At 71.6% G+C, this 57,160-nt stretch carries 50 protein-coding genes (2 of these 50 cut by a window edge); 33 read left to right on the top strand and 17 right to left on the bottom strand.

All coding sequences use genetic code 11. The features are described from left to right. The 4 genes from ABZ386_RS03470 to ABZ386_RS03455 form a co-directional block, all read left to right on the top strand. Nucleotides 1-245, top strand: partial view of a GntR family transcriptional regulator gene (locus ABZ386_RS03470; RefSeq protein WP_114251664.1) — the final stretch only. Its footprint begins 379 nt before the window's first position; only the last 245 of its 624 coding nucleotides appear in the window; its start codon lies off the left edge, out of view; the stop codon is at nt 243-245. A 269-nt stretch (nt 246-514) separates the two neighbouring features. Next, nucleotides 515-3,217, top strand: a complete 2,703-nt coding sequence (gene aceE, locus ABZ386_RS03465) for a pyruvate dehydrogenase (acetyl-transferring), homodimeric type (RefSeq protein ID WP_355724891.1) — start codon at nt 515-517, stop codon at nt 3,215-3,217. A gap of 54 nt (nt 3,218-3,271) precedes the next feature. After that, nucleotides 3,272-4,270 carry a YafY family protein gene (locus ABZ386_RS03460; protein ID WP_351332111.1) on the top strand — a complete coding sequence of 333 codons (999 nt, stop codon included), beginning with the start codon at nt 3,272-3,274 and terminating at the stop codon, nt 4,268-4,270. A gap of 56 nt (nt 4,271-4,326) precedes the next feature. Further along, nucleotides 4,327-4,845, top strand: a complete 519-nt coding sequence (locus ABZ386_RS03455) for a DUF4240 domain-containing protein (protein ID WP_114251670.1) — start codon at nt 4,327-4,329, stop codon at nt 4,843-4,845. Here the strand turns inward: ABZ386_RS03455 and ABZ386_RS03450 are convergent. After that, nucleotides 4,835-5,074 carry a hypothetical protein gene (locus ABZ386_RS03450; protein ID WP_358963421.1) on the bottom strand — a complete coding sequence of 80 codons (240 nt, stop codon included), beginning with the start codon at nt 5,072-5,074 and terminating at the stop codon, nt 4,835-4,837. The two genes, ABZ386_RS03455 and ABZ386_RS03450, sit on opposite strands and share 11 nt — an antisense overlap. Further along, entirely contained in the window at nt 5,071-5,904 is an 834-nt protein-coding gene (locus tag ABZ386_RS03445) for a peptidoglycan recognition protein (RefSeq protein WP_358963678.1), read from the bottom strand. Before ABZ386_RS03445 ends, ABZ386_RS03450 begins: the two co-directional genes overlap by 4 nt. 278 nt (nt 5,905-6,182) lie before the next feature. Between ABZ386_RS03445 and ABZ386_RS03440 the strand changes: the two genes are divergently transcribed. From ABZ386_RS03440 to ABZ386_RS03430, 3 genes are all read left to right on the top strand, one after another. After that, a complete protein-coding gene (locus ABZ386_RS03440) occupies nt 6,183-7,367 on the top strand; it encodes a MarP family serine protease (protein WP_351332114.1) in 1,185 nt (394 codons plus the stop codon). Between the two features lie 119 nt (nt 7,368-7,486). Further along, on the top strand, nt 7,487-8,383 hold the full coding sequence (locus tag ABZ386_RS03435) for a TIGR01777 family oxidoreductase (RefSeq protein WP_351332117.1): 897 nt from the start codon (nt 7,487-7,489) through the stop codon (nt 8,381-8,383). A 216-nt stretch (nt 8,384-8,599) separates the two neighbouring features. Next, the gene (locus ABZ386_RS03430) at nt 8,600-10,006 is read left to right on the top strand and encodes an NAD(P)/FAD-dependent oxidoreductase (protein WP_358963419.1); all 1,407 of its coding nucleotides are present in this window, start codon (nt 8,600-8,602) and stop codon (nt 10,004-10,006) included. Nucleotides 10,007-10,059: 53 nt separating this feature from the next. Here the strand turns inward: ABZ386_RS03430 and ABZ386_RS03425 are convergent, their stop codons facing one another. Continuing rightward, nucleotides 10,060-11,532 (bottom strand): regulator, encoded by a 1,473-nt coding sequence (locus ABZ386_RS03425; RefSeq protein ID WP_351332123.1) that lies wholly within the window; start codon nt 11,530-11,532, stop codon nt 10,060-10,062. A gap of 239 nt (nt 11,533-11,771) precedes the next feature. On the opposite strand from ABZ386_RS03425, the gene lipB reads away from it, so the two are divergent. The 4 genes from lipB (at nt 11,772) to ABZ386_RS03405 (ending at nt 14,910) form a co-directional block, all read left to right on the top strand. After that, nucleotides 11,772-12,572, top strand: coding sequence for a lipoyl(octanoyl) transferase LipB (gene lipB / locus ABZ386_RS03420; protein WP_351332126.1), 801 nt, complete (start codon nt 11,772-11,774; stop codon nt 12,570-12,572). Between the two features lie 95 nt (nt 12,573-12,667). Beyond that, nucleotides 12,668-13,633 carry a lipoyl synthase gene (gene lipA, locus ABZ386_RS03415; protein ID WP_356519371.1) on the top strand — a complete coding sequence of 322 codons (966 nt, stop codon included), beginning with the start codon at nt 12,668-12,670 and terminating at the stop codon, nt 13,631-13,633. 286 nt (nt 13,634-13,919) lie between these two features. Beyond that, nucleotides 13,920-14,132 carry a hypothetical protein gene (locus ABZ386_RS03410; protein ID WP_031114009.1) on the top strand — a complete coding sequence of 71 codons (213 nt, stop codon included), beginning with the start codon at nt 13,920-13,922 and terminating at the stop codon, nt 14,130-14,132. A gap of 76 nt (nt 14,133-14,208) precedes the next feature. After that, nucleotides 14,209-14,910, top strand: coding sequence for a DUF4191 domain-containing protein (locus ABZ386_RS03405; protein WP_114251688.1), 702 nt, complete (start codon nt 14,209-14,211; stop codon nt 14,908-14,910). A 69-nt stretch (nt 14,911-14,979) separates the two neighbouring features. Here the strand turns inward: ABZ386_RS03405 and ABZ386_RS03400 are convergent, their stop codons facing one another. After that, nucleotides 14,980-15,447 (bottom strand): RDD family protein, encoded by a 468-nt coding sequence (locus tag ABZ386_RS03400; RefSeq protein WP_355719007.1) that lies wholly within the window; start codon nt 15,445-15,447, stop codon nt 14,980-14,982. Between the two features lie 210 nt (nt 15,448-15,657). Here ABZ386_RS03400 and glnA point away from each other — a divergent pair, with 210 nt between their 5' ends. The 8 genes from glnA to ABZ386_RS03360 all read left to right on the top strand — a co-directional run bounded on the left by glnA (nt 15,658) and on the right by ABZ386_RS03360 (nt 23,080). Continuing rightward, nucleotides 15,658-17,067, top strand: coding sequence for a type I glutamate--ammonia ligase (gene glnA / locus ABZ386_RS03395; RefSeq protein ID WP_031114004.1), 1,410 nt, complete (start codon nt 15,658-15,660; stop codon nt 17,065-17,067). A 143-nt stretch (nt 17,068-17,210) separates the two neighbouring features. Further along, the gene (locus tag ABZ386_RS03390) at nt 17,211-17,471 is read left to right on the top strand and encodes a hypothetical protein (protein WP_351332169.1); all 261 of its coding nucleotides are present in this window, start codon (nt 17,211-17,213) and stop codon (nt 17,469-17,471) included. Nucleotides 17,472-17,553: 82 nt separating this feature from the next. Next, nucleotides 17,554-18,984: a hypothetical protein gene (locus ABZ386_RS03385; protein WP_358963416.1), complete on the top strand. Its 1,431-nt coding sequence runs from the start codon at nt 17,554-17,556 to the stop codon at nt 18,982-18,984. Between the two features lie 11 nt (nt 18,985-18,995). Further along, on the top strand, nt 18,996-19,367 hold the full coding sequence (locus ABZ386_RS03380; RefSeq protein WP_358963413.1) for a signal peptidase I: 372 nt from the start codon (nt 18,996-18,998) through the stop codon (nt 19,365-19,367). 98 nt (nt 19,368-19,465) lie between these two features. After that, nucleotides 19,466-20,383: a zinc metalloprotease HtpX gene (gene htpX / locus ABZ386_RS03375; RefSeq protein WP_351332178.1), complete on the top strand. Its 918-nt coding sequence runs from the start codon at nt 19,466-19,468 to the stop codon at nt 20,381-20,383. 7 nt (nt 20,384-20,390) lie between these two features. Then, a complete protein-coding gene (locus tag ABZ386_RS03370) occupies nt 20,391-20,975 on the top strand; it encodes a hypothetical protein (protein WP_351332181.1) in 585 nt (194 codons plus the stop codon). Between the two features lie 41 nt (nt 20,976-21,016). Further along, on the top strand, nt 21,017-21,769 hold the full coding sequence (locus ABZ386_RS03365; protein WP_358963411.1) for an alpha/beta fold hydrolase: 753 nt from the start codon (nt 21,017-21,019) through the stop codon (nt 21,767-21,769). 126 nt (nt 21,770-21,895) lie between these two features. Then, complete coding sequence (locus ABZ386_RS03360) at nt 21,896-23,080, top strand: winged helix DNA-binding domain-containing protein (protein ID WP_358963408.1); 1,185 nt, start codon at nt 21,896-21,898, stop codon at nt 23,078-23,080. 122 nt (nt 23,081-23,202) lie between these two features. Here ABZ386_RS03360 and ABZ386_RS03355 read toward each other — a convergent pair whose 3' ends face one another. Next, entirely contained in the window at nt 23,203-23,829 is a 627-nt protein-coding gene (locus ABZ386_RS03355) for a TetR/AcrR family transcriptional regulator (RefSeq protein ID WP_351332189.1), read from the bottom strand. Between the two features lie 94 nt (nt 23,830-23,923). Here ABZ386_RS03355 and ABZ386_RS03350 point away from each other — a divergent pair, with 94 nt between their 5' ends. Next, a complete protein-coding gene (locus ABZ386_RS03350; RefSeq protein WP_351332192.1) occupies nt 23,924-24,979 on the top strand; it encodes an aldo/keto reductase in 1,056 nt (351 codons plus the stop codon). A gap of 55 nt (nt 24,980-25,034) precedes the next feature. Here the strand turns inward: ABZ386_RS03350 and ABZ386_RS03345 are convergent, their stop codons facing one another. Further along, nucleotides 25,035-25,349, bottom strand: coding sequence for a hypothetical protein (locus tag ABZ386_RS03345; protein WP_351332195.1), 315 nt, complete (start codon nt 25,347-25,349; stop codon nt 25,035-25,037). Between the two features lie 227 nt (nt 25,350-25,576). Here ABZ386_RS03345 and ABZ386_RS03340 point away from each other — a divergent pair, with 227 nt between their 5' ends. The 8 genes from ABZ386_RS03340 (at nt 25,577) to ABZ386_RS03305 (ending at nt 33,864) form a co-directional block, all read left to right on the top strand. Next, entirely contained in the window at nt 25,577-25,936 is a 360-nt protein-coding gene (locus ABZ386_RS03340; protein ID WP_355719031.1) for an arsenate reductase family protein, read from the top strand. 122 nt (nt 25,937-26,058) lie between these two features. After that, entirely contained in the window at nt 26,059-26,718 is a 660-nt protein-coding gene (locus ABZ386_RS03335) for a hypothetical protein (RefSeq protein WP_355719034.1), read from the top strand. A gap of 281 nt (nt 26,719-26,999) precedes the next feature. Next, complete coding sequence (gene glnII, locus ABZ386_RS03330; RefSeq protein WP_114251710.1) at nt 27,000-28,031, top strand: glutamine synthetase; 1,032 nt, start codon at nt 27,000-27,002, stop codon at nt 28,029-28,031. Between the two features lie 392 nt (nt 28,032-28,423). Further along, on the top strand, nt 28,424-29,008 hold the full coding sequence (locus ABZ386_RS03325; RefSeq protein WP_351332204.1) for a winged helix-turn-helix domain-containing protein: 585 nt from the start codon (nt 28,424-28,426) through the stop codon (nt 29,006-29,008). 113 nt (nt 29,009-29,121) lie between these two features. Further along, the gene (locus ABZ386_RS03320) at nt 29,122-30,138 is read left to right on the top strand and encodes an NAD-dependent epimerase/dehydratase family protein (protein ID WP_358963405.1); all 1,017 of its coding nucleotides are present in this window, start codon (nt 29,122-29,124) and stop codon (nt 30,136-30,138) included. Between the two features lie 68 nt (nt 30,139-30,206). Then, nucleotides 30,207-31,472 (top strand): sensor histidine kinase, encoded by a 1,266-nt coding sequence (locus ABZ386_RS03315; RefSeq protein WP_358963403.1) that lies wholly within the window; start codon nt 30,207-30,209, stop codon nt 31,470-31,472. After that, nucleotides 31,463-32,116, top strand: coding sequence for a response regulator transcription factor (locus ABZ386_RS03310; protein WP_114251721.1), 654 nt, complete (start codon nt 31,463-31,465; stop codon nt 32,114-32,116). The genes ABZ386_RS03315 and ABZ386_RS03310 overlap by 10 nt, the downstream gene beginning before the upstream one ends. A gap of 203 nt (nt 32,117-32,319) precedes the next feature. Continuing rightward, the gene (locus ABZ386_RS03305; protein WP_358963401.1) at nt 32,320-33,864 is read left to right on the top strand and encodes a DUF1996 domain-containing protein; all 1,545 of its coding nucleotides are present in this window, start codon (nt 32,320-32,322) and stop codon (nt 33,862-33,864) included. A 76-nt stretch (nt 33,865-33,940) separates the two neighbouring features. On the opposite strand, the gene ABZ386_RS03300 is transcribed toward ABZ386_RS03305, so the two are convergent. Next, on the bottom strand, nt 33,941-34,369 hold the full coding sequence (locus ABZ386_RS03300) for a hypothetical protein (protein WP_351332217.1): 429 nt from the start codon (nt 34,367-34,369) through the stop codon (nt 33,941-33,943). 147 nt (nt 34,370-34,516) lie between these two features. Between ABZ386_RS03300 and ABZ386_RS03295 the strand changes: the two genes are divergently transcribed. The 3 genes from ABZ386_RS03295 to ABZ386_RS03285 all read left to right on the top strand — a co-directional run bounded on the left by ABZ386_RS03295 (nt 34,517) and on the right by ABZ386_RS03285 (nt 37,810). After that, nucleotides 34,517-35,056: a tetratricopeptide repeat protein gene (locus ABZ386_RS03295; RefSeq protein ID WP_358963399.1), complete on the top strand. Its 540-nt coding sequence runs from the start codon at nt 34,517-34,519 to the stop codon at nt 35,054-35,056. 48 nt (nt 35,057-35,104) lie between these two features. Beyond that, entirely contained in the window at nt 35,105-37,027 is a 1,923-nt protein-coding gene (locus ABZ386_RS03290; protein ID WP_358963397.1) for a hypothetical protein, read from the top strand. A 93-nt stretch (nt 37,028-37,120) separates the two neighbouring features. Then, nucleotides 37,121-37,810 carry a TetR/AcrR family transcriptional regulator gene (locus ABZ386_RS03285; protein ID WP_351332224.1) on the top strand — a complete coding sequence of 230 codons (690 nt, stop codon included), beginning with the start codon at nt 37,121-37,123 and terminating at the stop codon, nt 37,808-37,810. A gap of 6 nt (nt 37,811-37,816) precedes the next feature. Here ABZ386_RS03285 and ABZ386_RS03280 read toward each other — a convergent pair whose 3' ends face one another. The 9 genes from ABZ386_RS03280 to ABZ386_RS03240 all read right to left on the bottom strand — a co-directional run bounded on the left by ABZ386_RS03280 (nt 37,817) and on the right by ABZ386_RS03240 (nt 53,660). Further along, nucleotides 37,817-38,173 carry a 5-carboxymethyl-2-hydroxymuconate Delta-isomerase gene (locus ABZ386_RS03280; protein WP_351332227.1) on the bottom strand — a complete coding sequence of 119 codons (357 nt, stop codon included), beginning with the start codon at nt 38,171-38,173 and terminating at the stop codon, nt 37,817-37,819. 28 nt (nt 38,174-38,201) lie between these two features. After that, the gene (locus ABZ386_RS03275; protein WP_355720905.1) at nt 38,202-39,812 is read right to left on the bottom strand and encodes a fused response regulator/phosphatase; all 1,611 of its coding nucleotides are present in this window, start codon (nt 39,810-39,812) and stop codon (nt 38,202-38,204) included. 74 nt (nt 39,813-39,886) lie between these two features. Beyond that, entirely contained in the window at nt 39,887-45,283 is a 5,397-nt protein-coding gene (gene pulA / locus ABZ386_RS03270; RefSeq protein ID WP_358963394.1) for a pullulanase-type alpha-1,6-glucosidase, read from the bottom strand. 115 nt (nt 45,284-45,398) lie between these two features. Then, entirely contained in the window at nt 45,399-46,811 is a 1,413-nt protein-coding gene (locus ABZ386_RS03265; protein ID WP_355720911.1) for a glycoside hydrolase family 30 beta sandwich domain-containing protein, read from the bottom strand. Between the two features lie 157 nt (nt 46,812-46,968). Next, entirely contained in the window at nt 46,969-48,345 is a 1,377-nt protein-coding gene (locus ABZ386_RS03260) for an alpha-amylase family protein (RefSeq protein WP_358963390.1), read from the bottom strand. A gap of 147 nt (nt 48,346-48,492) precedes the next feature. Next, the gene (locus ABZ386_RS03255; RefSeq protein ID WP_351332995.1) at nt 48,493-50,169 is read right to left on the bottom strand and encodes a glycoside hydrolase family 13 protein; all 1,677 of its coding nucleotides are present in this window, start codon (nt 50,167-50,169) and stop codon (nt 48,493-48,495) included. 171 nt (nt 50,170-50,340) lie between these two features. After that, entirely contained in the window at nt 50,341-51,249 is a 909-nt protein-coding gene (locus tag ABZ386_RS03250; protein ID WP_351332240.1) for an ABC transporter permease subunit, read from the bottom strand. Between the two features lie 14 nt (nt 51,250-51,263). Continuing rightward, nucleotides 51,264-52,268, bottom strand: a complete 1,005-nt coding sequence (locus ABZ386_RS03245) for a sugar ABC transporter permease (protein WP_351332243.1) — start codon at nt 52,266-52,268, stop codon at nt 51,264-51,266. A gap of 123 nt (nt 52,269-52,391) precedes the next feature. Next, complete coding sequence (locus ABZ386_RS03240) at nt 52,392-53,660, bottom strand: extracellular solute-binding protein (protein WP_351332246.1); 1,269 nt, start codon at nt 53,658-53,660, stop codon at nt 52,392-52,394. Between the two features lie 389 nt (nt 53,661-54,049). Between ABZ386_RS03240 and ABZ386_RS03235 the strand changes: the two genes are divergently transcribed. Next, complete coding sequence (locus ABZ386_RS03235; RefSeq protein ID WP_114251750.1) at nt 54,050-55,093, top strand: LacI family DNA-binding transcriptional regulator; 1,044 nt, start codon at nt 54,050-54,052, stop codon at nt 55,091-55,093. Nucleotides 55,094-55,262: 169 nt separating this feature from the next. Then, entirely contained in the window at nt 55,263-56,129 is an 867-nt protein-coding gene (locus ABZ386_RS03230) for a phosphatase PAP2 family protein (protein ID WP_355724744.1), read from the top strand. A 114-nt stretch (nt 56,130-56,243) separates the two neighbouring features. On the opposite strand, the gene ABZ386_RS03225 is transcribed toward ABZ386_RS03230, so the two are convergent. After that, nucleotides 56,244-57,160, bottom strand: partial view of a bifunctional [glutamine synthetase] adenylyltransferase/[glutamine synthetase]-adenylyl-L-tyrosine phosphorylase gene (locus tag ABZ386_RS03225; RefSeq protein WP_358963388.1) — the 3' end only. It continues 2,092 nt past the right edge of the window; the window shows 917 of its 3,009 coding nt (coding positions 2,093-3,009); its start codon lies off the right edge, out of view; the stop codon is at nt 56,244-56,246.

Genomic DNA, 57,160 nt, shown 5'->3' with positions numbered 1-57,160 from the left:
AGGTCCGCCACACCGTGGCCTTCCACCGCGAACTGGTCCGCGCCGCCGGCAACTCCGTTCTGCTGCACACCTGGGAAGGCCTCGGCATCGAGGTGTTCACGGCCCTGTCCATCCGCTGGCTGGGCACGCAGCAGCAGTCGTACGCCGAGGAGCACGAGGAGCTGGTCGCCGCCTTCAAGCGCCGCGACCCCCGGATCGCCGAGCTGGTGAAGGCGCACGTGCTGGGCTGCGCGCCCCGGGCGTGACACCCGAGCGCAACCTCGCTCAAACGCCTCCGACCTGCGAAAACCGTTCGAAAAGCCGTCACCGCGTGCCACCGGCGGAGGCACCCCGTGCCTATTTTCTCGTGATCAAGAGGTTTTGCTCCTCAACCCTTTGATCGATCATCGATCAGCGAGTTACAGTCGCCGACGGGCTTGCCACCCAAGCCTCACGCCCTGTCCTGCCAAAGACCAAGGGCACCCCCGAACCCTTACCGATGAGGGAACCCCCTTCGACTGAGGAAGGCGGCGACATGACCGACCCCAACGCCATCCAGCCGAGCGAGCTCGACCAGCTCCCGGACCGGGACCCGGAGGAGACCGCCGAATGGCAGGCCTCCCTGGACGCGGTCGCCAAGGCTGCCGGGCCGCACCGTGCCGCGTACCTGATGCGCCGCACGCTGGAGCGCGCCGAGGGCGCCGGCATCGCGCTGCCGAAGCTCCTCGAGACCGACTACGTCAACACCATCCCCACCGCCGCCGAGCCCGAGGTGCCCGGTGACGCGGAGATGGAGCAGCGCATCACCGCGTGGAACCGCTGGAACGCGGCCGCCATGGTGACCCGGGGCAGCAAGTACGGCGTGGGCGGCCACATCGCCACCTTCGCCTCCGCCGCCTGGCTGTACGAGACCGGCTTCAACCACTTCTTCAAGGGCAAAGAGGCCGACGGCTCCGGCGACCAGCTCTACATCCAGGGCCACGCCTCGCCCGGCATCTACGCCCGCGCGTTCCTCGACGGCCGGCTGACCGAGGAGCACCTGGACAACTTCCGCCGGGAGGCGGGCGGCAACGGCCTGCCCTCCTACCCGCACCCGCGCCGTCTGCCCTGGCTGTGGGAGTTCCCGACCGTCTCCATGGGTCTGGGCCCGCTCTCCGCCATCTACCAGGCGCGCTTCAACCGCTACCTCACCAACCGCGGCATCAAGGACACCTCCGCCTCGCACGTGTGGGCGTTCCTCGGCGACGGCGAGATGGACGAGCCCGAGTCGACGGCGGCCCTCGCGCTCGCGGCCCGTGAGGAGCTGGACAACCTCACCTTCGTCATCAACTGCAACCTGCAGCGCCTGGACGGCCCGGTCCGTGCCAACTTCAAGATCGTGCAGGAGCTGGAGGCCCAGTTCCGCGGCGCCGGCTGGAACGTGATCAAGACGCTGTGGGGCACGGCCTGGGACGAGCTGTTCCAGCTGGACACCACGGGCGCGCTCGTACGCCGCCTGCGCGAGGTACCGGACGCGCAGATCCAGACGTACCAGACGCGCGACGCGGCCTACATCCGCCAGGACTTCTTCGGCGCCGACCCGGCGCTGGCGGAGATGGCGAAGCTGCTGAGCGACGACAAGATCCTCGAGTGCTTCCACTTCTCGCGCGGTGGGCACGAGTCGCGCAAGGTGTTCGCCGCGTACAAGGCGGCCGTCGAGCACAAGGGCGCGCCGACCGTGATCCTGGCCCAGACGGTCAAGGGCCACACCCTCGGCGAGGGCTTCGCGTCGAAGAACGCCAACCACCAGATGAAGAAGCTGACGGTGGACGAGTTCAAGAACATGCGCGACCTGCTCGGCCTGCCGATCAAGGACAGCGACTTCGTCGACGGTGTGGTCCCCTACGGCCACCCGGGCGCCGACTCCCCCGAGGTCCGCTACCTCCAGGAGCGGCGTGCCGCCCTCGGCGGTCCGGCCCCGGCCCGGCGCGTCCACCCGGTCGCCCCGCTGCCCGCCCCGGCGGAGAAGGCGTTCGCCGCCTTCGACAAGGGCTCCGGCTCGCAGAACGTGGCCACGACGATGGCGTTCGTCCGCCTGGTCAAGGACCTCGTCCGCGACAAGGAGACCGGCAAGCGCTGGGTGCCGATCGTCCCGGACGAGGCCCGTACCTTCGGTATGGAGTCGCTGTTCCCGTCGCTCGGCATCTACTCGCCGAAGGGCCAGACGTACGAGCCGGTCGACCGCGACCAGCTGATGTACTACAAGGAGGCCCAGAACGGCCAGATCCTCAACGAGGGGATCACCGAGGCCGGTTCGATGGCCGACTTCATCGCCGCTTCGACGTCGTACGCGACGCACGGCGAGGCGATGATCCCGTTCTACATCTTCTACTCGATGTTCGGCTGGCAGCGCACGGCCGACCAGATGTGGCAGCTCGGCGACCAGCTCGGCCGCGGCTTCCTCATCGGCGCCACGGCGGGCCGTACGACCCTGACCGGTGAGGGCCTGCAGCACGCCGACGGCCACTCCCCCGTCATCGCCGCGACCAACCCGGCGGCGCTGACCTACGACCCGGCGTTCGCGTACGAGGTCGCGGCCATCGTCAAGGAGGGTCTGCGCCGGATGTACGGCGAGGCCGCTCCGGGCGAGGACCAGAACGTCTTCTACTACCTGACGGTCTACAACGAGCCGCTGCCGCAGCCCGCGAAGCCGTCGGTGGACGGCATCGACGAGGGCATCGTCAAGGGCCTGTACCGCTTCAACACGGCGGAGTCGGCCGGTGTCACCGTGCCGGCGAACGCGCCGCGGATCCAGCTGCTCGGCTCCGGTACGGCGATCCACTGGGCGCTGAAGGCCCAGCGGCTCCTCGCCGAGGAGTGGGGCGTGGCCGCCGACGTGTGGTCCGCGACGTCCTGGAGCGAGCTGCGCCGGGACGCCCTGGAGGCGGACGAGGCGCTGCTGCGGGGCGAGGAGCGGGTGCCGTTCGTGCGCCAGGCGCTGCAGGGCGCCGAGGGCCCGGTGCTGGCGGTCTCCGACTACATGCGCCAGGTCCCGGACCAGATCGCGCAGTGGGTCGAGCAGGACTGGTCCTCGCTGGGCGCCGACGGCTTCGGCCTGTCGGACACCCGTGAGGCGGCCCGCCGCCACTTCGGGGTCGACGCCGAGTCGATCGTCGTCGCGGCCCTGGCCCAGCTCGCGGGGCGCGGCGAGGTCAAGGCGGCGTCCGTGAAGGAAGCGCGCGAGAAGTACGGTCTGTAAGGACCGTGACCAGCAGGCCCCCGCTCCGGCGGGGGCCTGCTGCATGATGTGCGCATGCGTGCTGCCCGGCTGATCAAGATGGTGCTGCTGCTCCAGTCCCGGCCCTCCATGACGGCCGCCGAGCTCGCCCAGGAGCTGGAGGTGTCGGAGCGGACGGTGACCCGGGACGCGCAGGCGCTGTCGGAGGCGGGCGTTCCGGTGTACGCGGACCGCGGGCGGGCCGGTGGCTACCGGCTGGTCGGCGGGTACCGGACGCGCCTGACGGGCCTGCACCGCAGTGAGGCCGAGGCGCTGTTCCTGTCCGGGGTGCCGGGCGCGCTGCGCGAGATGGGGCTGGAGGACGCGGCCTCGGCGGCCCGGCTGAAGGTGTCGGCGGCGCTGCTGCCCTCCCTCAGGGACGCGTCGAGGACGGCGGCGCAGCGCTTCCACCTGGACGCGCCGAACTGGTTCAGGGAGCCGGAGACGCCCGCGCTGCTGCCGGCCGTCGCGGACGCCGTGTGGGACGACCGGCGGATCACCGCCCGCTACCGGCGCGGGCAGGACGAGGTCGTCCGGGAGCTGGAGCCGTACGGGCTCGTGCTGAAGGCGGGCGTCTGGTACCTGTGCGCGCGGGTGGCCGGGGGCGCGTCCTTCCGGGTGTACCGGATCGACCGGTTCACGGCGGTGGAGCCGGGCGGCGAGCGCTTCGAGCGGGAGCCGGAGTTCGACCTGCCCGCGTTCTGGGAGGAGCGGGCGGAGCAGTTCGCGCGGTCCCTCCTGCGGGCGCGGGTCGTGGTCCGGCTGTCCCCCGACGGCGTGCGCAGACTGCCGTACGCCGTCGACTCGCTGTCCGCCCGCGAGGCCCTGGCGGACGCGGACCCCCCGGACGGCGACGGGTGGGTGACGGTGGCCCTGCCGGTGGAGTCCGAGGAGGTCGCCCACACCCAGCTGACGGCGCTGGGCCCGGAGGTGGAGGTGCTGGCGCCGGAGAGCCTGCGCCAGCGGCTCGCCGCGGACGCGCTGCGGCTGGCCGGGCTGTACCACCCGGAGGGCCGCCCCGAGGGCCGCGCATAACGATCCCGCGCACTCCGGGTGCGCCCCTGTGCCCCAGGGCCGATGCTGGACCCGTGATGGACGAGACGGAGTTCTGGGAGCTGGTGGACGACACCCGGGAGGCCGCCGAGGGCGACCCGGAGGAGCAGGCCGACCTGCTCGTGGAGCGGCTCACGCAGCTGGACCCGGACTCGGTCCTGGACTTCGCCCGTCACTTCGAGTCCCGCTACAACCGCGCCTACCGCTGGGACCTGTGGGGCGCCGCCTGGGTGCTGCTCGACGGGGCGAGCGACGACGCCTTCGACTTCTTCCGGTGCTGGCTGATCGGCCAGGGCCGGGAGGTCTTCGAGGGCGCCGTGCACGACCCGGACGCGCTCGCCGAGCTGCTGGACGACTTCGACGAGGAGATCGACGGCGACGGCGAGGAACTCGGCTACGCGGCCGACGAGGCCTACGAGCAGCTCACCGGCGTGGTCGCCCCCGACCTGGAGATCCCGCCGGCGCCCCCGGAGCCGGAGGGCACCCCGGTCGACTTCGAGGACGAGCGGCTGCTCGCCGAGCGCTACCCCCGGCTGTGGGAGCGCTTCAGGGGCTGATCAGGCGGCCCGGCGGCGGCTCGGCTCGGCTCGGACGGGAATGGTGCATCGGTGCCGCGTTGGCCTGGTCGAGGGCGGAGGCGGTGACCGCCGCCGGTCCCAGGACGACGGTCGCGGCCGCGCTGAGCACCGCCCAGGGGCCACCGCGGGTGGCTCCCCGGGTCGCTCCCCGGGTGCGCGCCACCGCGTTCTTCGTGGCACTGCTGTTCTTCGTGGCGCTGCTGGTCATGGTCCCCACCTCCGGTCGGCTGCCTGTGGTGACGACCGTAGGGAGCCGGGGTGTGAGGACACCGCGCGTTCGCTGTGGCCCTCCTGTGCGTCCGCCGGCCGGCCCTGGAGGCGGGCCGCGAGCCGCCGGATCTCGGGCAGGCGGGCGTGCAGGGCGGCGCCCGGGCAGCTGGTCATGTAGCCGTCGTTGTGACCGGCCAGGGCGGGCAGTTCGGCGGTGGTGCCGGCCGCGTACCGGCTCAGGCCGTTGCTGGAGACCAGGCGGACGCTCGCCCGCGGGTCGGTGCCGGTCAGGCCCAGCTTCCAGGCGGACAGCGCGGCGATGGCGCGGATCATGGGGCGCGGCACGGGCATGCCCGCGGTGAAGGTGCCGAGGGCGGCGATGCCGGTGGTGCGGTGGTTGAAGCCCTGGGTGTGGGCGCCGGTGACGGCGCGCTCGACGCCGCCGGCGCGGCCCTCGTAGACGGTGCCGCAGCGGTCGACGACGAAGTTGTAGCCGATGTCGTCCCAGTCGCGGGTGCCGGTCTGGCCGGTGTAGAGGTCCCGGATGATGCGGGGCGCGTCGGCGCAGGCGTAGCCGTTGGGCGAGTCGGTGTGGTGGACGAAGACCGCGACGACCCGGTCGTCGTAGCGCGGGCGCGGCTGCTTGCGGGCGGCGTCGCCCAGCCACCGCGATCTGGGCACGATGTGCGGTCGGGGGGCGGTGTGGGGCGTGGCGGCGGGCCGGGTCGGGCCGGCTCGGTCGGTGGTCTCGGCGGCGTGCTCCACGCCGTAGGCGCACAGCACCAGCGCGACGACGGCGGCGCAGCCCGGCAGGCAGCCGAGCGCCACCCGGGCGGCGCGCGGCAGTCCGGCTATGCCGGGCGTGCGGGCGGCGCGGTGGCCGCGCCCGCCCCGCCGTCTTCGCAGGACGCGCATGATCCCACTGTCGGTCCGTTCCGGTCCGTCCGCGATGTGTGATGTGCCACCCGGTGGAACCATCGTCACGGTCCGCGACGTTTTTCCGTGTGCACGCACGCGTGGCCGGTTCTGATCAACACGCGCGCGTGTGACTGATCACCGGGCCCTTCCCCCGCGTACTAAAGGGTTCCGAGAGAAAGGCGGCGTGCGTGGACCTGCTCGACATCCTGCTGTTGCTGGTCGTCCTCGCCTACGCGGCGTCCGGCTACCGGCGCGGTCTGGTGGCCGGCTGTGTGTCGCTGGCGGGCTTCGTCGGCGGCGCGGTCGTCGGTGTGTGGATCCTGCCGTGGGTGATGGACCTGGTGGAGCCGGGGACGACACGCGCGACGGTGACGGCGGTGTTCACGGTGCTGCTCCCGGCGGTGGTGGGGCACGAGCTGGCGGGGCGCCTCGCGCTCAGGCTGCGGCGGGAGCTAGACAGGGGGCCGCTCCGCGTGGCGGACGGCATCGGCGGGGCCGTGGCCAACGCGGTCGCGGTGCTGATCGTGGCGTGGGTGGCCGCGAGCGTCCTGGGCGCTTCCTCGTCGCCGCTGATCACCTCGGCGATCCGGGACTCGCGGCTGCTCGGCGCCGTGCAGCGGACGATGCCGGACACGACTCCGGCCTGGTTCTCGGAGGCCACGTCCGCGCTGACCCAGGCGGGCTTCCCGCAGGTCTTCAACCCGTTCGAGAACGAGTCGACGGCCGAGGTCGCCCGCCCCTCCGGCGACAGTGTCACGGCGGCGGCCGCCAACGCCGCCAAGCTGAGCACGGTGAAGGTCGAGGGCGTCGCGGGCACCCAGGGCCGCGAGGGCAGCGGGTTCGTGTACGCGCGGGAGCACGTGATGACCAACGCCCATGTGGTGGCCGGCATCGACGAGCCGACGGTGCAGATCGGCGGGGTCGGGCGGACGTACGAGGCGCGGGTGGTGCTCTTCGACCCGGAGAAGGACGTGGCGGTGCTGTACGTGCCGGGTCTGAAGGCGCCCGTGCTGCGCTTCGACGACGACGCCGAGCGCGGCGACTCGGCGGTCGTCGCGGGCTACCCGGAGGACGGCGACCTGAACCTCCAGGCGGCGACGGTCGCGAACCGGGTGCGGGCGACGGGCCAGAACATCTACAACGACGGGACGGCCGTCCGCGAGATCTACTCGATCCGCTCCACGGTCCGCCCCGGCAACTCCGGCGGCCCCCTGCTCACCACGGACGGGCGGGTGTTCGGCGTGGTCTTCGCCCGCTCCACCACGGACGCCGAGACGGGCTACGTGCTGACGGCGGCCGAGGTCTCCTCCGACGCGGAACGGGCGGCGGACGCGACGGCGCCGGTCGACACGGGCGAGCTGGCGGCCTCGTAGGAGCCCGTCGTCCGGCTCGGAGGAAGCGGCCCGTGAACACGTCGAACACGTCGTCGGCATTCCCACGCCGGGTCCCGGTCGCTGAGGGGTTTTCCGCGGTCGACCGGCAAGATTGAGCCATGCGACGTATCGCGGTGACCGGCGCATCCGGTCTCATCGGCAGCGCTCTGGTGCGGTCCCTGACCGCGGACGGGCACGAGGTGGTGCGCCTGGTGCGCCGGGCCCCCCGGTCGGCGGACGAGGTCCACTGGGATCCGGAGGGAGGGGACGTGGACGCGGCCGGGCTGGCCGGGTGCCACGCGGTGGTCAATCTGGCGGGAGCGGGGGTCGGCAACCGCCGCTGGACGGAGGCGTACAAGCAGCGGATCCGCGCCGGCCGAGTGCACGGCACGGCGGCGCTCGCCCGGGCGATCGCCTCGCTGGACGAGCAGGACCGGCCGCGGGTTTTCGTGAACGGCAGCGCCATCGGCTACTACGGCGAGACCGGGGACCGTGCCGTCGACGAGAGCGCCCCGGCGGGCGAGGGCTTCCTGCCGGAGCTGTGTGTGGAGTGGGAGGGAGCCGCGTCGCCCGCCCAGGAGGCCGGCGTCCGCACGGTGTGCACCCGGACCGGGCTGGTCGTGTCCCGCCACGGCGGTGCGTGGGGGCGGCTGTTCCCGCTGTTCCGGGCCGGGTTGGGCGGGCGCATGGGCGACGGGCGGCAGTTCTGGTCGTTCGTCGCGCTGCACGACGAGGTCGCCGCGATCCGGCACCTCATCGACACCGACGGTCTGTCCGGGCCGTTCAACCTCACCGCCCCGAACCCCGTGACGAACCGTGAGATCACGGCCGCGATGGGACGCGTGCTGCACCGCCCGACGCTGTTCGCCGTGCCGGCGCCCGTCCTGCGGACCGTGCTCGGCGAGATGGCCGGGGACGTGCTGGGCAGCGCCCGGGTGCTGCCGACGCGGCTGCTGGAGTCCGGGTTCCGGTTCGCCTTCCCGGAGATCGAGGGAGCGATCCGGGCCGCGCTGTGACGCCGGGCCGGGAAGGCTCCCGCCCCGCACACCAGCCCCCTGCGACCACTTCTTGCCCATAAGGCGTTCGTATGCGACCGCCGTGCGACCGTGCCCTGTCCATGCGCGACTCCCCCTGACCGATCACGGCCCTACCCTCGTCCAGAACTCGCGTATCCCTGCGGCCTGTTGAGGGCATGACGTCTCCAGCGCCCGCGCAACCTCGAGGAGGGGCACGTGCTTGAGCCCGCGTACCAGGCGGACGTGGTCGTCGTGGGGGCCGGGGTCGCCGGACTCTCGGCCGCGCACCGGCTGACCAGCGCAGGAGTGACCACCATGGTCCTGGAGGCCGCCCACGGCGTCGGCGGCCGCATGGCGACGGAGAAGGTCGACGGCTTCCGGCTCGACCGGATCGGCCAGTTGCTGTCCACGGCGTATCCCGAACTACGGCTGACCCCCGGTCTGGGCGGGCTGGTGCTGCGCCCGTTCGCACCCGGTGTCCTGCTGCACGGCGACGGGCGCCACCACCGCGCGGGTGTCCAGCCGGGCGCAGGGGGCGCACGAGGCGCACTGCACGCGGTACGTGCGCTGGCGAGTGCTCCCCGGTCTCCGTCCGCGCCCCGGCCGCCGAGGAGGCCGGTGGCCGTGCCCGGGCGGCAGGTCTCCGTGCCCCGGAGCCGGTCCGGCGCCCCGCTGGGCACGGCCGTCGACCAGGCCCGCCTCGGCGCCGCCCTGACCCGGCTGGCGGGCACCCCGGCCGAGCGGCTGCTGGCCCGCCCGGAGTTGCCCGCCGGTGAGGCCCTGGCGGCCCGCGGACTGCCCTCCCGGACCATCGACGGCTTCCTGCGCCCGCTGCTCGCCGCCCTGCTGTGCGACCCGGACCTGACGACGTCCAGCCGGTGCGCGGACCTCGCGCTGCGGGCCTTCGCCGGCGGCCGGCTGTGCGTGCCGGAGGGCGGCGCCGAGGCCCTGCCGGAGCTGCTGGCCCGGACGCTGCCGGCGGGCACGGTGCACACGGGCGTGCGCGTCACGTCCGTCTCGACGACCTCGGTGACCACCGCGGAGCACGGTGAGATCCGGTGCCGGGCGGTGCTGGTGGCCACGGACGCCAGGGCCGCGGCGGAACTGCTGCCCGGGTTGCGGGTGCCGGAGTTCCATCCGGTGACGGTGCTGCACCACACGACCGACGAGCCGCCGGGGACGGGGGCGTCACTGCTGCTCGACGCGGACCTCGGCGGGCCGGTCGCGCACACGGCGGTGATCAGCGAGGTCGATCCGTCCCGCGCTCCGGCCGGACGGGCGCTGGTGTCCTCGACGGTCCTGGGACGGCCGCCGGGGGGTGTGGACACGGCCGTGCGGATGCAGCTGGCGCGGCTGTACGGGATGTCGACGGCGCGGTGGGAGACGTTGGCCGTGTATCAGACGGTGGAGGCCGTGCCCGCGATGCGGCCGCCGCATGATCTGCGGCGGCCGGTGCGGTTGATCGCCGGGCTGTATGTGTGTGGGGATCACCGGGACACCAGTACGGTGCAGGGTGCTCTGCACTCGGGGCACCGTGCGTCCGCGGCGATTCTGGCGGACTTGGGGGCGGGGCGGTCTCTGCATGTTGCGGACCCGCTGCCGACGGTGCCGCGGGCTGCTTAGGTGCTTCGTCGGCTGCGGGTTCGTTGTGGCCGTTCGCGCAGTTCCCCGCGCCCCTAAAGAAGGGCCGCTACTTTGTCGCGGTAGGTCCGCACCGGCGCCGCGTCCTTGTACGGCTCCAGTCGTCGCTCGAAGTCCCTCACGTACTCCACCGCCCGTACCGAGCGCATCTCGGCCGCCTGGCCCGCCGCCTCCGCGGCCAGCTGGCAGGCCTGGTCGAGTTCGCCGAGGCCCAGGCGGGCGGTGGCGAGGACGACCCGGCAGAACAGGCGGCTGCGGGCGTAGGACGGGGCCCGGAGCTGGAGTGAGCGTTCCGCGTGCTGGGCGGCGGCGCGGAACTGCTGCAGGTCGCGGTGGCAGTGGCCGAACTCGTCGGCGAGCTGGGCCTCGTCGAAGAACTTCGCCCAGTGCGGTACGTCGTCCCCGGGCCGGGCCGTCTCCAGGGCGCGCTCGGCGCGGACCAGGGCCGCGGTGCAGGCCCGGACCTCGCCGAGCACTCCGTGCCCGCGCGCCTCGGAGGCGTGCAGCAGGGCCTGGACGACGGGCGGGCCGGAGGTGCCGACGCCCTGCTGGGCCACGCGGGCGAGCTGGACGGCCTCCCGCCCGTGCCCCAGGTAGACGGCCTGCCGGCTCATGGTGACCAGCACGTACGCCCCGTACGCCCGGTCCCCGGCCGCCTGGGCGAGCCGGAGCGCCTGCACGAAGTAGCGCTGGGCGAGGCCGTGCGCGGCGATGTCGTACGACGTCCAGCCCGCGAGGCGGGTCAGGTCGGCGGCGGCCGCGAACAGGCGGCGGCCGGTCTGCTCGCCGTAGGTGCCGCGCAGCATCGGCTCGCACTCGTGCTCCAGGTAGCGCACGAGGGCCTGGCGGGCGTGGCCGCCGCCGTAGGCGTCGTCGAGCGTGCGGAACAGCTCGCCGACCGAGCGCAGCGCGGCGATGTCGCCGGCGGTGACCTTCTGGCCGGGGCCGCGCTCGGCCTGGCCGCGCTGGCGGGGCAGGGACGGCACGCCCGGCTCGGCCGGGGGGCGGAGGGCGGGACGGCCCTGCGCCGGGATGCGGGCGGCGGCCGGCTCGCCCCGGGCGACCTTCTCGTCGGCGCGGCCGATCAGCCAGTCCCGGCTGGGCACGACGAGCCCGGCCGGGGTGAAGGCGATCTTCCGCAGCTCGGCGTGGCTGCCGGAGTCCTTGCGCCACAGCCCGCTGACGATGTCGACGGCCTCCTCGGGGGTGGCGGCGAACTCCAGCCCCGCGTAGACGGGGGCGCAGGCGTCCAGGCCGAGGTCCTGGGCGGTGAGGCGGCGGCCCAGGCGCCGGGTGAAGACCTCGGCGATCAGGGCGGGTGTGGTGCCCCGGGGCTGCTGGCCGCGCAGCCATCGGGTGACGGAGGTCTTGTCGTATCTCAGGTCGAGCCCGTGTTCGAGACCGAGCTGGTCCACGCGACGGGCGAGTCCCGCGTTGGAGAACCCCGCTTCTGCGATGAGCGCGGCGAGCTGTCGGTTGGGGGTGCGCTGCGCGGGTCGTTCCGTCATCTGCGGTACGGTCTCCTGCCTTCCGGCCTTCGTGATGTGCGCGGATTCGCCTGTGAGCAGGCGTTATGCCTTGCCGAACGGCGCGAATGTAGCGGAGAGTAAGCGTGCGATCACACATTTTCCCGGACATTCATCCGATCGTGTGAGGATTGACCCCGGAACTGACGCGTGCAGGCCGGACGTACAGTGGCTTGGGCGCGATACGTGCCTTACACACCCGTTCGAGGGAGGCGCTTGCCGTGAGTGAGTTGCGGTTCGTCCGCATGGGGTTCGGTGACGAGGCCGTCGAGTACCAGGAGGCCTGGGACGAGCAGCGCCGGGTGCACGCGGCGCGCTTCGCCGACGAGGTCCCCGACACCGTACTGCTCCTGGAGCACCCCCCGGTCTACACGGCCGGGCGGCGCACGGCGGACAACGAGCGGCCCCTGGACGGCACGCCGGTCATCGACGTGGACCGCGGCGGCAAGATCACCTGGCACGGCCCCGGCCAGCTGGTCGGCTACCCCATCCAGAAGCTCCCGCGCCCGGTGGACGTCGTGGCCCACGTACGCCGCCTCGAAGAGGCCCTGATCCGCACGTGCGCGGAGTTCGGCCTGGAGACCACCCGGGTCGAAGGCCGCAGCGGGGTGTGGGTGCTGGGCGACCCGGTCGAGCAGCGGCCGGCGCTCGGCGGGCTGTCCCTGGACTTCGACCCGCGGCTGCACGACGAGGAGTTCGACCCGCGCCTGAACGGCCCGGAGTACGCCCCGTCCAACGCCGGTCAGCGCCGCGAGGACCGCAAGATCGCGGCGATCGGCATCCGGGTCGCCAAGGGCGTCACGATGCACGGCTTCGCGCTCAACGTGAACCCGGACAACAAGTGGTTCGACCGGATCATCCCGTGCGGCATCCGCGACGCGGGCGTGGCCTCCCTCGCCGGTGAGCTCGGCCGGGACGTGACGATCGAGGAGGTCCTGCCGGTGGTCGAACGCCACCTGCGGGAGGTCCTGGAGAACGCCGAGCTGAAGCCCCGGGAGATCGAGAGGACACCGGCGGCATAAAAGCGCGCGGGGAGGGGCTGACACCACACAGAGGCATTCAAATCTACGGGCGTACCCTTGAGGGCGCCGAAGAATCAAACGCTAGGGAGCCGGTCGTGTCCGCAGTCGCACCCGACGGACGCAAGATGCTGCGCCTGGAGGTCCGCAACAGCCAGACCCCCATCGAGCGCAAGCCCGAGTGGATCAAGACCCGGGCGAAAATGGGCCCCGAGTACACGAAGATGCAGAACCTCGTGAAGAGCGAGGGCCTGCACACGGTCTGCCAGGAAGCCGGCTGCCCGAACATCTACGAGTGCTGGGAGGACCGCGAGGCGACCTTCCTCATCGGCGGCGACCAGTGCACCCGGCGCTGCGACTTCTGCCAGATCGACACCGGCAAGCCCGAGGCGCTCGACCGCGACGAGCCGCGCCGCGTGGGCGAGTCCGTCGTCGCGATGGACCTGAACTACGCCACGATCACCGGCGTCGCCCGCGACGACCTGGAGGACGGCGGCGCCTGGCTGTACGCGGAGACGGTCCGGCAGATCCACCAGCAGACGGCGGGCCGTGAAGGCGGCCACACCAAGGTCGAGCTGCTCGCCCCCGACTTCAACGCCGTGCCGGAGCTGCTGGAGGAGGTCTTCGCCTCCCGCCCCGAGGTCTTCGCGCACAACGTCGAGACGGTCCCGCGGATCTTCAAGCGGATCCGCCCCGGCTTCCGCTACGAGCGCTCCCTGAAGGTCATCACCGAGGCCCGCGACTACGGCCTCGTCACCAAGTCGAACCTGATCCTCGGCATGGGCGAGACCCGCGAGGAGGTCAGCGAGGCGCTGAAGCAGCTGCACGACGCGGGCTGCGAGCTGGTCACGATCACGCAGTACCTGCGCCCCTCCGTGCGCCACCACCCGGTGGAGCGCTGGGTCAAGCCGCACGAGTTCGTGGAGCTGAAGGAGGAGGCCGAGCAGATCGGCTTCTCCGGCGTGATGTCCGGCCCGCTGGTGCGCTCCTCGTACCGCGCCGGGCGCCTCTACCGGATGGCCATGGAGCAGCGGGACGCGCGCATCGCGGCCCAGGCCGTCTGACGAACCGTCACCGTCCCGGCAGGGAAAGGGCGTCGCCGCCCTGCCCGCCAAAGGGCGAGACAAGCGTGTGAATTCGCGCACAAGACACTACCCGCTGGTAGCGGCCGATATGACGCGGTCCCGACCGTCCTCGCAGATGAGGGCACATGTCGGGACCGCGTCGCCGTTTCTCGGCTCCCCGCCAGGGCTTCATGGGTGTTTGACCGGTCGGACACGCCCTGGTAACACCAATCAGTGACGCTGGACTCACAGCACGTACACCCGCTCCCGAGGGGGGACCTCACCCATGCAGGCCGCGCCCGTTCGCGCCACCGCGATTCCGTCCTTCACGACCGCCCTGCGTGCCGTCGAGTCGCTGCTGCTGAGCAGCGGTCAGCGCACCGCCCGCCGCAACGCCTGGACCTCCGTGCTGGAGGACCGCCGGCGCGCCAAGGACCGGGTCGAGGCGCAGCGCGTCCTCGAGCAGTCCGTTTCCCGGTCCGTCTCCGTCCGCCCCTGAGCCCGGGCCTCTCCCCCACGGGGCCCCGCGGACACTGCCGTCGTCCGCGCTTGTGGGGCCACGTAGACTTCGTGGCATGGCGAGGAAGGAAACTGCAGCGGACGCTGCGAACCCCGGGCGACTGAAGCAGATCGCCCTGACCTACAAGATGACCCGCAGGGCCGACAAGAAGATCGGTCTTGTACTCGCGGCAGTCGGAATCGTCACCTTCGGTGTCTTCCTCGCGATCGGTTTCTTGATCGGTCACCCCATCTATCTCGGCATCCTGGGCCTCCTGCTCGCCTTCCTCGCGACGGCGATCGTGTTCGGGCGCCGGGCCGAGCGAGCGGCCTTCGGGCAGATGGAGGGACAGCCCGGCGCGGCGGCGGCGGTGCTCGACAACATCGGCCGGGGCTGGACGACGACCCCCGCGGTGGCGATGAACCGCAACCAGGACGTGGTGCACCGCGCGGTCGGCAAGGCCGGCATCGTCCTGGTCGCCGAGGGCAACCCGAACCGGGTGAAGTCTCTGCTCGCCGCCGAGAAGAGGAAGATGAACCGCATCGTCGCGGACGTTCCCGTGCACGATCTGGTCGTGGGCACCGGCGAGGACCAGGTCGAGCTGAAGAAGCTGCGCACGACCATGCTGAAGCTGCCGCGCGTGCTGACCGGCCCGCAGGTCACCGCCACCAACGACCGGCTGCGCGCCCTCGGCGATCTGATGAGCAACATGCCGCTGCCGAAGGGGCCGATGCCGAAGGGCATGCGGCTGCCGAAGGGCGGGCCGAAGGCCCGCTGATCCCCCGCAACGCGTATGACGAAGGGGCGCCCGGAGTGATCCGGGCGCCCCTTCGTCATACCGCGGACGTCAGATACGGACCTCGACCGTGCCCGCCAGCCGGTCGTGCAGGCCGCGGCCGTCGCGGTCCCAGATCAGGGCGGGGACGGCGAGGAAGAGCAGGACCGTGCGCAGGGCGGAGCGCCAGGGGCTGACCCGGCCGGTGTCCAGGGCGAGCACCCGCAGGCCGAGGAGCCGCTTGCCCGGGGTGAAGCCGACCGTACCGACCGTGAGCACCATCAGAGCGAACATGATGAGCGGCGCCCAGATCTGCGCGGCCTCGTTGTAGCTCTGCGTGATGAGGCCGTATGCGATCAGGAGGCTCAGGCCCCAGTCCACGGCCAGGGCGGCGAGGCGGCGGCCCGGGCGGGCGATCGAGCCGGGTCCCTCCTCGGGCAGACCGAGCTGCTCGCCCCGGTATCCGAAGTCGACACCGGCCTCTTCCGCGGCCGCGCGGGGCCCGGAGAGCCACGATCCGAGTGCTTGCCTGTTGTCCACCTGTCCACGGTACTGCGCCCGTAAATGACCAGGGCACGGCGGGGTGTGTCCGGGCTACGGTGTGAGGGGAGCCGGTTAACTTGTGCGAAACAAATGAGTCACGCCAGAGAAATCACCCGTCCCTAGGGTCGAGGTCAGCGTGTGCCACCCGCACTGGCCGCACGAACGAACTACCACCCCGGCGGGACGGTCGGGAGTAGGAGGAGCTGGATGTTCCAGAACGCCGACGAGGCCAAGAAGTTCATCGCGGACGAGGACGTCAAGTTCATCGACGTCCGCTTCTGCGACCTCCCGGGCGTGATGCAGCACTTCACGGTGCCTGTCGACGCGTTCGACCCGGACGACGAGCTCGCCTTCGACGGATCCTCGATCCGGGGTTTCCAGGCCATTCACGAGTCCGACATGGCGCTGCGCGCGGACCTGTCGACCGCCCGGGTCGACCCGTTCCGCCGTGACAAGACGCTGAACATCAACTTCTTCATCCACGACCCGATCACGGGCGAGCAGTACTCCCGTGACCCGCGCAACGTGGCGAAGAAGGCCGAGGCGTACCTGGCGTCGACGGGCATCGCCGACACCGCCTACTTCGGTCCCGAGGCCGAGTTCTACGTCTTCGACAGCGTCCGCTTCGCGACCAGCGCGAACGAGTCCTTCTACCACATCGACTCCGAGGCGGGTGCCTGGAACACCGGCGCCCTCGAGGACAACCGTGGTTACAAGGTCCGCTACAAGGGCGGTTACTTCCCGGTCCCGCCGGTCGACCACTTCGCCGACCTGCGTGCCGAGATCTCCCTGGAGCTGGAGCGGGCCGGCCTGAAGGTCGAGCGCCAGCACCACGAGGTGGGCACCGCCGGCCAGGCCGAGATCAACTACAAGTTCAACACGCTGCTCGCCGCCGCCGACGACCTCCAGCTCTTCAAGTACATCGTGAAGAACGTGGCGTGGAAGAACGGCAAGACCGCGACCTTCATGCCGAAGCCGATCTTCGGTGACAACGGCTCGGGCATGCACGTCCACCAGTCGCTGTGGTCGGGCGGCTCCCCGCTCTTCTACGACGAGGCCGGTTACGCGGGCCTGTCGGACACCGCCCGCTACTACATCGGCGGCATCCTCAAGCACGCCCCGTCGCTGCTGGCCTTCACCAACCCGACGGTGAACTCGTACCACCGCCTGGTGCCCGGCTTCGAGGCCCCGGTCAACCTGGTGTACTCGCAGCGCAACCGCTCCGCCGCGATGCGTATCCCGATCACGGGCTCGAACCCGAAGGCCAAGCGCGTCGAGTTCCGCGCGCCCGACTCCTCCGGCAACCCGTACCTGGCCTTCTCGGCGCTGCTGCTCGCGGGCCTGGACGGCATCAAGAACAAGATCGAGCCGGCCGAGCCGATCGACAAGGACCTGTACGAGCTGGCTCCCGAGGAGCACGCGGGCGTCCCGCAGGTCCCGACCTCGCTCCCGGCCGTCCTCGACTCCCTCGAGGCCGACCACGAGTTCCTCCTCCAGGGCGACGTGTTCACGCCGGACCTGATCGAGACGTGGATCGACTACAAGCGCACGAACGAGATCGCACCGCTGCAGCTGCGTCCGCACCCGCACGAGTTCGAGCTGTACTTCGACGTGTGATCGACGCGTCCGTCGTACCTGCGGTGCCCCCGTCTCCTTCCCGGAGGCGGGGGCACCGTCGTATGCCCGGATCCCGCTTCACAGACGGCCCCGGACAGGGGATTATCAGCACTGACACTGTTGTTCGAGGAAGGTTTACGGGGATGTCCGAACGGCACGACGACGAGCGGGAGTTCGACCTCAGATGGGCGGACAGCGCCGAGCACAAGGAGCCCTCGGCCCGTGCCCGCATGCTCGCCGCCCGGTGGAAGGACAACCCGCCCGGACCCGTGCCGTTCCGCGCCGACCCGGAGCACGTGGGTGCGCGCCGCCGGTCCTCATGGGTGTCGACGGCCGTGGTGCTCGGCTGTGTGGCGGCGGTGATCGTGCTGCTCGGGTACATCAACTTCCGGGCCCCCTACTAGGCGACCGGCCGTAATTCCTACGACCGGTCGCTCCGCCCGGCCTACGATCCACCGCAACGGCAGGTCGAGCGGGGGGGCGGGCATGGACGAGGACATCCGGGGCGGGGAAGCGGCCGTGGGACGGCTGGTGCAGGGGGCGCCTCTCGAGGAGGCTCTCGACGTCGCGGATCCGGGCGCCTGGACCGCCCTGGACGTCGGAGTGCGGGCTTGGGCGTGGTATCGGCCCGAGGATCTGCCGGACCGGGTCTGGGTCGAGAGCGGGGGTACGGCCGGTCGCGGGATGCTCCGCTTCGTCCGGCGGCGGCCCGGCTCCGCTCCCTCCGGATCCTCGGTCGAGCCGCGGCTCGCGCTCGCTCTCTGCCATCCCGACGGCCGGACGCGGGAGGCGGCCCTCGTCCGGGCCGCGGAGTACCCCGCGTTGCTGCCCCTCGTGGTCGTGCGTGCCGCCGACTGGGTCACGCCGGTGCGCGAGCGGGCCCGGAAGCTGGTGCGGGAGTGCCTCGATCCGGACACCGCCGTCTCCCTCGCGCCGTTGATCCTGCGCGTCGGGCGCCGTGACCGGGGGACGTACTCCGTCGAACTGCTCGGCGAGGTGCTGCGTCAGGCCTCGCCGCGTGGGAGGGTCGCCTCCCTGTTCGTCCACCCCGACCGCCGGGTGCGGCGGTTCGCCTACCGGCTCGCGTGCGAGGCGGGCCTGCTGTCCCCCGGCCGGCTGGCCCGTACCGCTGCCCGGGACGACGACGTCGTCATCCAGACCTTGTGCGCCGAGGCGTCCCTGGCCGCCGTACGGGAGGCCGGAGACTACGACGACGTGCTCGAACCGCTGCTGGCTGCGCGCAACCCGCGGGCGCGTTCCGCAGGGGTCACCGCCCTGCGCCGGGCCGGGCGGACCGAGCGGGGAGTGGAGTTCCTGGGTGACCGGTCGGCCCTGGTGCGGGCCTGTGCGCGCTATGTCGTCCGGCAGGGGGGAGCGGATCCGCTGCCCTGGTACCGGCAACGGTGTGCGGAAGCGGGCGATCCGGCGCTGCCGCCCGGTGCGGTCGCCGGGCTGGCGGAGTGCGGGGAACGCGGGGACGCCGCGTTGCTGCGGCCGCTGCTCGCGCACCCCGTGCCGGCGGTACGGGCCAGGGCGGTGGCGGGGCTGCGGGCGCTGGACGTGACGGACGTGGAGCGGGTGCGTCCGCTGCTCGACGACGCAGCACCCGGTGTCGTACGGCAGGTCACCGCCGCTCTGCTGCCGTCCGCGGCCCTGCTTCCCGAAGCGTGGCTGACCGAGCGCCTCGCGCCGGATCGGCCCCGGCACGTGCGCGTCGCCGCGTTCCGCCTGCTGGAGGCGCGGGGCGGGATCGTACGGCTGCGGGCCACGGTCTCGCTGTTGGGTGATCCGGAGGTGAAACTGCGGACTCGAGCTGCCCGGTCGGTGCAGGGCTGGTATCCGGCGCTGGTGCGCGACGACGAGGAGGGCGGCGAATTGCTGGCGCGGGCACGGCGTCTGCTCGCGAGCGGCTGCTAGCGTCCGGCCCCGTGGGCGGCAATGTGTACGTGGGTAACGCGGGGCGGGACGCGGTGTTCGACCGGGGATGGATTCTCGGGCACTTCAAAGACGTCGGGGATCCGCGTCACAGCGAGGCGGTGGAGGTCAAGTGGGGTGTGCACCCGCGGGGCGACGCGCGCTCGCGGTGGGTGCGGGGTGAGGAGCGGACGGCGCTCCTGGTGCTGATCAGCGGGCGCTTCCGCGTCGAACTCCCCGGGCGGAGCGTGCTGCTGGAGCAGCAGGGTGACTACGTGGTGTGGGGACGCGGCGTCGATCATTCCTGGTACGCGGAGGAGGAGTCGGTGGTGCTGACCGTGCGGTGGCCGTCGGTGCCCGGGTACGCGGTGGCCGCCGACGGCTGACGTCTTTGCCGGTCCTGGGGGCGATCACGACCCGTTCATGGGCGGGCCCGGGTGCACACTGGCAGTGGGACGAGTGCGTGAGCTGCGGGGTGATGCAGATGCACAGCCGCTTCCGGGACGACCGGCGGTTGACCACCCGTATGGGGATCACACTGTTCCTGCTCGGTCTGCTGTACGTGGGGTTCGTCGCCGCGTTGGTCGTGCTGCTGAAGTCGTGGGTGCTGGTCGTGGTGGTCGCGGCGGCGCTGCTCGGCGCGCAGTACTGGTTCTCGGACCGGATCGCGCTGTACGCCATGCGCGGCCGGGTCGTGGAGCGCGAGGAGTTTCCCGAGCTGCACGCGGTGATCGACCGGATGTGCGCCCTCGCGGACATGCCCAAGCCGGTGGTCGCCGTGTCCGATATGGACATGCCGAACGCGTTCGCGACCGGGCGGAATCCCGACCACGCCGTGGTCTGCGTGACGACCGGGCTGCTCAGGCGGCTGGAGCCGGCCGAGCTGGAGGGCGTGCTCGCGCACGAGCTGTCGCACGTGGCGCACAAGGACGTCGCCGTGATCACCGTCGCCTCGTTCCTCGGTGTGCTCGCGGGGCTGATCGTCCGGTTCGCGTTCTACTCGCAGGCGTTCGGCGGGGGCCGCAGGGACCAGAACACGGCTGCCGTCTTCGCCGCGGTGATGGGCGTGTCGGCCGCGGTGTACGCGATCAGCTTCCTGCTGATCCGCGCCCTGTCCCGGTACCGGGAACTGGCCGCGGACCGGTCCGCGGCGCTGCTCACCGGCCGCCCCTCGGCGCTGGCCTCCGCGCTCACCAAGGTCTCCGGCGACATCGCCCGCATCCCGTCGAAGGACCTGCGCACGGCCCAGGCGTTCAACGCGTTCTACTTCACGCCGGCGCTGGGCCGCGAGCCCGGCGTCGCACGGCTCTTCTCGACCCACCCGAGCCTTCAGGAGCGGCTCGACCAGCTGGGCCGGATCTCCGCCGAACTGGGCGAGGCAGCGGCGCCCGGAGGGGTGTGAGCGGAGCATGGGGCTGCTGGACATCCTGCTCGGCCGGACGAAGCCGGTCGAGGCGGATCTCGACCGGCTCTTCGCGCTGCCGTCGGCGGCCGTGACGCTGGAGGCCGCCGCGGGCTTCACCCCGACCGGGCAGGGGGCGGTGTGCTTCGCCACGGTCGAGGGCGCGGCCTTCGAGCAGACCCACCGCGAGGTGCAGGCACTGCTGGACGCCGACACCGACCGCGACGGCCCGCCGGTGCGGCTGACGCAGGACGACTACGGCTACTCCTGGCTGGTCTCGCACCGCGCCCCCGACCAGCTGGTGTCGCTCGTGAACGACCTGCACGCCGTCAACAGCCAGATGGAGGTCAACGGGTTCGGCCCCCAACTGCTGTGCTCGCTGGCCGGTTTCCAGGACCGGTCGGGGCGGCGGCTCGCGCTGGTCTACCTCTACAAGCGCGGCACGTTCTACCCGTTCGCGCCCCTGCCCGGCGAGGCGCAGCGGCGCGACAACGCGCTGGAGCTCCAGGTGCGGGCCGTGCTCGCCGACGACCTGACGGTCGAGCAGGACCTGGGCCGCTGGTTCCCCGTGTGGGGAGCGCCGGGCCTGTGATCCGCCCCGCACGGGCCCGCGCCGCGTGAATGATGGGCCGTATGAGTGAGCTGATCCCTTTCACGCACGCCGTCGACGGTGAACGGCTGAGCGGGCTGGTCGGCGGCGGTGAGCCGGCCAGGGCGAGCGTCGTACTGCTGCACGGCGCCGGCAACGGCAGCAAGGAGAGGCTGGTGCCGTTACTGGAGGAGTTCGCCGCACACGGCTGCCGTGCCCTCGCCTTCGACTTCTCGGGACACGGGGCGAGCACGGGCGTGCTGCGGGAGTCGAGCCTGCGCCGCCGCTTCGAGCAGGCCGTGTCCGTTATCGACGCGCACGCGCGCGTGGCCGGGCCGCTGGTCCTGGTCGGGTTCAGCATGGGCGGTCAGACCGTGGCCGATCTCGTCCGGCACTACGGGGGCCGGGTGGCGGGGCTGGGGCTGTGTGCTCCGGCGGTGTACGCGGGCGAGGCGTGGGACGTGCCGTTCGGCGACGGCGACGGGCGGTTCAGCGAGATCATCCGCCGGCCCGGGAGCTGGCGTGCGGCGCCCGCGCTGGAGGTGCTGCGGGCGTACGAGGGGCGGGCGGTGCTCGCGGTGCCGGGCACGGACGCGGTCATCCCGCCCGCCGTGACGGAGGCCGTCTCGGCGGCGCTGGCCCGGCGCGCGCGGTTCACCCACTGGGAACTCCCGGAGGCGGAGCACCGGTTGGGCCGGTGGTTCCGCGACCATCCCGGCGACCGGCGGGAGTTCGTCACCGCCGTGCTGACCGGGCTGGACGGGCAGGGCCGGGCGGCCACGCGCGCGTGCGGGTGACCAAGCGGCCTCCGAGGGCCGTACGGCCGACAGGTCCGCGTTCCTGACGGGCGGCTGGGGCGTGCTTGTCAGTGGTGTCCGCGATGATGCAATCGGGTCGGAGGGACGCGACGAGGGGAGTCCGGCATGGGCGCGGAGCGGTACATCGGTGTGGCCGAGCGACGGGCGCGGCTCGCGCTGCGGCAGCGGCTGGCCGGACAGGCCCGGGCGGGGACGCCCGAAGAGGTCGCCGACGCGCTCGTCGCCCTGCACGGCACGGATCCGGCGACGGTGTACCTGGCCGTGGGCGCGCGGCTCGCCGACCCTGCGAAGACGGTGGAGGAGACCGGGCGCGCGCTGTACGAGGAGCGTTCCCTGGTGCGGATGCACGGCATGCGGCACACGGTGTTCGTCTTCCCCACCGGCCTCACCGCCGTCGTGCACGCCTCGACCGGGCTGGCGGTCGCCGCCCGGGAGCGGGCCGCGCTGCTCAAGCACATGGCCGCGGCCGGGGCGCCGGACGCGGCCTGGCTGAAGGAGGTCGAGGAATCGGCGCTGGCGGCACTCGCCCGGCGCGGGCAGGCGACGGCGGCCGAACTCGCCCAGGACGAGCCGCGGCTGCGCGAGCAGTTCGTGTACGGGGCCGGCAAGAGCTACGAGGGGCTGCACACGGTCTCGACGCGGCTGCTGAAGGTGCTGGGCGTCGAGGGCAAGGTCGTACGCGGCCGGCCGCTCGGCTCCTGGACGTCCAGTCGGTTCCGCTGGGCCGTCGCCCCCGAGCACCCCGAGCTTGACGCCGCCGAGGCGCAGGCGGAGCTGCTGAGTCGGTGGCTCGCCGCGTGCGGTCCGGCGACGGAGGCCGACCTCAAGTGGTGGACGGGGTGGCGGGTGACGGACGTCCGCAGGGCGCTGGCCGCGTGCGGAGCGCGGTCGGTGACGCTGGACGAGGGCACGGGGTACGTGGTGGAGGACGACGTCGACGTGGTGTCCGCGCCGGACGAGCCCTGGGCGGCCCTGCTGCCCGGACTCGACCCGACGGCGATGGGGTGGCAGCAGCGCGACTGGTACCTCGCGCCGGAGCTGCGGCCCCTGCTGTTCGACGGCAGCGGCAACGTCGGGCCGACGGTGTGGTGGAACGGCCGGGTGATCGGCGGCTGGGCCCAGCGCGCCGACGGGGAGATCACCTGGCGGATCCTCGACGGGGAGGGCGTCGGCCGGGAGGCCCGGGCGGCGATCGAGACGGAGGCGGAACGGCTGAGCGGATGGGTGGGGACGACCAGAATCACCCCACGCTTCCGCACGCCGCTGGAGAAGCAATTGGCGACGGGGTAGGCACCCGCACCCCCGAGCCCGCCGCGGGCCGGAAACGGCCACCACCGGACGGCACCGCCACCCGGCAAGGGCCACCACCGGACGGCACCGCCACCCCGAAAGGCCCCCGGAAAGACCACCCGCTACGCCGTCTTCCCCCCACCCCGTACGAACACCCCGGCACGAGCCGCGATCGCGGCCGCCTCGGCGGCCCGGTCGGCCGCGGCCTCGTCGAGTCGGCCGCCGCTGATCAGCAGGTGGTAGTAGAGCGGAGCGGACACGGCCCGGATCACGTCGTGCGGGTCGGTGCCCTCCGGCACCTCGCCCCGGTCGACCGCCTGCCGGACGCAGGGGGCCCACTCCCTGACACGGATGTCGTAGAAGCGGTGCAGCGCCGCGGCCGTCTTCGCGTCACCCGTCGCGGCGGCGATCAGCGCCTTGAACAGCGCGCCCTGCCGGGGATCCGTCAACGTCCGCTGGACGAGCCGGGCGTTGGCCGTCAGGTCGCCGAGCAGCGAGCCGGTCTCGGTGCGCGGCGCCGACTGCTCCGCCATGTCCTGGAGGAGGTCGGCCACCAGACCCGTCACCGTCCCCCAGCGGCGGTAGACGGTCGTCTTGCCCACCTGGGCGCGCCGCGCGATGTCGGCCAGGTCGAGCCCGGTGAAGCCCTGCTCGGTCAGGGCGTCCTCGGCCGCCCGCAGCACCGCCTCCCGCACCCGCGCCGTGCGCCCGCCGGGGCGTACGGTCCCCGGCTCGACCCCGCCAGCCATAACGGCACTCCCGTTCCATTAATCGTCCCGCCCTGCTACCTTAGCCCTCACTAACGGGACCATAGATCCGTTAGCAATCGACAAGGGGGTTCCGATGGAATACAGACGACTGGGTGCGTCCGGGCTCATGGTCCCGGCGCTGAGCTTCGGAGCCGGCACCTTCGGCGGCCGAGGTCCGCTCTTCGGCGCCTGGGGCACGACCGACGCGCGGGAGGCGCGCCGCCTGGTGGACATCTGCCTGGACGCCGGGATCACGATGTTCGACACCGCCGACGTCTACTCCGCCGGAGCCTCCGAAGAGGTGCTGGGAGAGGCGATCAAGGGCCGCCGGGACCAGGTGCTCGTCTCCACCAAGACGAGCCTGCCGACGGGCGACGGACCGGGCGACGCGGGTTCCTCCCGCTCCCGGCTGATCACCGCCTGCGAGGACGCGCTGCGCAGACTCGGCACCGACCACATCGACCTGTTCCAGCTCCACGCCTTCGACGCCGGGACGCCGGTCGAGGAGGTGCTGGCGACCCTCGACACGCTCGTGCGGGCGGGCAAGGTGCGCTACGTCGGCGTCTCCAACTTCTCCGGCTGGCAGGTGATGAAGTCCCTCGCGGCGGCGGAGCGGCACGGGCACCCGCGCTACGCGGCCCACCAGGTCTACTACTCCCTCCTCGGCCGGGACTACGAGTGGGAGCTCATGCCGCTCGCCCTGGACCAGGGCCTCGGCGCGATCGTCTGGAGCCCGCTCGGCTGGGGGCGCCTCACCGGCAGGATCCGCCGGGGCGCACCGCTCCCGCCCGACAGCCGGCTGCACCGCACCGCCGACTACGGACCGCCCGTCGCCGAGGAGCACCTCTACGGCGTGGTGGACGCGCTGGAGGAGATCGCCGAGGAGACGGGCCGTGCCGTGCCGCAGATCGCCCTCAACTGGCTGCTCCAGCGGCCGACGGTGTCCTCCGTCATCATCGGCGCCCGCGACGAGCGGCAGCTGCGCCAGAACCTCGGCGCCGTCGGCTGGGCCCTGACCCCCGAGCAGGTGGCGAGACTCGACGCGGCGAGCCACCGCCCGGCGCCGTACCCGTACTTCCCCTACGAGCGCCAGGAGGGCTTCGCCCGCCTGAACCCGCCCCTGTTCGCCGCGCCGGGCCGGGCGGCATGACAGAGCGCCGGACGCCCCGGGTACACAGGGCGGCCGGCGCTCGGAATCGGCCGGGTCAGCGCGCGTAACGCATGAGCGCCCGCACCATGTGACACGTCGTGTCCGACGGCGGGTGGACGCCGATCAGCTCCGCCGTGCTGCGGATCGTCTCGTTGCGGGCCTGGTTCGGCAGGTAGACGCCGGAGTCGAGCAGGGCGATGGCGAGTCGCATCGCCTTGAGACGGCGGTTGTGCGTGACGTACCACTCGCGCGGCCGGCCCGGCGGCAACGGCCGCTTCTCCACGGGCGCGTACGGCAGGTCGAGCAGGACGGGGCGCTTCGCGGTGGACTGGGTGGGCAGCGGCTTCGACGTCAGAGCGGCAGCGGGCACAGGCATCCTCCTGTCGCGGTCGGGCGGCCCACGGAGACTTCGACGTCCCCGGCGCCACCCTCGAACACTGCTTACAGTTTACCGCCGGGCACTGACAACGGGGAGGCCGCAGAGCGCGGCAAACTCCCAGGTGGGGCGGGGAATTGGCGTCGCGTCACGGCAGGTCCGCAAGGTGCGGGTGAGTCTGCAGAAAATCGAACAGGCCCTGCGGCGCGTACCGTGGCCCCATGGAGATCTGGATCAATCCCGCCTGTTCGAAGTGCCGCAGCGCGGTGCAGCTGCTCGACACCGAGGGCGCCGACTACACCGTCCGCCGCTACCTGGAGGACGTGCCGAGCGAGGACGAGATCCGGGGCGTCCTCACGCGCCTCGGTCTCGAACCCTGGGACATCACCCGCACACAGGAGGCCGCGGCCAAGGAACTCGGCCTCAAGGAGTGGCCGAAGGACGCCGGTTCGCGCGACCGGTGGATCAAGGCGCTCGCCGAGCACCCCAAGCTGATCCAGCGCCCGATCATCACGGCGGACGACGGCACGGCGGTGGTGGCGCGCAGCGACGAGGCCGTACGGGACGCCCTGTCACGCTGACAGCCGGTCAGCCCCCGCGCGTGGCGCAGGTCACTCTGCTGACTCCTGTAAACCGCTGAGCAACCTCGTTCGGTATCTCGTACATAGCGGCGTACGCTCCCCTACCTCTTCAGGAGGCGCGCATGTCGCGCAGGAGAACGCTCGGTACGAAGAAGAAACTCGCGCTGCTGGTGAGCGCTGCGGCGGTGGCGGGAGGCGGGGCCTTCGTCATGGCGAGTACGTCGAACGCCGCGCAGACCCCCAAGTCCTCGGCGGAGTCGACGGTCTGCCTGGGTCTCGCCACCGCCCTCGGCAACAACCAGAAGTTCATCGCGGACCAGCGGGCCAACCCCGACGCGCAGTCCGAGGCGCGGATCGCCAACCGCGAGGCGGTCGTCGCGGAGATCAAGCGGAAGCAGGAGGCGTCGGGGTGCGTGGCAGGGGAGTCGGCTCAGGACTCCCAGCCCGCACAGCCGGCGCCGCCCCGGCAGCCGGCGGAGTCGGCGGAGCCCTCGCAACCTGCGGAAAACCCCGGTGGCGGCGCTGCGGGCTCCGGGCAGCAGGTGTGCAACGGCTCCACCGTCACGCTCTCCGGCGAGGGCGGAGCGCCCGCCGCGTCCAGCAACCAGTTCCCGGCCGGCACGAAGCTGAAGGTCACCAACCTGGACAACGCCAAGTCCACGACGGTGGAGGTCACTTCGGTCTCCGGCAGCTGTGTGCTGCTCAACAACGCGGCCTTCGAGCAGGTCCGTGAGCCCGGCAAGTTCCTCATCCGCCGGGCCGTGATCGAGAAGGTGGGGTGAGGCCGGACGATCGGGTGAGTCACTGAGGGGGCGGCCCACCCCTCGGGCCGCCCCCCGTACGTGTCACCGGTCCCGCCGCCCCCGGCCAGGGGCGGCGGGACAAACACCCTCACACCGTGACCTGCGGCACAGCGCCACCAGGTAACACGGGGTTCACATTCGAGCAATGGCCGGGAAATCGCCTGTTGACAAGCTGCCGGGCAACTACGGCGGCGCCCCAGTGCCGCAGCGCCGCAGCACCCGCGATACGCGCCCAGACACACCCCCGAAGGATGTGGCCCGTGACCTTCAAGGCTGAGTACATCTGGATCGACGGCACCGAGCCGACGGCCAAACTGCGTTCCAAGACCAAGATCATCGCGGGTTCCCCCGCCGGTCTCGACGCGCTGCCGATCTGGGGCTTCGACGGGTCCTCCACCAACCAGGCCGAGGGCCACGCCTCGGACTGCGTCCTGAAGCCGGTCTTCACCTGCCCGGACCCGATCCGCGGCGGCGACGACGTGCTGGTGCTGTGCGAGGTGCTGAACATCGACCTCACCCCGCACCCGAGCAACACGCGTGCCGCGCTGGCCGAGGTCGCGGAGAAGTTCGCGGCGCAGGAGCCGATCTTCGGCATCGAGCAGGAGTACACGTTCTTCCAGGACGGCTACCCGCTCGGCTTCCCCAAGGGCGGCTTCCCGGCCCCGCAGGGCGGCTACTACTGCGGCGTCGGCGCCGACGAGATCTTCGGCCGTGACGTCGTCGAGGCCCACCTGGAGAACTGCCTGAAGGCCGGTCTCGGCATCTCCGGCATCAACGCCGAGGTCATGCCGGGCCAGTGGGAGTTCCAGGTCGGCCCGCTCGCCCCGCTGGAGGTCTCGGACCAGCTGTGGGTGGCCCGCTGGCTGCTCTACCGCACCGCCGAGGACTTCGACATCGCCGCCACCCTCGACCCGAAGCCGGTCAAGGGCGACTGGAACGGCGCCGGTGCGCACACCAACTTCTCCACCAAGGCGATGCGCGAGGGCTACGACGCGATCATCACCGCGTGCGAGGCGCTCGGCGAGGGCTCCAAGCCGCTCGACCACGTCAAGAACTACGGCGCCGGCATCGACGACCGCCTGACCGGTCTGCACGAGACCGCCCCGTGGGACAAGTTCTCCTACGGCGTCTCCAACCGCGGCGCCTCGGTCCGTATCCCGTGGCAGGTCGAGAAGGACGGCAAGGGCTACATCGAGGACCGCCGTCCGAACGCCAACGTCGACCCGTACGTGGTGACCCGCCTGCTCGTCGACACGTGCTGCTCGGCGCTGGAGAAGGCCGGCCAGGTCTGATCCACCCCACAGCTCCGCACAGGGGGCGCCCACCAGAGCGGTGGGCGCCCCCTCGCGTCGTGCCGGTGGGGTGACACACCCGACACCGGCTCGATGTCCAAGCAGTGAGAGAAGGGTCCCGGCAGTCGGCCCTCGTCTGCTTCAATGGGCCCATGGCCAGCTACCAGAAGCACACCGCGACGGGTCGCCATGACCTCGAGCCCTTCTGGCCTTCCCGTCAGCACCACGACTTCGACCGGGTGTGTTGCCGCGCGACGAACGCGCCGGCCCTCTAAAGCCGTACACCCCGGCCTTCGGCCAGCGCGCACCGCGTACGTCCTCGGCGGCCCCGACCACGAACTCGCGGCCGTCGACCTCCCGACGAACCCTTCGCGCGAAAGAGCTGACCTCTCATGGCGACCACTCGTTCCCTGTCCACCGCCACCCTCGACTCCTCCGCCCCCCATGGCCCCCGGCACCGGCTGCGCGCCGTCGACCGGGACGAGGTGGTGACGGTCGCGGATCTGCTGCCGCCCGGGGCCACCTGGCTGCCGGCTCCCCCGCACACCCTGCCCACCCTGCCCGGGCAGCCGCCGATGATCGGCTACCTGGTGCTCGTCCCGGCCGACCAGCAGCCGCCGTTCCCGGTGGCGGTGCCCGACCGGCCCGCGACGACGACCGGCCCCGAGTCCGAGCCGGGCGGCGAGCCGCTGATCCGCGTCGACACCGTGCGGCGCACCGCCGAGGTGGCCGGCCGGCCCCTCGACCTCACGTACCTGGAGTTCGAGCTGCTCGCCCACCTGGTGGCGCACCCGGGCCGGGTGCACACCCGGGACCAGCTGGTCGGCACGGTGTGGGGCTACGGGCACGTGGGCGACGGCCGCACGGTCGACGTCCACATCGCCCGGCTGCGCCGCAAGCTGGGCGCCGAGCACCGCGACACGATCCGGACGGTGCGCCGCGTCGGCTACAAGTACGTGCCGCCGACAGGCCACTGACCCGGCCCTCCGGCCCGGCCCCGACCCGCCCCGAGCGCGACTCCCCCGCCCGGCCGTCTGCTGACAGCAGATCCTCGTTCCGCCGCGCCGCCCCACCCGGCAGAGTCGGCGGTATGAGGCTTCTGATGCTGGGCGGTACGGAGTTCGCGGGGCGGCCCGTCGTGGAGGCGGCGCTGCGGCGGGGCTGGGAGGTGACCGTGTTCCACCGGGGGCGGCACGCGGCGCCGCCGGGCGTGCGGTCGCTGCGCGGCGACCGCACCGCGCCCGGCGGGCTGGCCGCCCTCGCCGAGGACCAGGGCGAGTGGGACGTCGTCGTCGACACCTGGTCGGCGGCGCCCCGCGCGGTGCGGGACGCGGCGCGGCTGCTGCGGGGCCGCGCCCGCCGGTACGTGTACGTGTCGAGCTGCTCGGTGTACGCGTGGGCCCCGCCCGCCGGGTACGGCGAGGACGCGCCCGTGGTGGAGGGGGCGTCGGCCGACGCGGAGCAGACCGACTACCCGCGGGACAAGCGGGGCGGTGAGCTGGCCGTCCTGGACGCCTTCGGCGAGGACCGGTCGGTGCTCGTGCGGGCCGGGCTGCTCCTCGGCCCGTACGAGAACGTCGGCCGGCTGCCCTGGTGGCTCGGCCGGACGGCGCGCGGCGGCCCGGTCCTGGCACCGGGCCCGCGCGAACTGCCCCTGCAGTACGTGGACGTGCGCGACCTCGCCGAGTGGATCCTGAACGCGGCGGAGCGGGAGCTCAGCGGGCCGTACAACCTGATGAGCCCGCAGGGGCACACCACCATGGGCGAGCTGCTGGACGCCTGCGTGCGGGTCACCGGCGGGGCGGCCGAACTCCGGTGGACGGAGCCGGAGGTGATCCTCCGGGCGGGTATCGAGCCGTGGACCGAGCTGCCGGTGTGGGTGCCGCCGGGCAGCGACCTGCACGACGCCCTGCACAGCGCGGACGTCTCCCGGGCGGTCGCGGCCGGGCTGCGCTGCCGGCCCGTCGAGGAGACCGTGGCCGACACCTGGCGGTGGCTCCAGGACATCGGCGGCACGGCACCCCAGCGCCCCGACCGGACGCGCAAGGGCCTCGACCCGGAGGTGGAGGCGAAGGTGCTCGCGGCCGGCGGGCCCGCGCAGGTGTAGGTAGCACCACCCCCGGCCGGGTGTCCCGGCCCCGTGCCCCCGCACCTGCGCTCGGCCAGACTGACGCCATGACCATCGACACGAAGAGCGGCAACGGGCGCACGAAGGGGCGGGGCGTGGGGCTCGCCGCGGTGCGGGGGCTGGCGCTGGCCCTCGTCAGTCTGCCGGGGGCGGTGCTGTGCTTCTGCCTGTCCCTGGTCTCCCTCGCGCTGATCCCGATCGGCGTCGGGCTCGTGACGACGCCGTACGTACTGGCGGGGGTGCGGACGTTCGCGAACTGGCGGCGGGTGCTCGCGGCGGAGTGGGGCGGGGTGCGGATCCCCCCGGCGTACCGGCCGCTGCCCAGCAGCGCCGATCCGTGGAGCCGCACCGTCGCGCTGCTGCGCGACCCGGCGACCTGGCGGGACCTGAGGTGGCTGCCGGTCGACATGACCGCGGGGTTCGTCACCGCGCTGCTGCCGGCGGTGCTGCTCTTCTATCCGCTGGAGGGCTTCGCGATCGCGGCCGGCCTGTGGCGGTTGCTGGACGGCTCGGGCGGCTACTGGTACGGCTTCGTGCGAGTCCACGACCAGACGTCCGCGTTCGGCGCGGCGGCCCTCGGCCTGGTCCTGCTCTTCTTCGCGCACTTCCTCACCCCGCGCCTGCTGGACGTCCACTTCCGGCTCACCCGGGCCGTGCTCGGCGGCAACCAGGGGGAACTGGCCGAGCGGGTGCGGGTGCTGACCGAGACGCGGCGGGACGCCGTCGACACCTCCGCCGCCGAACTGCGGCGCATCGAGCGTGACCTGCACGACGGGGCGCAGGCCCGCCTGGTGGCGATGGGCATGGACCTGGGCACCATCGAGGCGCTCCTCGACAAGGACCCGGCCCAGGCCAAGGAACTGATCGCGCAGGCCCGCAAGTCCTCGGTGGAGGCGCTGACCGAGCTGCGCGAGCTGGTGCGCGGCATCCATCCGCCGGTCCTCGCCGAGCGGGGTCTCGGCGACGCCGTGCGGGCGCTGGCGCTGCGGCTGCCGGTGCCGACCGAGGTGAGCGTGGACCTGCCCGGGCGGGCGGAGGCGCCCGTGGAGTCGGCCGCGTACTTCGCCGTGAGCGAGGTGCTCACCAACGCCGTGAAGCACTCCGGTGCCGACCGGATCTGGATCGACCTGCACCGGGCGGACGGCATGTTGCGGGCGACCGTCACCGACAACGGCAGGGGCGGCGCGGTGATCGGGGCCGGTTCGGGACTGGCCGGGGTGGAGCGGCGACTGGGTACATTCGACGGCGTCCTGGCCGTCAGCAGTCCCGCGGGCGGTCCCACCATGGTCACCATGGAGATCCCTTGCGCGTAGTCCTGGCCGAAGACCTGTTTTTGCTGCGCGACGGACTCGTCCGGCTGCTCCAGGCGCACGGCTTCGAGATCGCGGCGGCCGTCGAGTCCGGGCCCGAACTGGCCGCCGCGCTGGCCGAGCTGGACCCGGACGTCGCGGTCGTCGACGTCCGCCTGCCGCCCACGCACACCGACGAGGGTCTGCAGTGCGCGCTCGACGCCCGCAGGAGGCGGCCCGGGCTGCCGGTGCTGGTGCTCTCCCAGCACGTGGAGCAGCTGTACGCGCGCGAGCTGCTCGCCGACGGCAGCGGCGCCGTCGGCTATCTGCTGAAGGACCGGGTGTTCGACGCCGAGCAGTTCGTGGACGCCGTACGGCGGGTCGCCGCCGGGGGTACGGCGATGGATCCGCAGGTCATCCAGCAGCTGCTGGCGCGGCAGTCGGGCGGCGACCGGCCGCTGGCGCGGCTGACGCCCCGGGAGCGGGAGGTGCTGGAGCTGATGGCGCAGGGCCGGTCCAACGCGGCGATCGCCGGGAAACTGGTCGTGACGGAACGGGCGATCGCCAAACACACCGCCAATATCTTCGCCAAACTGGGCCTTGAGGTCTCGGACGACGACAACCGGCGCGTGCTGGCGGTTCTCGCGTATCTCGACCACGGCCGGTGAAACCGGACGGGCCGTTTCACCCATCGTGGGTGATCCACAACGGCCGGGGCGGAAGGGGCTGTTGAGGACACAGAGCCCTCACGAATCTCGCATCAATTTCCGAGACATCTGAACACCCCTGGGACGGCCTCCGTATGGAAGGGAGCCGCTTCACTCCTGTCGGGCGCCTCGATGCCCCCGAAAAAGGAAGTCAGAGGAGTTCCATGGGACGCAACACAAGAAAACGCCGTACGCCGCTGGCCACCAAGGCCATAGCCGCATCGGCGGCCCTAGCGCTCGGTGGGGGCGGGCTGATCTGGGCAAACTTCTATGCCTCGGCGCATGAGGAGAACTCGGCGAACCAGACGAAGTCCGCGGGCGCGCAGATCGCCACGATCCAGTGCCCGGACGTCGGCCAGAAACTGACCGACGTGCCGGACGGTGCCCGCCAGGGGGTGGACAAGGAGCTGGCGAACCTCGACAAGCAGATCAGCGAGGCCTACACCCGGCTCGCCTCCACGCGCCAGGCCCAGGCCGGTGACCCGGGCTTCGTCAACAACGCCATCCTGGGTCCGCTGAAGTCGAAGCGGGTCGCGGCCATCGACCGGATCGGCATCAACATCCGGCGGGTGGGCGGACAGGCCCCGGGCAACCTCGAGCAGCTGGCCGAGTGCAAGGGCATGGCCGCCGACGCGAACACCAACGACGGCCAGGCCGGCGGCGGTCAGAACGACGGCGGGCAGAACAACGACGGGCAGAACGGCGGCGGCCAGAACAACGACGGCGGTCAGGACCAGGGCCAGGACAACGGCCAGGGTCAGGGCGGCAACGGCGGGCAGGCCGGCAACGGCCCGGCGGCGGCGGACTTCATCAAGATCGAGGACGTCCAGCCGAACTCCCGCAACCTGCCGAACGGCCTCGCCGCGAACGGCGACGGCGGTTCCACGGGCTCGTTCACCACGAACTGCGGCACCAACGAGAACGAGAACCGCAACTCCGACAACGTGATCGTGGCGCCCGGCGTGTCCAACGGCGCGCAGCACCAGCACGACTACGTCGGCAACCAGAGCAACAACGCCTTCGCGAGCGACGAGGACCTGGCGAACGCCCAGACGACGTGCCAGAACCAGGGCGACAAGTCCTCGTACTTCTGGCCGGTCATCCGCGTCCAGGACGGTACGCAGGACATCGACCAGGGCCAGCCGGGCGGCGGCCAGGACGGCAACGTCGGCAAGATCGTCGAGCCGGCCGAGGCGCAGCTGAAGTTCGTCGGCAACCGCACCAGCGACGTCGTCGCGATGCCGAAGGCCCTGCGCATCATCACCGGTGACGCCAAGTCCTTCACCAACGGCCTGAACAACGCCAACACGTCCTGGAGCTGCACCGGCTTCGAGGACCGTCAGGTGACGGACAAGTACCCGATCTGCCCCGAGGGCAGCAGCGTGGTGCGCACGTCCAACTTCCAGAGCTGCTGGGACGGCCAGAACATCGACAGCGCCAACCACCGCACCCACGTGGACTTCGTGGAGGCGGACGGTAGCTGCTCGAACGGCTTCAAGGCCATCCCCCAGCTCCAGGTCCGCCTGGTCTACGACGTCCCGGCGCCGCAGATCAACAACGGGCAGGTGCAGAACGCGTTCGCGATCGACTCCTTCCCGGAGCAGCTGCACAAGCCGATCACCGACCACAACGACTTCATCAACTTCTTCGACGAGAACGTGATGAACGAGATGGTCCAGTGCATCAACAACGGTGAGGACTGCCAGTAGTCCGCACCCGCACACAGCAGGAAGCCGGCGGTGGGAATTCCCACCGCCGGCTTTCGCTTGCCCGGGTTCCGCGCGGTCAGCCGTGGTGGTTGCCGCTGTTGTGGCTGCCACCGGGGTTCATGTGCTCGGAGCCCTCTTCCATGGTTCCGCCGAGCGTGCCCTGCAGCGCCGTGACCGTCTTCTCCTGGCCGACGGCGACCCACTTGCGGCCGACGAGGTAGTAACCGCCGTAGTCCTTGGCGCTGTTCAGCCACTCGCGCTGGCCGCGGTCGGTGGCGAAGGTGGCGAGGACGTACTTCTCCTTGCCCTTCTTGCAGATGGCCTGGCGGATGGTGTCGGCGTCGGTCTGCATGTTCGGCTTGCACTCGGCCTCGGCCGCGATGTGCTCCAGGCTGCCGGTCACCGCCTCCGGAACGGCCGCCTCGTCCTTGCCGGATCCGCAGCCGGCCAGCGCCAGTATCGCCACCGCGCCGCTCAGCGCGAGCATCGGTCGGGTCACCCTCATCTGTTCCTCCGGTCCTTGTCACGGCACGGTCCGGACGCATGCCGCACGGAGCCCTGGCAACAGGCTCTCGCCTTCGATACGGCCGTGGGGCCCGGGCTGCTCAAAATTCCGCTGCCTCCGTGGGCACTCCCGTGCGAGGGTGGACCGGTGAACCAGGACTGGGAAGAGCGTGTGACCGCCCTGTGGGCCCGTTTCGACGACTACGCCGACACGGACGAGGACGCGGCCCGCTTCCGCGCCGATGTCGACGCCCTCGTCGCCGAACTGCCGGAGGGCAGCCCGCTCGGGCCGTTCGAGCAGGCCTGCGCCTTTGACTCCACGGGCCACCCGGACCAGGCGGTCCGGCTGTACCGGGAGGCGCTGGCGCGCGGACTCGCCGACGTCAGCCCCTACAAGACCCGCCGGACGAAGATCCAGCTGGCCAGCTCGCTGCGGAACATCGGGCAGGCGGAGGAGGGCGTCAAGCTCCTCGAACCCGAACTCGACGCCCCCTCCGACGAGCTGGACGACGCCGTGCGCGCCTGTCTCGCGCTCTGTCTGTCCAGCCTGGGCCGTGACCGCGAGGGGCTGTCGCTGGCGCTGGGCGCCCTGGCCCCGCACCTGCCGCGCTACCAGCGGTCGATGGCGAACTACGCCCGGCTGCTGGTGGAGCCCGGGGAGCGGCCGGGGGTGGAGCCCGGGGCGTGACGCTCCGCAGTCAGGTGACCATCGAACGATTCGCTCGTTCTGCTGAACGTGCAGTCACAGGATGTCGCCCAGCGCCCCGCACCGCCCTCCCCCGCCGGCCCGGTCGTCGACGTCGAGCAGGCCGAGGCCGCGCTCGTCGAGCACTACCCGCGGCTCGTCCGGCTGGCCTACCTGGTGCTGCCACCGGGCCTGGGCCGCAGCAGGCGCGTGGTGACCGCACACGCCCTCACCCAGCGCGCACTCCCCCGCAACCGCACCCCCGCCCCGGTGATCCCGGCCCAGTCCACCGGCCGCCACGGCGACCCCGGCTACGCCCTGGTCCGCCTCCAGGTGCTGCGCACGGCGCTGGAGGCCGGGCTGCCGCTGAAGCGCAAGGCCTGGCCCAAGCGGTCCCAGCTGCCGCCGGTGCTGCCGCAGGTGTGGGGCCTGAAACTCTTCCCGCGCTCGGGCGGCGCCGACGAACTCGCCCTGGACCAGCGGCTGTCCACGCTGTCCGGCCCGGCGCGGGCCGCGTACGCGCTGCGCGGCATCGAGCGGCTGGCGGACGACGACGTACGCGAGGTCCTCACGGCCGCGGGCGTCGCCGACGCGGACGGTGCGCTGCTGGAGGCCGACGGGATCCCCGCCCAGTACGGGCTGCTCGACTCCCCCGAGTTCGACCCCTGCTCGCTGCAGGCCCGCCCCACGGACCTGATGCGCCGCCGCCAGCACCTGAAGGCCGCGCTGGCCGCCGGTGCCGCCCTGCTGGTGTGCGGGGCGCTGCTCGGACTGCCCGGCGAGGGCTGGGGCCCCGACGGGGCCGCCGCTCCCCCGTACGCGCGCAACCCTTCGGCCCAGGCCGCCCTGGACCCGGCGAAGCTGACCCGGGTCCCCGCCACCGCGTGGCGCGGCTCGGCGCGCACCGACTTCTCCGTGTGGCCGGCCCGCGGCGACCGCACCGGCGACACGGCCCTGCTGCGCCGCGCCCTCGCCGTCTGGGCCCGCCCCGGCGAGACGGTCCAGGTCTCGGCGACGCCCGGCACCCCGTCCGGCGGCCCGGCGGGACCGCCCCAGCTGCTCTACGCGGGGACGGTCGACGCCGCGCGCGTGGTGATCCTCTACGACGGTCTGCGCATCGCCCGGTATGCCGAGCCGAAGGACGGCACGCAGGGCGCCGCCCTCGACTTCGCCCGGGTCGACGGGGCCGGCCGGGCCGAGGCGGGTGTGGTGGTCCTGGGCCGGGCCGACGGCAACGTCCGCTATCTGACCGCGCCTTGGGTGGCGAAGGCGGGTGAGCGGGACCTGATGAAGCCGGGCTCCGGCGCGATGGACCTCACCCTGACCGACGGGGTGACGGCACCCCTGGCCAGCCCGGCCCTGCGGTCCGGCCCCTGCACTTCGTGGAACGTGCTGCAGGTGACCGACGGCAGCAGGACCCGGCTGCTGACCGACCTCGGCGAACTCGTCCCGGCCCGGCTCACCGCCGGCCGGCCCGGCTCACCGGGCGAGGCCTCCGGAGCCGAGGCGCTGCGCGTCTGGCAGCCGTTCGCCTGCTCGCTGGGCACGCTGCGCTCCGCGGGCGTGCGGAACGTCAACGCCTGGGCGTTCAACGAGCAGCCGCTGCCCGACGCGAGCGGCGCGGCGGCGTGGGTGTGCACGCGGGCCGACACCTGGCGGGGCGGCGGGGCGCGGGTGCTGGCGCAGTTCCACACGCCGGGCGGGAGGTACGGGGCGGTGGCGGCGAAGGCCGAGAACGTCGCGGCGTGCGGGGCGCGTGATCCGCACGTACTGGCCGGGGTGCTGTGGAAGTCGGAGGCGGGCGACTGGTATCTGCTGGCCGCCGGCAGCCGGGAGACGACGTCGATCCGGGCGACGGGCGGGGTCGACGGGTCGGGGCAGGGCAGTCTGCTGACCGTGCCGGCCGAGCAGGGCGCGCGGGCCGAGCTGAAGGGCACGCTGGAGGACGGACGTTCGGTCGGCGGGCTGCGCTGACCGTCGGTTCACGCACCCGCCCGGGAAACCCTGGCGGACATCCGCGATCGCTCCGGACCGTTCGAGGCCGGAATCGATCGGTAAGGTGTTCGCATGACTATCGGGGTTCGCCGCAGAATGGGAGTCGAGGAGCGGCGGCAGCAGTTGATCGGCGTCGCCCTCGAACTGTTCAGCCGCCGCTCGCCCGACGAGGTCTCCATCGACGAGATAGCGTCCGCCGCGGGCATCTCACGCCCGTTGGTCTACCACTACTTCCCCGGCAAACTCAGCCTGTACGAGGCCGCGTTGAAGCGGGCCTCGGACGATCTCGCGGCCCGTTTCGTGGAGCCGCACGAAGGTCCGCTCGGAGCGCGGCTGCTGCGCGTGATGCGCCGCTACTTCGACTTCGTGGACGAGCACGGGCCCGGTTTCTCCGCCCTGATGCGCGGCGGTCCGGCCGTGGGCTCGTCGACGACCAACGCGCTCGTCGACTCCGTGCGGCAGGCCGCGTATGTCCAGATCCTTTCGCACCTGGGCGTGACCGATCCGCCCGCGCGCCTCGAACTCGTCGTCCGTTCCTGGATCTCGCTCGCCGAGTCGACGGCGCTGATCTGGCTGGACGGCCGGCGCATCCCGCGGGCCGAGCTGGAGGCGCAGCTCGTCAACGACTTCGCCGCGCTCGTCGCCGTCAGCGCCGCCTACGACGAGGAGATGGCGGCCCTGCTGCGCGGCATGGTCGGGGACGAGCCGGCCGACGGCCCGTTCACGGACCTGGCCGGCCGGCTGGTGGCCCTGGCGAGCTGAGACCGCTCAGCCCTCGAACTTCCGGTAGGAGGCGTCCAGGTCGCGTACCTCGGCGGAGGCGTGCAGCACGACTCCCTCGGCGGCTTTCAGATGCGTCCGCAGCAATTCCAGAGCGGCCTCGGTGAGCCGGGTTTTCGTCTCGTCGGTGCGCCCGGGGAGCAGGGCGATGTGGATGTGCACATGGGCGTGCCCCTCGGTATCGGGGCCGACGACGATGTCCTCGGTCCGGCGGAACCGGGTCTTGCACGCCGGCGGCCTGGCGGCCGCGATCTCGACCGTCGCCTCGTGCAGCGCCTTCGCGAACCCAGGCCGGTCGAAGTCGTCCGCGAGGTCGGCGGAGTAGTCGACGGTGATCTGCGGCATCAGCACTCCTGTACTAGGTCCAGGGGGCTCACCCTAGTCGCAGGGCGAGCATGGCGATGTCGTCCTCACGGTCGTGGGCGAAGCAGCCCAGGAGGACGTCGCAGAGGGTGTCCAGGCCGGTGGGGGCGTCGGCGGCGGCCGTGCGGAGCAGTTCCAGGGAGGTCGCGAGCGGGGTGCCGCGGGTTTCGATGAGGCCGTCGGTGACCAGGAGCAGGCGGTCGGTGGGGTTCAGGTGGTGCTCGGTCGCCGGGGGCCGTTCCAGGCCCAGCCCGAGCAGCGGCCCGCCGGCGTCGATGTACTGGGCGCCGCCTGAGTCGCGGAGGATCAGCGGGGGGATGTGCCCGGCGTTGGCGATCCGCACCCGGCCGCTGGAGGGGTCGACCAGGGCCAGGCACACGGTGGCCGTGATGTCCGGGTGGTAGCGCTGGAGCATCCGGTCGAGCCGCTCGGCCAGCACGACCGGGTCGGACTCGTCCACGCAGTAGGCGCGCAGCGCGTGCCGGATCTCGACCATGACGGTGGCCGCGTCCAGCGAGTGCCCGACGACGTCCCCGACCGCGGTGAGCACGCCGTCGCCGGTGCGCAGGGCGGCGTAGAAGTCGCCGCCGATCTCGGTCTGGCGGGAGGCGGGCACGTAGCGGACTTCGATGTCGAGGCCGGGCACGTGCGGCAGCTTGTGCGGCTGGGGCAGGAAGCTGTGCTGGAGGGTGAGGGCGACGTGCCGCTCCACCTGGTACAGCAGCAGCGGTTCGGCGGCGAGCGCGGCGGCCTGGGCGAGCCGGGCGAGCAGCCCGTCGTCCGCGGGGTCGGTGATCGCCGTACGCCGTACGGGCGTGGCCAGGCACACCGCGGTACGGCCGTCCTGGGCCGTCGCCACGGTGAGCCGGGCGTCCTCCTCGACGCCCGGCCGGAAGATCCCGGCCGGCCACAGCGGTGCGGGGACGACGGTGGTGTGCACCCCGGTGCGGCCTTCCGCGAGCCGGGTGACGAGCCGTGCCGCCGCCTGGTGCGCACCGCTGTCCGCCGGCGCGGGACGGCCCCGGGCGGTGCCCCGGTACGCCTCCCCGTCCGGGCCGGTCACGAACACCACGGCGGGCGAGTCGGTCAGGCGGGCGGTGCCGTCGGCGGCCGCGGCGGCGAGTTCCCGCGGGCAGCGTGCCGCCTGCACGGTGACGATGGTCTCGGACAGCAGCGTCAGCCGGTGGACGACGGTCTCGGCGCCCGTGGTGCGGCGTGCCCCGCGCACGGCGGCCCGGACGACGGCCTGGATCTCCTGCGGCTCGGCGGGCACGGTCAGATAGGCGTCCCCGCCCGCGTCCAGCCCCCGGCACCGGTCGCCGGGCGAGGTCGCGGCGGCGGAGAAGTGCACGACGGGCAGCGTGGCCGTGGGAGGCCGGGCCCGGAGCCGGCGGCACAGCTCGAAGCCGCTCATGTCGGGCAGGCCCACGTCGACGAGGGCCACGTCGGGCAGGGTGCCGTCCCGCAGCCGGACGTCGAGTTCGACGAGTGCCTCGCCGCCGCTGGCGACCGGCACGACCCGGTGGCCGGCCCGGGTCAGGACCGCGCCCATGGCGTACCGGCTGGCCGCGACGTCGTCCACGACCAGCACGGTGCTCTGCTGCGTACCGTTGCCGTCCATCTCGAAGCCCCTCGGGGGCGTAAGGAGGGTGGGGCAGACCGTGGATACGGCCCGCCCCACCCAACGTAGTGCGGTTATCCGGCGGCTCGGGTGAAGACGGCGACCGTGCGCCCCGGAACGGCGAACGTGCCCGATTCCGCCGCGTAGGAGGAGGACTTGACGGTAGGGTCCGCCCCCGCCGCCTGCACCGGGTGCAGGCGGTAGCCGGTACCGGCGAGTGCGGGGACGCGCTGCTCCTGCCGCTGCGGGGTGGCGTTGAAGACGACGACGAGGTCACCGAGCCGCATGGTGATCACGCCGGGTGTCTCGTCCTTGCCGGACAGCGGGAAGGAGAGCCGGGACTGCACCCGCGCGGCCGTGCCGAGGGAGAAGTCCTGCTCGGTGCTGCGGATCCGCAGCAGGTCGCGGTAGGCGGCCGAGGCGCCCTCGATCTGCTCGCAGCCCACCCTGATCCTGCTCAGCAGGGGCTTGGCGTAGGGCCACTTGTCGGCGTTGTCGGCTGCCGGGGGCAGTCCGCGGCCGAAGCCGTTGCCGTCCCGGCAGTTCCAGTGGACGGCGTTGAACCAGTCGCCGCTGTCGTAGGAGTTGCGGTCCAGGGACTTGGAGCGGAGCAGGTCGGTGCCCGCCTGGGAGAGGGCCGGGCCCTGGGAGAGGGTGGCGGTCGCCATGGCCAGGACCTGCATCCGGGCCCGGTCGTCCGCGCTCACCGACGCGGGCAGTTTGAAGGCGAGCGCGTCGAACAGGGACTCGTTGTCGTGCGCGTCGGCGTAGGCGAGGGCGTCGCCCGGGGCGGCGGCGTAGCCGGCGGGGGCGCCGTTGTAGTCGACCTCGGAGCCCTTGACCTCCTTGCCGGCGGTGTCGGTGAACCGGTAGCCCGCGAGGTTGCCGGAGAGCCCGACCTTGATGAGGTCCTGGTAGTGCAGCAGGCGGGCCTTCTGCTCGGCGGGAGTGCCGTTGTTCGTCGAGGAGTTGGGATCGGTGTACAGGCCGGACGCGAAGCCCTGGACGCCGGGGTCCTCGTCGAAGGGGCCGCCGCCGCGCACGGCGTCGCGGGCCCGGTCGGAGAAGGTGGCGATGCCGGTGCCGGCCATGTTCTGCTGCGTGGCCTGGACGAACCGGGCGTCGTCGGCGACCTCGCCGAAGTTCCAGCCCTCGCCGTACAGGATGATCTTCTTGCCGTCGACGCCGTCCTTTTCGGGGGTGAGGGCGTCGAGGGCCTTCCTGACCGCGAGGATGTTGGCCTTCGGGTGGTGGCCCATGAGGTCGAAGCGGAAGCCGTCGACCTTGTACTGCTTGGCCCAGGTGACCACCGAGTCGACGACGAGCTTGCCCATCATGGCGTTCTCGGTGGCGGTGTTGGCACAGCACGTGCTGTTCGCGACCGACCCGTCGGCGAGGAGCCGCTGGTAGTAGCCGGGCACGATCCGGTCGAGGACGCTGGTCCTCTCCTGGCCGCCGGCCGCGGTGTGGTTGTAGACGACGTCCATGACGACCCGCAGACCGTCGTCGTTGAGGGCCTTCACCATCTTGCGGAACTCGACCGTGCGGGCCGTGCCGTCCGGGTCGGTGGCGTAGGAGCCCTCGGGGACCGTGTAGTGGTACGGGTCGTAACCCCAGTTGTAGGCGTCCTTCGCGGCGACCTTGCCGACGCACTCCTGCTGCTTGTCGGAGTCGGCGGGGTAGGAGGCGAGGTCACAGTCGACCTCGGCCTGGTCGGCCTTGCGCTCCGGGACGGTGGCGATGTCGAAGGCGGGCAGCAGGTGCACGTACGAGGTGCCCGCCTTCGCCAGCGCGCGCAGGTGCTTGCTGCCGTCGCTGTCCTTGTCGGTGAAGGCGAGGTACGTGCCGGGGTGCTTCGCCGTGCGGTCCTCGACGGAGAAGTCCCGGATGTGCAGCTCCTGGATCTGGGCGTTCCGCAGCGGTACGGCCTTCGGCTTGGTGTACGTCGACCAGCCGGCGGGCTTGAGGGCCTTGTCGGCCAGGTCGACGACGAGGCTCCGCTCGGAGTCGGCGGTGAGGGCGAGGGCGTAGGGGTCGGTGACCTTGTTGGTGACGACCTTGCGGACGCTGGGCGCCCAGACCTTCACCACGTAGCGGTAGGGCTTGTTCCGCCAGGAGGCGAGGCCGGTGACGGACCAGACGCCGGTGGCGGAGTCGCGTGCCATCGGGACCGTGCGGTCGCCGATCTCCAGGGACACGGACTGCGCGGTCGGCGCCCAGACGGACAGGGTGGGGCGGCCCTTGGCGAACGTCGGGCCCAGCTCGGCCTTGGTGGCGCCGGGGTACAGGTCGTCGAGGACACCGGCGAGCTGGACGCCGGTCGCCGCGAGCACGGCCCCGTTGGCCGCGCGCTGCGTGGCGACGACCTGGCCGCGCAGGGCCTCGCGGACCCGGTCGCGGTCACGCGGGTCGACGGTCCAGGCGGCGTAGTCCTTCAGGTGCGGGAACTTCGCCTTCTGGGCGTCGGTCAGCTCGCCCTTCGACAGCCGCAGCCACTTCGCGTCGCCGGTCAGGGCGCCGTCCTCGACCTTGATCGAGCCGTCGCGGGAGTACAGCAGCTGGGTGGAGGCGGCGGCGTCGGAGCCGTTCCAGGCGAGGGTGTTCCGGTCGATCCAGACGGCCTTGGAGGTGGTCAGGTCGAGCGCGGCGGCACTCCCCGCGGGCTGCGGCAGCAGGTACTTCTCCTGGCCGCTCACCAGCCACACCTCGTGGCCGTTCGCCTTGAGGTCGAGCGACTGGTCGGTGGGCAGGTCCTTCTCGTCGCCCTTGTGGATGATGTAGCTGAGGCTGGTGGCACCCTCGGTGAGCGGCACCTCGAAGACTGCGCCATAGGCATCAGTCTTGACCGGCTTGAGGGGGTTCGACCAGTCGGTGGGGTTCGCGGCGCCGGTCCAGACGTGCAGGCCCCAGCCGTCGTAGTTCCCGTCGGCCCGGTGGTAGTGCAGGACGGCCTTGCTCTTGTCGGGCGCCGGGTACTCGGGCCGTTCGGTGGTGACGGTCTCCTTGCCCTGCTCGATCCAGATCTCGCCGGTCTTGGTGACGTCGATCGTGCGGTCGGCGGCGACGTCCTTGGTGCCGTCCTTGTCGATGACGAGGAAGCCGACGTTCGAGGCGCCGGGCTTGAGCTTGACCCAGGCGAAGGCGCCGTAGGCGTCCCGGCCGGTGAAGGGGTGGCTCTTCGGCCATTCGGTGGCCTCGCCCTCGGCGAGGTCGCCCCAGGCGTACAGGCCCCAGTCGGCGTAGTCACCGTCCGCGCGCTTGTAGTGGACGATCGCGTAGTCGCGGGAGGACGCGGTGGGCGGCTCGGGGGCGGGCGGGGTGCCGGTGGTGGAGGCGGCCAGGGCGCTGGCGGTGCGGCCCGCCGAGTCGACCACGACGGCCTTGTAGCGCACAGCCGTGCCGGGCGCCACGTCCTTGCCGAGGGTGTGGGTGACCTTGTAGGGGGCGTGGTCGGCGGAGCCGAGGGTCTGCCACCTGCCGTTGCCGACCTGGGCCGCGAAGACGACGCGGTTCAGCTGACCGCCGTCGACGTCCGCGGAGACCTCCACGGTGCCGGTGGCGCCGGCGGCCGGGGCCTTCAGGGTGAGTGTCGGTGCGGTGGCGGGCTTCGCGAGTCGGCCGGCCGCCTTGAGGACGATCGCCGAGCCGGCCGGGACGGTGACGGTGAGCTTCTTGTCGCCGTCGCTCCTGAGGGAGGCGTCGGTGCCGTAGACGCCCCGGAAGGCCATGCCGGCCGAGCCGGTCGGGAAGGTCGCGGTCTTCGCCTCGCCCGCGTTGTTGAAGGCGACGACGTACTCGGTGCCGCTCTTCGCGTCCGTGCGGGAGAAGGCGTAGACGCCCGGCCCGTCGGCCGCGTACCGCTGCTGCTGGACGCCGTCGGTGAGGGCCGGGTCGGCCTTGCGGAGCTGGGCGAGGGCACGGATCTGCCGGTAGAGCGGTGCGCTCGTGTCGTAGGCGTCCTCGGCGTGGGTGCGGTCGGTGCCGATCCGGTCGTCGTCGAGGTAGTCGGCGGTGCGCGAGGCGAACATGCTCTGCCGGGCGTCCTTGTCGCCGCCCGCGCCGGCGAAGCCCTGCTCGTCGCCGTAGTAGACGACGGGGTTGCCGCGGCTGAGGAACATCAGCTCGTTGGCGAGCCGGTCCTTCTTCAGCAGCTCGGCGTCGGAGGCCCTGGGGTTGTCCTGGTTCAGGAAGTACCCGATGCGGCCCATGTCGTGGTTGCCGAGGAAGGTGACCTGCTCGTACGCGTTGGCCCTGCCGGTCGTGTACTTGTAGTCGTCGCCGAAGACGCCCGCGAGTCTCTGCGCGCTGCCGCCCTGCGAGACGTACTGGCGGGCCGCCTCCTGGAAGGGGAAGTCGAGCGTGGCGTCGAGCCGGCCCTGGGTGACGTAGGGGGCGGTGACGTTCGTGTCGGCCGAATAGACCTCGCCGAACATGAAGAAGTCGTCCCGGCCGCGCTTGGCCGCGTACGCGTCGAGGGCGGTGGCCCACTGGGTCCAGAACTCCATGTTGACGTGCTTCACGGTGTCGATCCGGAAGCCGTCGATGTCGAAGTCCCTGACCCAGCGCTGGTAGATCTTCTCCATGCCGCTGACGACCTCGGGCCGCTCGGTCCACAGGTCGTCGAGCCCGGAGAAGTCGCCGTGCGTGGAGCTCTCACCGGCGAAGGTGGAGTCGCCCCGGTTGTGGTACATCGTCGGGTCGTTGAGCCACGACGGCACCTTGTTGTTCCGGGTCACCTCGGGCGTGCGCGGGAAGGAGTCGCGGTCGACCTCGGGGAAGTCCCGCTTCCCGTCCGCGTAGTCGGCGTCGTCGAACGGCCTCCCGTCCTTCGTCAGGTACGGGAAGGCGCCCTTGGAGAGGTAGTCGTAGGACTTCTCCTCGTAGTCGACGACGTCCGCCGTGTGGTTGGTGATGACGTCGAAGAAGACCTTCATGCCCTTGTCGTGGGCCTTGTCGATGAGGGTCTCGAGGTCCTTGTTCGTGCCGAAGTGCGGGTCGACCTGGGTGAAGTCCGTGATCCAGTAGCCGTGGTAGCCGGCGGAGGCGTTCGCGCCGGTGCCCTGCACGGGCTGGTTCTTGAAGATCGGGGCCATCCACAGGGCGGTGGTGCCGAGGCCCTTGATGTAGTCGAGCCTCTTGGTCAGGCCCTTGAGGTCGCCGCCCTGGTAGAAGCCCTTGTCGGTGGGGTCGTAGCCGGTGGCGAGGCGGGAGCCGGTGAGCCCGCCCCTGTCGTTGCGCGGGTCGCCGTTGGCGAAACGATCCGGCAGGACGAAGTAGAACTGTTCACGGGTGGCGTCGTGGCGGGCGGGCTCGGCGGCCAGCCGGGCGTCGGACGGAGGCGCCGGCGGGGTGGCGGCCCCGGCGGCGAGCGGCTGGACGAGTGCTGCGGCCAACGCGGTGGCGGTGACCGCGGCGACCCGTCCGGCACGGGCGGTTCGGCGCCTTGAGGGCGCACGCCATCTCGGTATCACTGACGTGGACTCCTTGCGATACGGCTCTGGTGGGTCCGACCCCGCGCGACCGTATCGCCGCCGAAACGCTTACAGCAAGAGTCCTGAAACCGCTGGTAAGAAATTTCAGCAATGCCTATCGCCGGATGGTGTAGGTGACGAGCGACCGGGCGGGGACCGTGGCCCGCAGCGCGCCCCCGGTGACCGGCACGGCCGCCTGCCGGGCCATGTTCCGGGAGCCGTTGGTGACGTACGGGGTCGCCGTGCCGTTGCTGAACCCGATGTTCCGCAGGCTGAACGACACCGGGGTGGCGGCGGTGGCCGCGTTGAGCGCCACGACCGTCACGGATCCGTCGGTGTCGCGGAACGCGGACAGCTTGAGGTCGCCGTCGGAGGCGGTGGCGCCGATGCGGGTGGCTCCGGGGCGGATGAAGCGGCTGTAGTTCGCCAGCGCCCACAGGCGCTTGGAGACATGGTAGTTCTCCCCGTCCATCTGGATCAGGCCCCGGGTGGCACCGACCGAGGCTCCGTACCAGTAGACGTAGCCGCTGGTGTTTCCCTTGGTCAGGGCGTCGTGCACGGCGGAGGCGACGGTGAACCCGTCGTAGCCGCTGCCGTCGTCCCAGGCCTCGTTCCAGGTGGTGCCGTTGGGCGACCACTCCGACATCCAGGTCCGCTTCCGCGTCGGCAGCGGGCCGTCGACGGGGCTGGCGTAGGTGTGGCCGGCGTGGGTGTCGACGTAGCCCCGGGCCGTGGCGTCGGCCTCGATCGCGCTGGTGTAGTTCTTCTGCTGGTTCCAGCCGAAGGAGTCGCAGCAGACCACCTTGTACCCGCCCGCCCTCGCCACCGGCCCGAAGACCTTGGTGAACTCGGCCGCCTGCGCCGGGGTGAGCCGCATGGAGTCGTAGGTGGCGGTGTAGTCGGGCTCGTTGACGAACCCGAGGTCGGTGACGCGGATGCCCTCCTGCGCGTAGAACTTGGCGTACTGGACGAGGTAGTTCGCGTACGCCCTGCGCCAGTCGCCGCTCGCGCAAGTGGCACCGGCCAGGCCGCACAGGGTGCCGCCGTTCGCGTCGGTGCCGTTGGTCTTCATGTAGCCGGGCGCGCTCCAGGCGTCGGCGTAGAAGCGGGTGACGCCGTACGCCTTGGCCTGCTGGGCGAGCCATACCTGGCCCTTGTCGTCGCGGTCCCACACGTAGTTGGGGCGCGCGTCCGGCCCGCCGGGGTCGGTGGGCTGGATGCCCGAGTCGATGCCGAGGCGCAGGATGCTGAGTCCGGCGCCGGTGTCCCTGCTGAACAGCAGGTCGAGGATCTCGCGTTGGCGGTCCGGGGGGAGGCCCTGCGAGCCCCGCATGATCTCGGCCCGGCCGAAGTGCTCGGAGATGCCGAAGCCGTCGATGGGCTGGTGCCGGGCGGAGCCGTCGACGGTGGCCGATGCGGCCACTTCGGTGGGTGAGGCCCCCGCGGTGATCCCGGCGGTCGTCAGCAGGACCGCGAGGGACGTGACCGTCCACGTTCTGAGCCTGCGCAGCGTCATCCGTCCCGTCATGGGAGCGCTCCCAGTGAGATGGAGTCGCCCCTCGGGGTTCCGAGGGGCGATGGTTCGAGGAGATGAACAGCGTTCAGGGAGTTGCCACTGGGGAGGGAACGTAGGGCAGCGTTCCGGAAGCGTCAATCCCGTCCGCACCGCAACCGGGCGACACCGGCTAGCAGTTGGTCTTCCCCGCGTGGATCGCCAGGGCCGTGTTCGAGCCCAGGGTCGCCGTGAACTGCCCGCTCGCGTTCACCGTCACCGGCGAGTTGCTCTGCACGTCGCAGTACGTCCCGGCGGGCAGCGAGGTCTGGTACGTCCGGGTCAGCGAGCCGGACTCGTGGTTGATGGCCACGAAGCCCTTGCTCCCCCGGCCGAAGGCGATGGCGTCGCCGCCGTTGTCCCACCAGCCGGTGACCGGCTCACCCCGCGTGGCGTTGCGGAAGGCGACCATGGACTTGATCTCCGGCCAGTTGTGCTGGCACTTCCAGCCGTCCTGCCAGCAGGCGTCGACCTGGCCGCCGCCCGGCGGCCCGGCGTCGTGGTCGGTGAACTCGTAGCCGGAGTTGATGTCCGGGGCACCGTAGGGCCAGGCCAGCATGAAGACGTTGGCCAGGGTGTAGGTGGCGTTGTCCTTGTAGCTGAGCGTGGAGCCGTTGCGCTCGGTGTCGTGGTTGTCGACGAAGACGCCCGAGACGCCGCTGTTCAGGTACCCCCAGCCCTCGCCGTAGTTCTTCAGGTAGGCCAGGTTCTCGTTGGTGAAGACCCGCTTGAGGTCGTAGGCGTAGCGGAACTCCTGGACGTCGCCGTTGCCGGTGTACTCGGTGGGCTGGACGGCCTCGCCGGCGCCGTGGATGACCTCCTGCTTCCAGTACACCGACGGATTGCTCAGCCGGGACTTGATGTTCGCGAGGTCGGCGGCGTCCATGTGCTTGGCCGCGTCGATGCGGAAGCCGTCGACGCCGAGGGAGAGCAGGTCGTTCATGTACCCGGCGATGGCGCCGCGGACGTAGCTCTCGCCGGTGTCGAGGTCGGCGAGGCCGACGAGTTCGCAGTGCTGGACGTTCCAGCGGTCCTGGTAGTTGTTGCCGATCCGGCTCGTGCAGTCGTCGAAGTCGAAGGACGAGTACAGGCCCGGGTAGGTGTACTTCGTGTACGACGAGCCGCCGGTGCCGGTGCCGCTGCCCGCCGACATGTGGTTGATGACCGTGTCCACGACGACCTTCACTCCGGCCGCGTGGCAGGTGTTCACCATGTTCTGGAAGGCCGCGCGGTCCCCGAGCCGGCCGGCGATCTTGTAGCTGACCGGCTGGTACGAGGTCCACCACTGCGGGCCCTGTATGTGCTCGGCGGGCGGGGAGACCTGGACGTAGCCGTAGCCGGCGGGGCCGAGGGTGGTGGTGCACTCCCGGGCGACGGAGGCGAACTTCCACTCGAAGAGGACGGCGGTGACGTCCTTGGTGCCAGGTGGGGAGGCCTGCGCACCGGTCGGGTTCATGACAACCGCAGCCGCGGCGAGCGCGACGGCGGCGGAGAGGTATCTGCGTGCCATGTGGGGTTTCCTTCTTCGTTGAAGGCTTTTGCTGCAAGGTTCAGAAACCTTGCGGTGACGCAGATGGTAAAGGCCCGCCGCCCGAAAGGGCAGCGGGCCGTACGGAATTCAAAGGAAAATCAGGCGTCAGACGTCAGGCGTCGGACGTCAGGCGTCGGTCGCGGTGGTCCACCACACCGTGGTGTCGCCGGGCACCTTCGCCTCGTCGTCGACCAGGACGATCTCGCCGCTCGCGACCAGCACCCGGCCGTACGCCGGCATCGCCACCGACTCCCCGGTGGTGTTCGCGACGCACACGAACTCCCCGCGCCGGAAGGCGAGCACGCCCTCGGGCGCCCGCAGCCACTCCACGGAGCTGCCCGCGCCGAGGTCGGGCTGCTCCCGGCGCACGGCGAGCGCGGCCCGGTACAGCTCCAGCGTCGAGCCGGGCACGCCGGTCTGCGCCTCGACGCTCAACTCGCCCCAGCTCTCCGGCTGCGGCAGCCAGCTGCCCCCGTCGCCGAAGCCGTACGACGGCCCGGTCCTGGTCCAGGGGATCGGCACCCGGCAGCCGTCGCGGAAGCCGTCCTGGCCCGCGCCCCGGAAGTACGCCGGGTCCTGGCGCACCTCGTCGGGCAGGTCGACCACGTCGGGCAGGCCCAGCTCCTCGCCCTGGTAGACGTAGGCCGAGCCGGGCAGCGCCAGCATCAGCAGGGTCGCGGCCCGGGCCCTGCGCAGGCCCAGTTCCCGGTCGCCGGCCAGGCGGATCTGGGTGCCGAGGCCGGGCGGGTTGGCGAACCGGGTGGCGTGCCGGGTGACGTCGTGGTTGGACAGCACCCAGGTGGCAGGGGCGCCGACCGGACGCATGGCGTCCAGGGTACGGTCGATGACCTGGCGCATCTCCTCGGCGTCCCAGTGGGTGCTCAGGTACTGGAAGTTGAACGCCTGGTGCAGCTCGTCCGGGCGGACGTAGTTCGCGGTCCGCTCGATGGTCGGCGTCCACGCCTCGGCGACGAAGATGCGCTCACCCGCGTACTCGTCGAGGATGAGCCGCCACTGCCGGTAGATCTCGTGCACACCGTCCTGGTCGAAGAACGGCATGACATCGTTGCCCAGCAGCTTCACCTGGTCGTGGGATCCAAGGTCGGGGAGCCCCTCCGCCTTCACCAGCCCATGGGCGACATCGATACGGAAGCCGTCGACGCCCATGTCCAGCCAGAAGCGCAGGATGGAGCGGAACTCGTCGCCGACCGCCGGGTGCTCCCAGTTGAAGTCCGGCTGCTCGGGGGCGAAGAGGTGCAGGTACCACTCCCCGTCCGGGACGCGGGTCCAGGCCGGGCCGCCGAAGATCGACTCCCAGTCGTTGGGCGGCAGCTCGCCGTTCTCTCCCTTGCCGGGGCGGAAGTGGTAGCGGTCCCGCAGCGGGGAGCCCGGGCCCTCGGCGACGGCCCGCTTGAACCACTCGTGCTGGTCGGAGGAGTGGTTGGGCACGAGGTCGACGATGATCCTCAGGCCCAGCTCGTGGGCGTCCCGGATCAGCGCGTCGGCGTCCAGGAGGTTGCCGAACATGGGGTCGACGGCCCGGTAGTCGGCGACGTCGTAGCCGGCGTCGGCCTGCGGCGAGGCGTAGAAGGGGCTGAGCCACACGGCGTCCACGCCGAGGTCGCGCAGGTACGGCAGACGGGTGCGGACACCCTCCAGGTCGCCCATGCCGTCGCCGTTGCTGTCGGCGAAGCTGCGCGGGTACACCTGGTAGATCACCGCGTCCCGCCACCAGTCACGGCGCTTGGCGACGGCCACGGCGGAGGTGGGGGTGGGGGCAGGTGCAGCTGAGTGCTGGCTCATGTCGTCCTTGATGCGTAACTGGGGTGTGGTCATATCAGCGTGTGTGGGTTCGGGCGGCCGCGGTACAGCGGGGTCGGATGGGCACCGCGGCCGCCACACCGCGCCCCATGGGGGCGCGGGGAACTGCGCGACCGGCCACGACGGCGCCGCGGCCGGTCACTCGACGAAAGGTCACCCCTTCGTGCCGCCGGCGGTGAGCCCGGTCACCAGGTTCTTCTGCACGAGGTAGAAGAACAGGGCAGCCGGTATGGCGATCAGCACAGCCGTCGCGGCCATCAGGTTCCGCTGCGCGTCGTGCTCGCTGACGAACGTCTGCAGACCGACGGCGAAGGTGTACTTGTCGTCGCTCAGCAGGAACGTCGAGGCGAACGCGACCTCACCGAAGGCCGTGAGGAAGCTGTAGAAGGCCGCGACCGCGAGTCCCGGCTTGGCGAGCGGCAGGATCAGCCGCGCGAACGTGCCGAAGGGGGTCAGCCCGTCGACGCGCCCGGCCTCGTCGATCTCGAACGGGATGGTGTCGAAATAGCCCTTCATCAGCCAGGCGCAGTACGGCACGATCGTGGTGCAGTTGACAAGGATGAGACCAAGGTAGCTGTCGATGAGCCGCAGATCCGAGAGGATCTGGTACATCGGCACGATCAGTACCGCGATCGGGAACATCTGGGTGACGAGCAGCGCCCACATCAGCTTCCGGTAGCCCGGGAACCGCATGCGGGAGACCGCGTAGCCGGTGGACGCGGCGACGACGACGCCGATGAGCGTCGTGCCCAGCACCACGACCAGCGTGCTCTTCAGCCAGTCGAAGAAGCTGGTGTCCTGCAGGACGAACGCGTAGTTGTCGAACGTCATCTTGCCCCAGATGCGCCCGGGATGCAGATAGTCGTCCTTGTCCGGTCCGAGGGACAGGAAGAACAGCCAGGCGACCGGGAAGAGCGCGGTCAGGCTGGCGACGATCAGCACGGCGTGCGAGGCGAGGGAGGCCGCGCGGCTCTGCCCGCCGCGCCGGCGCGTCCGGCCGGGGGCCTTCGCGGGGCGCCGCTCGGCCGGCGGGGCGGGGGTCTCGACGGTGGTCGTACTCATTTCGGACTCCTGCCTCAGATCGCGAGCTGCTGGTCGTTGCGGTTCAGCCAGCGGCGGTAGAAGGAGGTGAAGACGATCAGGATGGACAGCAGCAGGATCCCGTAGGCGGCGGACTGCGCGTAGTCGCGCGGCTGCTGCCCGAAGCCCAGGTGGTAGGCCCAGGTGACGAGGATCTGCGCGTCGGGGGCGGTGTTGCCGAACAGCAGGAAGATGATGGCGAACTGGTTGAACGTCCAGATGACGCCGAGCAGGACGACCGTGGTGCTGACCGAGCGCAGGCCGGGCAGGGTCACGTAGCGGAAGCGCTGCCAGGCGCTCGCGCCGTCCATCTCGGAGGCCTCGTAGAGGCTCGCGTCGATCGACTGCAGGCCGCCGAGGAGCGAGACCATCATGAACGGCACACCGCACCAGGTGTTGACCATGATCGCGGAGAACCGCTGCCAGAAGGTGTCCTCCAGCCACGACGGCGTCGGCAGGTGCAGGAATTCCAGGAAGCTGTTGATGATGCCGCCGTCGGCGAGCATGAACCGCCAGCCGAAGACGGTGACGAAGGTCGGCACCGCCCAGGGCAGCACCAGGATCATGCGGTAGAGGGTGCGGCCGCGCAGCTTCTGATTGAGCAGCAGGGCGAGGCCGAGCCCGATGCCGTAGTGCAGGGTGACGCAGGCGGCCGTCCAGAAGATCGTCCACAGGAAGTGCGACCAGAAGCGGTCGTAGGACGTCGGGCCCCACAGGATGTCGGCGTAGTTGTCCAGGCCGATGAACTTGTAGGTGGCGTCGATCTCGTTGACGCCGATCGTGCGGGCGGTGTTCAGGCTGGTGGCGTCGGTGAGAGTGAGGTACAGGCCGTATCCCAGCGGGTACAGCACGAGGACGCCGAGGACGATCGCCACCGGGGCGACCATCGCGTAGGCGTACCAGTGCTTGTTCAGGCCGTTCCTCAGCCGCTGCACCGGTCCGGGCCGTGGTTCCCGCTCACCGCGCCGCTTGCCGGTCGCTCGATCGATGGCGACTGTCATGGTTCGACACCTTCTGGAAGTTCAAGGAGGTCAAGGAGGGCTGCCCGGCCCCGGGCGCAGGCGCGGGCCGGTGGCCGCCGGATCCCCTCCCCCTCGACCTGGGGTCCGGCGGCCACTCGGCGGTCACTTGCTGTAGTCCGGCACCAGCTTGGCGATGGCGGTCTCGGCGTTGCCGAGGCCCTGGTCGAGGGACTCCTTGCCGCCCGCGATCTTCAGCAGCTCGTCGTCGAGCGGGGTCCACAGGGAGCTGTACTCGGGCAGGGCCGGGCGCGGCTGGGCGGCGGGCAGCACACCCTGGAAGCCGGCGATGCCGGGGTCGGTCTTGACCTTGGCGGTGTAGGCGTCCCCGCGCGTGGGCAGCGTGGAGTTCTTCAGCGCGATGGTCTCCTGGGCCTTGGCCGAGGTCATGAACTTCACGAACTTCAGCGAGGCCTCCTGGTGGGCCTTGTCCGAGCCCGCGTACACCGAGAGGTTGTGGCCGCCGGTCGGAGCGCCCGCCTTGCCGGTGGAGCCGGCCGGGACGGTGGCGATGCCGAGGTTGTTCTTGTCCTTGAAGGCCGAGCCCTTGTAGAAGTTCGTGATCTCCCAGGGGCCCTGGATGATCGCGGCGACCTTGCCGCTGACGAACGCCTCCTGGATGTGGGCGTAGGCGTCGGCGGTGGTGTCCGCCTTGTGCAGGCCCTTGCCCTTGAACAGGCTCTGCCAGGTGCCGTAGGCCTTCTTGGCCGCGGGCGAGGTGACGGTGATCTTCTTGGCGTCGACGTCGACGGTGTCGGTGCCCTCGCCGTAGAGGAAGGCCTGGGCGTAGTAGGCCTGGGTGGAGCCCCAGTAGCCGTCGACGCCGGTCTTGTCCTTGATGGTGGCGGCGGCCTTCTTCAGGTCGTCCCAGGTCTTGGGGGCCTCGACGCCGGCCTTCTTGAACAGGGCCTTGTTGTAGACGAGGGCCAGGGTGTCCGTGGTGAAGGGGACGCCGTAGGTCTTGCCCTCGTACTTGGCCTGCTCGATCAGGCTGGGCTGGAACTTGTCCTGCTCGGCGAGGGCCTCGGTGCCGTCCAGCGGCGCGAAGAAGCCCTTCTTGGCGAAGGCGGGGGTCCAGCCGACCTCGGAGCGCAGCACGTCGGGGGCGCCCTTGGAACCGGCGGCGGTGTCGAACTTGTTCTGCGCCTGGTCGAAGGGGACGTTGACGTAGTTGACCTTGATGTCCTTGTGGGCGGCCTCGAACTCCTTGACCAGGGCCTGGTACGCCGGCGCCTCGTTGGTCGCGTTGGAGGTGTCCCACCAGGTGATGGTGACCGGGCCGCCGGCCTCGTCGCCGCTGTCGCTTCCGCCGCAGGCCGTCGCCGCCAGGGCGAGGGACGCCACCAGCGCGGTGGCCGCTATGCCACGCCGCATGAGTTCTCCTTGAGGGTGAAGCCCGTTTCGTGCTGCCGACTGCGCCGTTGGCCGCCGGGCGTCGGTGAGATTAGCCGCGCTTCAACGACTTGCGAAAGACCTTGCAGCAAAAAGTTGCAAGAGGTGCGGATGGTTATGCCGCCGTGACCTCCCCTCGATCGCCCTTGGGCCTTGATTTCCGGCTGCTCGGCGGGGAGTCGGACAGCTGTGCAAGACTTTGCAAGCACTTGCCATCCGTTTCCGCCGGGGGAATCATCCGTTGCGGAGCGGACGCCGACACGACTCAAGGGACCGCGATGACCAAGCAACCCGCAGCGGGCCGCGCGCCGGCCCGTGCCCGGCGTCCCGTCGGTGTGCAAGCAGAAGTCCGGCCGCTACAGTCCGGTGCTGTGACCACACGGCTTGCGGACATCGCTTTGCAGGCGGGGGTGAGCGAAGCGACCGTCAGCCGCGTCCTCAACGGGAAGCCGGGCGTCGCCGCCACCACCCGCCAGTCCGTGCTGGCCGCGCTCGACGTGCTGGGCTACGAACGCCCGGTGCGGCTGCGGCAGCGCAGTGAGGGCCTGGTCGGCCTGATCACCCCGGAGCTGGAGAACCCGATCTTCCCGGCCCTGGCGCAGGTCATCGGCCAGGCGCTGACGCGGCAGGGCTACACGCCGGTGCTGGCCACCCAGACCCCGGGCGGCTCGACCGAGGACGAGCTGACCGAGATGCTCGTGGACCGCGGCGTCGCCGGCATCATCTACGTCTCCGGGCTGCACGCGGACACCACCGCCGACATGCAGCGCTACGACCGGCTGCGCGCACAGGGCGTGCCCTACGTCCTGGTCGACGGCTTCTCGCCGAAGGTGCAGGCGCCGTTCATCTCCCCCGACGACCGCGCCGCGATGACCCTGGCGGTCACGCACCTGGCGTCCCTGGGGCACACGCGGATCGGGCTGGCCCTGGGGCCCAAGCGGTTCGTGCCCGTGCAGCGCAAGATCGAGGGCTTCGTACGGGCGATGCAGGACCAGTTGGGCCTGGGCGCCGAGGCCGTCGAGTCGGAGCTGGTGCAGCACTCCCTGTACACGCTGGAGGGCGGGCAGGCCGCCGCCACCGCCCTGATCGAGCGGGACTGCACGGCCGTGGTGTGCGCCAGCGACATGATGGCGCTGGGCGCGATCCGGGCGGCGCGGCAGCGCGGCCTGGACGTCCCGAAGGACATCTCCGTGGTCGGCTTCGACGACTCCCCGCTGATCGCCTTCACGGACCCGCCCCTGACGACGATCCGCAAGCCGGTCCCGGCGATGGGCCAGGCGGCGGTGCGCACGCTGCTGGAGGAGATCGGCGGGACGCCCGCTCCGCACAGCGAGTTCGTGTTCATGCCGGAACTGGTGGTGCGCGGTTCGACCGCTTCGGCACCCGGGGACCGCGGGGATCGCGGACGCTCCTGAATCAGCTGGTCGCTCCTGAATCGTCCGTCTCGTCCTCAGGGTGGAGAGCCGCGCCCGCGTGCCCTGCGCCGGTAGGAGGGGAAGGGGTCGTTCCGCCGTAGAACATGCGGTCCGGACCAGACCGGAGGATGATCGGTGAGACAGGGCTTTTCTGGCAGACTTTGTGCCTATGGGTGACACGACCGTGACGACGCCGGAAGGCCGGGAAGCGGCCATTCCGCACCCCGTCGCGGCCGAGACGGGGCCGGGTCCCCTGCGCCGGCTGCGCACCCCGCGCCGGCCCCGCTTCTGGTTCGAGATCCTGCTGATCGCGGTGAGTTACTGGACGTACTCGCTCGTCCGCAACGCCGTGCCCGAGCAGAAGGCCGAGGCCCTGCGCAACGCCGACTGGATCTGGAAGGCCGAACAGCATCTGGGCATCGCCGTCGAGCAGTCCGTCAACCACGCCGTGAACTCGGTGACTTGGCTGATCATCGGCATGAACTACTACTACGCGACGCTCCACTTCGTGGTCACGCTGGGTGTGCTCGTGTGGCTGTACCGTCGCCATCCCGGCCGTTACGCGGCCACCCGCCTGGTGCTGTTCGCGACGACCGCCGTCGCCCTGGTCGGCTACTACCTGTATCCGCTGGCGCCCCCGCGGCTGATGAACGGCGGCGACTTCATCGACACGGTCATGGTCCACCAGACCTGGGGGTCGATGGCGTCCGGCGACCTGAAGCACATGTCCAACCAGTACGCGGCGATGCCGTCGATGCACATCGGCTGGTCCGTGTGGTGCGGCCTGACGATCTTCGCCCTGGCGTCGATCCCCTGGGTGCGGGTGCTGGGCCTGCTGTACCCGGCGCTGACGCTGGTGGTGATCGTCGCGACGGCCAATCACTTCTGGCTCGACGCGGTGGGCGGCATGCTGTGCCTGGCCTTCGGGTTCGCGGTGGCGACGGTCTGGTACGGCAGGCAGCCGTACGCACTGCCGCAGCGGGTGCCGGCGCGAGCGCGCGGGACGGGCCGGCCGCTGTTGCCGACCAGGGCCTGATCCGCCGCTGTCCCACCGGCACCGGCAGTGACTCACGCCCCGCGATGCACACCGACGGCGTTCCTGGCGCACGCCCGCGAGCTCAGGGACCGGGCCTGGCCTCAGGGACCGGGATCAGCGTTCGGCCACCCCGTAGAACAGCTCCTCCACCACGGCCCGCGCCCGGCGGGCCGTCCGCCGGTACGCGTCGAGCATGTCGCCGACGTGGCCCGGGCCGTAGCCCAGGTACCGCCCCACGGCGGCCAGTTCACGGGAGTCCGTGGGGAACGTGTCCCCGGCCCGGCCGCGGACCAGCATCACCGCGTTGCGGACGCGGGTCGCGAGGACCCAGGCCTCGTCCAGGATCGCCGCGTCCTCGTCCGTGATGAGCCCGGCCGCGCGGGCGGCCGCCAGGGCCTCGCGGGTGCGGGTGGTGCGCAGACCCGGCTCCGCCGAGCCGTGCCGCAGCTGCAGCAGCTGGACGGTCCACTCCACGTCGGACAGGCCGCCCGGACCGAGCTTGGCGTGCAGTTTCGGGTCGGCCCCGCGCGGCAGCCGCTCGGACTCCATCCGGGCCTTAAGCCGCCGGATCTCCCGCACGGCCTCGTCGGCGAGCCCGTCCGCCGGATAGCGCAGCGGGTCGATCAGCTCGATGAAGCGGCGGCCCAGATCCTCGTCCCCGGCGACGGGTGCCGCCCGCAGCAGCGCGTGCGACTCCCACGTCAGCGACCACCGGCGGTAGTACGCCTCGTACGACGTGAGTGTGCGCACGAGCGGCCCGGACTTGCCCTCCGGGCGCAGGTCGGCGTCGATGAGCAGGGGCGGGTCGGCGCTGGGGAGCTGGAGCAGGCGGCGCATCTCGGAGACGACCTTGCCGGCCGCCTGGGAGGCCTCCCGCTCCTCGACGCCGTCGCGCGGCTCGTGCACGAACAGCACGTCCGCGTCGGAGCCGTAGCCCAGTTCGTGGCCGCCGAACCGGCCCATGCCGATGATCGCGAACCGGGTGGGCAGGTCCTCGCCCCAGCCGTCCCGGACGACCGCGCGGAGCGTGC

This window comes from Streptomyces sp. NPDC006140 (assembly GCF_040628815.1).
Classification (GTDB): domain Bacteria; phylum Actinomycetota; class Actinomycetes; order Streptomycetales; family Streptomycetaceae; genus Streptomyces.
The sequence above is the reverse complement of the archived record's forward strand: the minus strand, read 5'-3'. Positions and strand labels throughout refer to the sequence as shown.

Coding starts and splice junctions, on each gene's coding strand:
- aceE (WP_355724891.1), top strand. CDS start 515: ATGACCGACCCCAACGCCATCCAGCCGAGCGAGCTCGACCAGCTCCCG.
- ABZ386_RS03460 (WP_351332111.1), top strand. CDS start 3,272: ATGCGTGCTGCCCGGCTGATCAAGATGGTGCTGCTGCTCCAGTCCCGG.
- ABZ386_RS03455 (WP_114251670.1), top strand. CDS start 4,327: ATGGACGAGACGGAGTTCTGGGAGCTGGTGGACGACACCCGGGAGGCC.
- ABZ386_RS03450 (WP_358963421.1), bottom strand. CDS start 5,074: ATGACCAGCAGCGCCACGAAGAACAGCAGTGCCACGAAGAACGCGGTG.
- ABZ386_RS03435 (WP_351332117.1), top strand. CDS start 7,487: ATGCGACGTATCGCGGTGACCGGCGCATCCGGTCTCATCGGCAGCGCT.
- ABZ386_RS03425 (WP_351332123.1), bottom strand. CDS start 11,532: ATGACGGAACGACCCGCGCAGCGCACCCCCAACCGACAGCTCGCCGCG.
- ABZ386_RS03410 (WP_031114009.1), top strand. CDS start 13,920: ATGCAGGCCGCGCCCGTTCGCGCCACCGCGATTCCGTCCTTCACGACC.
- ABZ386_RS03405 (WP_114251688.1), top strand. CDS start 14,209: ATGGCGAGGAAGGAAACTGCAGCGGACGCTGCGAACCCCGGGCGACTG.
- glnA (WP_031114004.1), top strand. CDS start 15,658: ATGTTCCAGAACGCCGACGAGGCCAAGAAGTTCATCGCGGACGAGGAC.
- ABZ386_RS03390 (WP_351332169.1), top strand. CDS start 17,211: ATGTCCGAACGGCACGACGACGAGCGGGAGTTCGACCTCAGATGGGCG.
- ABZ386_RS03385 (WP_358963416.1), top strand. CDS start 17,554: ATGGACGAGGACATCCGGGGCGGGGAAGCGGCCGTGGGACGGCTGGTG.
- htpX (WP_351332178.1), top strand. CDS start 19,466: ATGCACAGCCGCTTCCGGGACGACCGGCGGTTGACCACCCGTATGGGG.
- ABZ386_RS03370 (WP_351332181.1), top strand. CDS start 20,391: ATGGGGCTGCTGGACATCCTGCTCGGCCGGACGAAGCCGGTCGAGGCG.
- ABZ386_RS03365 (WP_358963411.1), top strand. CDS start 21,017: ATGAGTGAGCTGATCCCTTTCACGCACGCCGTCGACGGTGAACGGCTG.
- ABZ386_RS03360 (WP_358963408.1), top strand. CDS start 21,896: ATGGGCGCGGAGCGGTACATCGGTGTGGCCGAGCGACGGGCGCGGCTC.
- ABZ386_RS03355 (WP_351332189.1), bottom strand. CDS start 23,829: ATGGCTGGCGGGGTCGAGCCGGGGACCGTACGCCCCGGCGGGCGCACG.
- ABZ386_RS03350 (WP_351332192.1), top strand. CDS start 23,924: ATGGAATACAGACGACTGGGTGCGTCCGGGCTCATGGTCCCGGCGCTG.
- ABZ386_RS03340 (WP_355719031.1), top strand. CDS start 25,577: ATGGAGATCTGGATCAATCCCGCCTGTTCGAAGTGCCGCAGCGCGGTG.
- ABZ386_RS03335 (WP_355719034.1), top strand. CDS start 26,059: ATGTCGCGCAGGAGAACGCTCGGTACGAAGAAGAAACTCGCGCTGCTG.
- ABZ386_RS03325 (WP_351332204.1), top strand. CDS start 28,424: ATGGCGACCACTCGTTCCCTGTCCACCGCCACCCTCGACTCCTCCGCC.
- ABZ386_RS03320 (WP_358963405.1), top strand. CDS start 29,122: ATGAGGCTTCTGATGCTGGGCGGTACGGAGTTCGCGGGGCGGCCCGTC.
- ABZ386_RS03315 (WP_358963403.1), top strand. CDS start 30,207: ATGACCATCGACACGAAGAGCGGCAACGGGCGCACGAAGGGGCGGGGC.
- ABZ386_RS03305 (WP_358963401.1), top strand. CDS start 32,320: ATGGGACGCAACACAAGAAAACGCCGTACGCCGCTGGCCACCAAGGCC.
- ABZ386_RS03300 (WP_351332217.1), bottom strand. CDS start 34,369: ATGAGGGTGACCCGACCGATGCTCGCGCTGAGCGGCGCGGTGGCGATA.
- ABZ386_RS03285 (WP_351332224.1), top strand. CDS start 37,121: ATGACTATCGGGGTTCGCCGCAGAATGGGAGTCGAGGAGCGGCGGCAG.
- ABZ386_RS03280 (WP_351332227.1), bottom strand. CDS start 38,173: ATGCCGCAGATCACCGTCGACTACTCCGCCGACCTCGCGGACGACTTC.
- ABZ386_RS03275 (WP_355720905.1), bottom strand. CDS start 39,812: ATGGACGGCAACGGTACGCAGCAGAGCACCGTGCTGGTCGTGGACGAC.
- ABZ386_RS03265 (WP_355720911.1), bottom strand. CDS start 46,811: ATGACGGGACGGATGACGCTGCGCAGGCTCAGAACGTGGACGGTCACG.
- ABZ386_RS03260 (WP_358963390.1), bottom strand. CDS start 48,345: ATGGCACGCAGATACCTCTCCGCCGCCGTCGCGCTCGCCGCGGCTGCG.
- ABZ386_RS03255 (WP_351332995.1), bottom strand. CDS start 50,169: ATGAGCCAGCACTCAGCTGCACCTGCCCCCACCCCCACCTCCGCCGTG.
- ABZ386_RS03250 (WP_351332240.1), bottom strand. CDS start 51,249: ATGAGTACGACCACCGTCGAGACCCCCGCCCCGCCGGCCGAGCGGCGC.
- ABZ386_RS03245 (WP_351332243.1), bottom strand. CDS start 52,268: ATGACAGTCGCCATCGATCGAGCGACCGGCAAGCGGCGCGGTGAGCGG.
- ABZ386_RS03240 (WP_351332246.1), bottom strand. CDS start 53,660: ATGCGGCGTGGCATAGCGGCCACCGCGCTGGTGGCGTCCCTCGCCCTG.
- ABZ386_RS03230 (WP_355724744.1), top strand. CDS start 55,263: ATGGGTGACACGACCGTGACGACGCCGGAAGGCCGGGAAGCGGCCATT.